Origin of the sequence: Rhodoferax lacus, from assembly GCF_003415675.1 — a bacterium.
In the GTDB taxonomy this organism is placed as follows: domain Bacteria; phylum Pseudomonadota; class Gammaproteobacteria; order Burkholderiales; family Burkholderiaceae_C; genus Allorhodoferax; species Allorhodoferax lacus.
Genome location: NZ_QFZK01000001.1, coordinates 570,723 through 626,707 on the forward strand (window position 1 = coordinate 570,723; position 55,985 = coordinate 626,707).

Here is a 55,985-nt window from a genome sequence, read left to right on the forward strand (position 1 = left end):
CATTGCTGGGAATCTCGCACATCATGATCAGCTTGAGCTCGTTCTCGCCGCGGCGCAGGCCGTGCTTGGCCATGAGCTCGGTGACCTTACGGGCCTGCTCCAGGGTACGCACAAAGGGCACCATCACCTGCACATTGGTCAGGCCCATGTCGTTGCGCACGCGCTTGATGGCCTCGCACTCCATGGCAAAGGCTTCACCAAATTCAGCCGACACATAGCGTGCAGCGCCGCGGAAGCCCAGCATGGGGTTCTCTTCTTCTGGCTCATAACGGCTGCCACCAATCAGCTTGCGGTATTCATTGCTCTTGAAGTCTGACAAACGCACGATGACCGGCTTGGGCCAGAAGGCCGCACCGATGGTGGCGACCCCTTCGGCCACGCGGTCCACGTAAAAGGCGCGCGGCGACGCGTGGCCACGGGCCACCGACTCCACTGCCTTTTTCAGGTCTGCATCCACATTGGGGTAGTCCAGAATCGCCTTGGGGTGCACACCAATGTTGTTGTTGATGATGAACTCCAGACGCGCCAGGCCCACGCCCTGGTTGGGCAACTGGCAGAAGTCAAAGGCCAACTGGGGGTTGCCCACGTTCATCATGATCTTCACCGGAATCTCGGGCATGACGCCGCGCTGCACTTCAGAAACTTCGGTCTCCAGCAAACCGTCATAGACGAAGCCGGTATCGCCCTCGGCACAGCTCACCGTGACCAGCATGCCGTCGCGCAGCTTCTCGGTGGCGTGGCCGCAGCCGACTACGGCCGGAATGCCCAGTTCACGCGCAATGATGGCGGCGTGGCAGGTGCGTCCGCCCCGGTTGGTGACGATGGCCGAAGCTCGCTTCATCACCGGCTCCCAGTTCGGGTCGGTCATGTCGGTAACCAGAATGTCACCGGCCTGCACCTGGTCCATGTCGGCAATGTTGTGCACGATGCGCACCGGGCCGGTACCGATCTTCTGGCCAATGGCGCGTCCATCCACCAGCACGGCGCCCCGGCCCTTGAGCTTGTAGCGGTATTCCACCTTGTCAGCAGACTGGCTTTTGACTGTCTCGGGGCGGGCCTGCAGGATGTAGAGCTGGCCGTCCACGCCGTCCTTGCCCCATTCAATGTCCATGGGGCGACCGTAATGCTCTTCAATCACCAGGGCGTAACGGGCCAACTGCTCCACATCGGCGTCGGTCAGCGAATAGCGGTTGCGCATTTCGGTGGGCACATCGGTGGTCTTGACCAGCTTGCCGCCAGCGGCTTTTTCTTCCGGCGTGGTGAACTCCATCTGCAGCAGCTTGGAGCCCAGGCTGCGGCGGATCAGCGCGCGCTTGCCCGCCTTGAGCATGGGCTTGTGCACATAGAACTCGTCGGGGTTCACGGCGCCCTGCACCACCGTCTCGCCCAGGCCGTAGCTGGAGGTGATGAAGACCACGTCGGAGAAACCGGACTCGGTGTCGATGGTGAACATCACACCGGCCGCGCCCAGATCCGAGCGCACCATGCGTTGGATGCCGGCGCTCAGGGCCACCACGTCATGGGCAAAGCCCTTGTGCACGCGGTAGCTGATGGCGCGGTCGTTGTACAGCGATGCGAACACTTCGCGAATCTTGTGCAGCACGTCTTCAATGCCGACCACGTTCAGGAAGGTCTCCTGCTGGCCGGCAAACGAGGCGTCGGGCAGGTCTTCGGCGGTGGCCGAGGAGCGCACCGCAAAAGAGGCCTTGTCATTGCCCGCACAGAGCGTGGCAAACGATTCGCGAATGCCCTGCTCCAGCGCCGGGGGGAACGGCTGCGCTTCAAGCATGGCGCGGATTTCGGCACCGGCCACGGCCAGGGCGCGCACGTCCTCGGTGTCCAGTGTGGCCAGGCGTTTGCTGATGCGCTCGGCCAGGTTGTCAAATTTCAGGAATTCGCGGAAGGCATGTGCCGTGGTGGCAAAGCCGGTGGGCACCTTCACGCCGGTGGGTAGCTGGGAGATCATCTCCCCCAAGCTGGCATTCTTGCCGCCTACCGATTCGACATCGGTCATGCGCAGGTGCTCAAAAGGTACAACCAGGTCGGTTGGACTGTATAGATTCGACATAGCAAAGCTCCAGAAGTTAAAACCGGACAGCGTCTGCTTTTGCTCCGAGCGCCCTGTTGTTGGCGTTATGTGGGCTTTGGCTTGGACAAAATGCGCTAAATTGCGAGCATTGTAGGGCGCCGCCCCACCACTTCCCCAAACAATCCCCACCATGGCCAAACGCACTGTATTTTTTATCTCTGATGGCACCGGCATTACCGCCGAAACCTTTGGCAACGCCATCCTGGCGCAGTTTGAAATCAAGGCGCACCGCGTTCGCCTGCCGTTTGTCGATACCGTGGACAAGGCCCATCAGGCCATCCGCCAGATCAACCATGCAGGCGAGATGGACGGCAACCGCCCCATCGTCTTCACCACGCTGGTGAACATGGACATCCTCAAGGTGATTACCGACCAATGCAGCGGCATGCTACTGGACATGTTCGGCACTTTTGTGCATCCGCTGGAAAACGAGCTGGGCATCAAGTCCAACCACCGCGTGGGCCGCTTCAGCGACGCCAGCAAGAGCGCCGAGTACAACAGCCGCATCGAGGCAATCAACTTTTCGCTGGCGCATGACGACGGCCAGATGAACCGCGATCTGGAACAGTCAGACGTGATCCTGGTGGGCGTGAGCCGTAGCGGCAAGACGCCCACATCCCTGTACCTGGCCATGCAATACGGCCTGAAGGCCTCCAACTACCCACTGATTCCGGAAGACTTTGACAGGCGCCAGTTGCCCCCGGCACTGGTTCCGCACAAGTCCAAGCTGTTCGGCCTGACCATACAGCCCGAGCGCCTGAGCGAAATCCGCCAGGAACGCAGGCCCAACTCGCGCTACGCAGCCCTGGAGAACTGCCGGATGGAAGTCAGCGAGGCCGAGGCCATGATGCGCCGCGCGGGCATACGCTCACTGTCCACTACAACCAAGTCGATCGAAGAAATCGCCACCACCATCCTGCAGGAAATCCACCCCGACCGCTTGGCTTACTAGGCCCCCACGTTCGCTCGCTGCGCGTAGCTCTCTGCCCCCCTGGGGGGCTAACCTGGCTCGGGGCGGCCCGTCGCCAGGTTGAAAGGCTTTAAAGGCCTATCGCTGCAATGCCGGCCTTGGCAATCTGCGCGTCTTCCGTGGACTTCACACCACTCACACCCACAGCGCCCAGGCACTGGCCGTCTTTCATGATGGGTACGCCGCCTTCGAGCATGGCTTCCAGGCCGGGTGCGCTCAGGAAGGACACGCGCCCGCCGTTGATCATGTCCTCGTAAGCCTTGCTTTCGCGCCGACCCAGGGCTGCGGTGAGGGCCTTGCCAGGGGCGATGCGGGCCGACACGGGTGCAGCGCCATCCAGGCGCTGGAACGACAGCATATGACCGCCATCGTCCACAATGCAGATGCTCACGGCCCAGTTGTTCTTCAGCGCCTCGGCCTCGGCGGCGGTGGCGATGGACTTGACTTCGGAGGATTCGAGCACGTGTTTGGTTTTCATGGGATGTACTTCTAATGGAAAAGGCGCAAGCATAAGGCACCTGCGCGGACGCATTCCCTCCCTCGCATGCACAGCAGCCCCACAAAAAATCGGTGCAATGCAAACCAGGCTGGCGGCACTGCTCTTGATAAAGCCTAAAATCGCTCCACCTGCCTGTCAGGTTTTAAAGGAGATTGACTATGAATGATCGCATCACAACGCTGGGTACCAGCTTTGGCTACGGCATTTCTGCCGAGCAGCGCAACAAAGTGCTGCGCAACACCTATTGGCTTTTGTCCCTGAGTCTGGTGCCCACGGTACTGGGTGCCTGGGTGGGTGTGGCATCGGGCGTTGGCCAGTTGTTCAGCGGTGGCTTGGGCATGATCCTGTTTTTGGCAGGTGCGTTCGGCTTCATCTATGCCATTGAAAAGACCAAAAATTCGGCTGCCGGCGTGCCGGTGCTGCTGGGCTTTACCTTCTTTATGGGCCTGATGCTCTCACGCATGATTGGCATGACCCTGGGCTTCACGAACGGCCCCGAGCTGATCATGACGGCCTTTGGCGGCACCGCTGGCGTGTTTGTGGTGATGGCCAGCATGGCTACCGTCATCAAGCGCGACCTCTCCGGCATGGGCAAATGGCTAGGTGTGGGTGTGATCGTTCTGCTGGTTGCCAGCGTGATCAATATGTTCGTGGGCTCCAGCGCAGGCATGCTGGCCCTGTCGGTCGCCTCCATTGGCATCTTCAGCGCCTACATGCTGTATGACGTCAAACGCATCATTGATGGCGGTGAAACCAACTACATCACAGCCACCTTGGCGCTGTACCTGGACATCATCAATGTGTTCCAGAGCCTGCTGGCACTGCTAGGCATTTTTGGTGGTGAACGCGAATAAGGGCCTGCTGCCCTGACTCCCCAAAGGGCCCTTCATGGGCCCTTTTTGTTGCTATGCTGGGGCGCGTTGTGCTTAACAATGCCACCAATGTGTCGATACAGGCTTATGTCTAACCGGGTTTTTCCATGATTGCACGCGCCGTTCTTTTTGCCCTGACCTTGCTGCTGGCCGGGTGCGACCTGGAGTCCCTGCTGGCCGACCCCAAGGTGGCGCAGCGCGAAGCCGACTCCAAAGCCATTGGCAGCGCCTGCCGCTATGGCATGCGGGGCATTGAAGACTGCTACACCATGAATGAGAAGGCCTCCAAGGCAGCGGTGTTCACCGGCTGGAAGGAGATGGACCAGTACATGCGCGACAACAAGATTGACGGCGTGCCCTCCAAGGAAGCCAAGACAGAACCCACGGCCGCGGTAGCCAGTGGCGAGGAAGTGGTATCCGAGTCACCCAAGGCTGGCAAGGAAGCCACCAAAGCATCCAAAAAGGCCGCAGAAGGCAAAGCCAAACCAGCAGGCGACAAGGCTGAGGCACCAGCCCACTGAGCGTGAGGCCCGTGCGCCAGCCCGTGCGCGGCGCTTAAACCCCTACGAAGTCAAAGACCGCCATGCTCTCCACATGGGCCGTGTGCGGGAACATGTTTACCACCCCGGCAAAAGTGCAGCGGTAGCCCGCCTCGGTCACCAGCACACCTGCGTCGCGCGCCAGGGTGGCGGGGTTGCAGCTCACGTACACAATGCGCTGGGGCGGCGTCCAGGCCGGTGCGTCCGTGGCGTGTTCGACCGCGTTCGTCACAGCCAGTGCCTGGTTCAGCGCAGCCAGCGCCTGCACCAGAGCAAACGCGCCCTCACGCGGCGGGTCCACCAGCCACTTGTCGGCAGCACCGTCGGCACGCAGCATGTCGGGCGTCATCTCAAACAGATTGCGGGCCACAAAGCGGGTGGGCGCCAGAGCCGGTTGCACCGCGTGCGCAGCCGCGTTCAGGCTGTAGTTATCCCGCGAACGGGCCACCAGCGACTCGGCCCCCTCCACGCCCAGCACTTCGCGCGCCTGGCGCGCCAGGGCCAGGGTGAAATTGCCCAGTCCGCAAAACCAGTCAATCACCCGCTCATGCTTGGCAACGGCCAGCAAGCCCAGCGCACGCGCCACCAGTACCCGGTTGATAAAGGGATTGACCTGCGTGAAGTCCGTAGGCTTGAAGGGCATGGTGATGCCGAACTCGGGCAATTCATAGGCCAAGGCGCCGGTCTCATGGCCTGGCAACTCGTCCAGCCGCACGATGGTCTCTGGCCCCTTGGACTGCAGCCACCATTGCAGACCCGGATTCAGCGCTGCAAAGTCCTTCAGGCGCTGCAGGTCGGCCACACTCAGCGGCTCCATGTGGCGCAGCACCATGGCAAGCACCTGAGGCGGCCCGTTGGGCACGGGCACATCGCCCATGGCCAGCTCGATCTGCGGCAGGGTCTGCACCGCGTCCATGGACGCGATCAGTTCGCGCAGCGGCAGCAGCATGTTGCTGATGACCAGCGGCAGCACATGGCACTCTTTCATGTCGGCCACAAAGTGGCTCTTGCGCTCATGAAAGCCAATCAGCACAGCACCCTTCTTGCGCACAAACCGCACCGACAAACGCGCCCGGTAGCGGTAGGCCCAGGCCGGGCCTTCGATGGGGCGCAGCATGTTGCCGGCTTTTACCTTGCCGATGTGCCAGAGGTTGTCTTCCAGCACCCTTTGCTTGACGGCCACCTGCGCGCCCACGTGCAGGTGCTGCATCTTGCAGCCGCCACAAGCCCCTTCGTGCAGGCCAAAGTGTGGGCAGGCCGGGCGCACGCGCTGGGAGGATTCGTGGTGGATTTCGCTCAGCGTACCCTTCTCAAAGCTGTTCTTGGTACGGTGAATGCGCGCACTGACAGTCTCGAATGGCAAGGCTCCCTCGATAAAGACGACTTTGCCATCAGGCTTGTGGGCGACGCCCTGGGCTTCAAGGTCCAGGGACTTGACGAGCAGCCAGCCCTCGGGGAGCGGATTTTCAGTGGCAGGGCTTGGTGGGTGTGTAAGTGTGGGTGTGGTTTCTTCCATGCCCCGATTGTCTCAGGGATGGGGGCCGCTACATCAGCGCATCGCGATCAATACCGCGGCGTGCCAGGTAGCGCTTGAGTTTGGCCAGCGCCTCGTTTTGCACCTGCCGCACCCGCTCCTTGGTCATGCCCAGGCGCACACTGATGACCTCCAGTGTCTGCGCCTCGGTATCGTGCAGACCAAAGCGGCACTCAATGACTTCGCGCTCGCGCGGTGTGAGTGTGCCCACCCAGGCCGTCAGCAACTGGTCCACCTCGTGGGCCTGGGTCAGGTGCTCGGGCCCCTGGGACAGTTCGTCCACCAGCATGTCACCCAGGCTTTGCTCGTCACCATGCGGGTCCAGGGCCGCGTCCAGCGAACGGGGCACTTCGGCCATGACCAGCAGCGCGTCCACTTCGCTGGCTTCAATGCCCAGCAACGCCGCAATGTCTTCGGCCCGAACGCCTTCGGGGCGCTTGGTCAGCAGCACCGCATCGTGCTCCAAGAGGCGCTTGGCCCGCAACACGTGCTGCAACTCGCGCACGATATTCACCGGCAGGCGCACCGAGCGCCCCTGGTACATCAGGGCGCGGTCCACCGACTGGCGAATCCACCAGGTGGCATAGGTTGAAAAACGGAAGCCCCGTTCGGGCTGGAACTTCTCGATGGCATGCATCAAGCCGAGATTGCCCTCCTCAATCAGGTCCGTGAGTGGCACGCCACGCCCGGCATAGGCCTTGGCAATGCTGACCACCAGGCGCAGGTTGTGTTCAATCATGCTTTGGCGGGCGGCAAAGTCACCCGCCTGCACCCGTGTGGCGCAAGCAAACTCTTCTTCGGCGGTGAACAGCCGGGTGCGGCGCACACCCCTCAGGTAAACAGAGAGCGCATCGGCCGATTCGTCAGCCGCATGGAGTTCAAGCAGGTCACGGGCCAGTTTCTCATCGCGCCAAGGCGGCTCTTGCGCAGGCTCATTCAAGGGGCTGTCAGGCGCTTGAATGTCCTTTTTCATGCCCTACACCGTCATTTGGCAGGCAGGTATTTCAGCGGGTCCACAGGCTTGCCCTGCCTGCGCACCTCAAAGTGCAGCTTCACCCGGTCGGCGTCGCTATTGCCCATCTCGGCAATCTTCTGGCCCTTCTTGACCGTCTGGTCTTCCTTGACCATCAGGCTCTGGTTGTGGGCATAGGCCGTCAGATAGGTGTTGTTGTGCTTGAGGATGATCAGGTTGCCGTAGCCCCGCAAGCCGGCACCGGCATAGACCACCTTGCCATCGGCCGCCGCCAATACCGAGTCACCGGCACTGCCGGCAATGTCCACGCCCTTGTTTTTTACCTCGTCGAAGTCGGCAATCACCGCGCCCTTGCCGGGCCAGATCCAGCCCAACTCATCGTCGGCACCGGCCACCACCGCAGGCACAGGCGCTGGCTTCACGGGTGCGGCAACAGGTGCAGGCGCAGGTGCAGAAGCCGCAGCAGAAGCTACCTTGGCAGGCAGTGGTGAGCTGCCAACAATCGGGGTGGTGGTCACTGTGCCGGTGGTCACCGGCTTGGTCACGACCACAGCTTCACCACCAACAGGCGGAATAACGCGCAGCACTTGCCCGACTTCAATCTTGTTGGGGTTCTCCAGCGCATTCCAGCGCCCAATGTCTTTCTGACTCTGCCCGGTCTCCAGGCCAATGCGGATCAGGGTGTCACCGGGCTTGACGGTGTAGTAGCCCGGTTTGCCCGCATTTTCAAAGCCGGGAGGCGGCTTCACGGCCGCAACCACGGCCGGAGCAGACGAGCCCACCGCTGTCCTGTCTTCCACTGGCGCATGGTTGGGCGGGGCCGAGCCACAGCCAACCAAGGCCAGTGCCATGAAGCTTGCTACCAAACCTGAACCACGAGAAAACATTCCAGACATACAAACTCTTTCCTTCTAGGCAACGCCTGATTTTAGGGGGACAAAGTGAACGGCCTCCAACAGGGTCTGGCGCACGCCATCTGCGGTCTTGTCCAGCACCAGCAAGGCCTGTGTGCCAGCCCCATGAGGGCCGCTGCTCACAACCGGTGCCACCAGCCTGCCCCCGATGGCCAACTGCTCCACCCACGCTGGGGGAACCGCCTCGCCCCCGGCTGCAGCAATGATGGCAGCATAGGGCGCACCCTTGGCGTAGCCCACCATACCATCCCCGAACAGCAAATGCAGATTGGGCAAACGCATGGGGCGCAAATTGTCCCGCGCCTTGTCATGCAGCCCACGCAAGCGCTCAATGCTGTAAACCTCCTGCGCCAGGAGGCTGAGCACCGCTGCCTGGTAGCCGCAGCCCGTACCAATCTCCAGCACCCGCCCCAACTTGCCCGTTGCGCCATTGCGCAGCAATTCGATCATGCGCGACACCACCCCCGGCTTGGAAATGGTCTGCCCCAGGCCAATGGGCAGACTGGTGTCCTCATAGGCCTGGTTTACCAAGGCCGTGTCCACAAAGCGGTGGCGCTCCACACTGCCCATGGCGGCCAGCACGGCGGTATCGCGCACGCCCTGCTTTTGCACCAATTGCACCATGCGCTGCCGGTGGGCTGCCGAATCCATGCCAAGCCCCTGTGGCTGCGGCATGACCCGGCTTGCACCAAGTGCCGGGCTGGCGGGTGCAGTCTTTTTGGCTGCGGCGCCAGACTCCAGCCGGGCCGGAAAAGACGGCCTGGGCTTCATTGCGGTTTGGGCGCTGTGTTCAGGCGCGCTGCAGTTTGTGCCCAATATCCCAGGTTGGCGTGGTCCGTCAGGTCGACCTGCAGCGGCGTAATGGCAATGTGGCCGGTAGCCGTGGCATGGAAATCCGTTCCTTCGGAGTCATCCATGGCACCACCGGCAGCACCTATCCAGTACATGGTCTCACCGCGCGGGTTGATCTGCTTGATCACCGGCTCGGCCGAATGGCGGCGTCCCAGGCGGCACAGCTTGGTGCTGCCGATCTCATCAAATGGCAGGCAGGGAATATTCACATTCAACAACCAGGGCTTGGCGGTAACCAACTGGTTGTGCTGCATAGACAGCACCAGCTCACGCGCCTTGCGCGCCGCACTCTCCAAGTGCAGCCAGTCGCGCTGCACCTGCGAAAACGCAATGGCCGGAATACCAAACAGATAACCCTCCATGGCTGCGCCTACGGTGCCGGAGTAAATGGTGTCGTCACCCATGTTCGCGCCGTTGTTGATGCCAGAGACCACCAAGTCAGGCCGGTAGTCCAGCAGACCGGTCAGTGCCACATGCACGCAGTCGGCGGGTGTGCCATTGACGTAGCGAAATCCGTTGGCTGCGCGGTGCACATACAGGGGCGAATGCAGGGTCAGTGCGTTGGACTTGGCGCTGTTGTTGATCTCAGGGGCGATGACCTCCACCTCGGCCACATCCTTGAGGGCTTCATACAGGGCCACAATGCCAGCCGCCTGGAAGCCATCGTCGTTGGAAATGAGTATTTTCATGGTGTGCAGTAGTTCACATCGATTGTAGGTGGGGGGCTGCCGTCTGCCTGTGCCAGGCAGCCTTCCGCGCCCCTCGGGCAACAGTCTTGCATTCAAAAAAATGCTACTTAGCCAACAATTCAGCGCAAATACTAGCAATGGATTCGCATCTAAACTCCCGGCATGCAATCAGAACTTAAAGCAACCGTACGCTACAACCCCGTGTCAATTATTTTGCATTGGGTGCTGGGCGCTGCATTAGTTGCTATTTTCGTGTTTGGTATCTACATGGCTGATTTGCCGTTTTCGCCTACACGCCTGAAACTATTTAACTGGCACAAATGGGCTGGCATCAGCATCCTGGCCTTGTCGGCGCTGCGCCTGGCGTGGCGACTGAGCCACCCGGCACCGGCCTTGCCTGGCAAGATGGTTCAGGCCATGCCCGCTTGGCAACTCAAGGCCCACCACGCAACCCATATTGCCCTGTATACCCTGTTTTTTATCGTGCCACTGATAGGCTGGGCCTACACATCAGCCGCAGGCTTTCCCGTTGTGCTGTTTGGCCAATTACCCCTGCCCGACCTGGTGAGCGCCGACAAAGCACTGGCGGCCCTGATCAAGCCCTGGCATGAAATCAGCGCCTTTGCGCTGGCGGGTCTGGTGGTTCTGCATATTGCTGCGGCACTGAAGCACCAGCTGATTGACCGCGACGGCCTGCTCAAGCGCATGTCGCTGCGCGGCTAAACCCCTTATTTTTTGGAACCACCATGAAACTGTATTCATCCCTCTCGCTGCTGGCCCTCACGGCCGCTGCGCTTACCTTCTCCGGCAGCGCACTGGCGCAGCAAAAGCTGGTTGCCGCCCAAAGCGACATCAGTTTTGTCACCAAGCAAATGGGCGTGCCCCTGGATGGCCATTTCAAGAAGTTTGATGCGCAAATCAGCTTTGACACCGCCAAACCCGAGGCAGCCAAAATCGCCTTCACCGTGGACACTGGCAGCGCCACCCTGGGTGCACCTGAGTCGGATGCCGAGATGCCCAAGGCCCCCTGGTTCAACGTGCCCAAGTTCCCACAGGCCACTTTTCAGTCTTCGGGCGTCAAAAGCCTGGGCGGCGGCAAGTTTCAGGTCACTGGCAAGCTGACCATCAAGGGCAACACCAAGGATGTGGATGTTCCCGTCGCACTGACACAGGCCAATGGCATCACCACCGCCGTGGGCCAGTTCCCCATCAAGCGCCTGGCCTTCAAGATTGGCGAAGGCGAATGGGCTGACACCTCCATGGTGGCAGACGACGTCCAGGTCAGGTTCAAGCTGTCCATCAGCGGCATGGGCAAGCTGTAAGACATTTCGCGCCTCGTTATTTTCCATTTACGTTTCCCACCAACCCTCAGGAGTATTTTTTAATGAAGAAGACCATTCTGGCTGTCGCTGCCGCTGCTGCCCTGCTTTCCACCGTAGCCCACGCAGAGAACGCCACCTACGCCTTCGACCCGTCGCACACCTATGTGACCTTTGAAATCAGCCACTTCGGCACGTCCACCAACCGTGGCCGTTTCGACAAGAAGGAAGGCACCGCCCAGCTGGACCGCGCTGCCAAGACCGGCAAAGTGGACGTCACCATTGACACCACCTCCATCAACACCGGCTTTGACGCTTTCAACAAGCACCTGCAAAGCGCCGACCTGTTTGACGCCGCCAAGTACCCCACCATCAAGTTCTCTGGCGATAAGTTCACCTTCGCTGGCGACAAGGTCACCGCCATCTCCGGCAACCTGACCCTGCTGGGCAAGACCCAACCCGTCACCCTGAAGGCCAACCAGTTCAACTGCTACGAAAGCCCCATGCTCAACAAGCGTGAAGTCTGCGGCGGCGACTTTGAAACCACCATCGACCGCACTGCCTTCGGCATGAACTACGGCTTGGCCTATGGCTTCCCGAAAGAAGTTCGACTGGTGATCCAGGTCGAAGCCATCAAGCAATAATTTTTTGCTGGTCTTTAAAAGCCCCGCCTTTGCAAGAAGGTGGGGCTTTTTTGTTTGCTGGTCGCGACCGCAATGGCAGTTGGAATACACGGATATAAGCAGGCTTTGGCTCAAGCGTTGCCGTTTGCATAAATGCCGAATATGATGCATATTGGCATCAATACAGATTCGGAGCTGCCATGAGAACCACCGTGACCATTGAAGACGCCCTCTACGAAAAAGCCTTGGAAGTGGCCGACCCATCCATGGACAAGGCAGAAATCTTCCGCGAGGCCATGAAGACATTTGTCAGAGTCCAGTCGGCCAAACGTTTGATCGCACTTGGCGGAACCATGCCTGAATTTGAGGATATTCCCCGCAGGCGCCAGGAGGCTGTGGCGCAATGAGTGTCTTGGTCGATACATCGGTTTGGTCTGACCATTTCCGCAAGCGAAATGGCGTACTGGCCCAACTGCTGGCACTCGACCAGGCATTGACTCACCCCATGGTTGTGGCCGAATTGGCCTGTGGCACACCACCAGAGCCGCGGCTTCGCACTTTGGGTGACCTTGAACTTCTGTTGCCCGCAAACCAGGCGACCCTTCAGGAAATCCGGAGTTTCATCGATAGCGAACAGCTGTTCGGCATTGACTGTGGTTTGGTAGACATCGCCCTCCTGGCCTCCACGCTGATCACCCCGACTGCCACCCTCTGGACGCTGGACAAACGACTGTCAAACCTGGCCAATCGATTTGGTGTCTGCTTCATCCCCCCAGTGCACTGAACCAGGCGATGTAAACTGAACCATGGTGACGAAGAGCCCCACAACCTCCCTGCTGAACAAGTTCACCGACTTGTTCCGGAAGCCCGACTCTGACGAGGCGGACTCCGAGAACTCCATGCGCTCCGACGTACCCGCAAACTCGGAAGAATCCATCCGGCTACTGCTAAAAAGCAAACGCCGCAACGACGCCATGCGGGTGTATGAACTCAACCAACTGCGCACCATCATCCGCAGTGGACTGGGCTACAAGCCGCCCAGGGAACTGGAAATAACGCTGGCACCTGCGTCGCAAGCCCGCAGCAGCGGCATGGGAAGCCTGGAGCGCACCTCCATTCTGAGCAAGATTGACGGCGCAGAAGCGCACCTGGAACAGTGGTGGGGATCGGGCTCCAGCCACGCCCCACTCACAGGCCAGACGCAGGCAACCGACTCGGCGGCCGTGCCGCTTGATGCGTCCGATGATGATCTGGACCTGGACTTCACCGGCATGCAAGCCATCTCCGAAGATGACGAGCAAACGCCCTACCCCGCATCCGGCCCCGCCCCGTTTGCCGATGACGGAATCGCACTCACACCCATCCAGGTTGGCCTGCGCGACGCTGCATTGCTCTATGCCGAAGGTGAATTCAGCGCAGCTGTAACTACGCTGTCTGGCCTGCTGGCCACAACTGAGATTGACGACAGCGACACCGAGTTACTGACCTTCTCGCTTCTGGATGTGTACCGCTGCTCCGGCAAGCAAGACCGCTTTGACGCACTGGCCCTGGATTATGCAAGCCGCTTTGGCCGCTCCCCCGCAGAGTGGTTTTCACTCTCTGAAGAGGGTGCACCCGGCGCCACCGAAGAACAGCCCATTCAGGCCTTCTGGAAATGCCCCGCCATACTCGACACGTGGGCCTTGGCAGACTGCATAGCCCATCATCCTGCCGCCAGTCAGGTGTGCTCGATAAACTGGTTGCCCCTGCAGCATATTGATGCCGCAACCGCCACAGCCCTGGCAAAGCTCATACAGACTTGGTGCCAAAACCCCATCGAACTGCACTGGCTGGGTATTGATTCCCTGATGGCCGCATTGAAAATGTGCCGGTCTGGTGGTGATGCAGCCAGCAACGAAGCCTGGTGGCTGATACAGCTGGACATGCTGTGCATACTGCAACAGCCACAAGTGTTTGAAGAGTTGGCGCTGGAATATTGCGTGGCGTATGAAGTATCACCACCCAGCTGGAAAACGGTCGCCTGCAAACTGGTATACGCCGACGATGTGCCGCAAGCTCCGGAGTTTGTGTCCACCATGCCATCGGGTACATATGACTCCGGCCCACAAAGCGTTCCTGCATATGCCTTGTACGAGCTCAAAGGCAATGTCACAGGTGAAAACCCGAAACCGTTGCGGGAGCTGCGTGCGGTCTCGCGTTCAACTGGGCACATTACCGTGTCTTGCTCCCGCTTGGGCAGGATAGACATCAGTGCCGCAGGCAGCCTGTATAGCTGGGCGCAGGAATGTCAGGCCCGAAGCTGCGCAGTCAGCTTCATTTATTTGCCACGCCTGGTGCAGGTTTACTTCCACATGCTGGGCATGGACCAATTGGCCAGCCTTTCGGCTGGCTCCCACTAGCAAAAACCCGGTTTTTTTAAGCCGGTATCAGGTATTGCTCTTTGGTATTGCCCTGGGCAATCAGCGAGGACAACCACTTTGGCGTCAGGCCACGGCCGGACCAGGTTTCGCCATTCGGGCCACGGTATTTGGCAGCCACAGCAGCGGTAACCTTTTTCACCTTGGCAGGCTTGTCAGCCGCAGCCACCTTGGGTTTGCGGCCTGCCTTGGATTTGACCTTGGTAGCCTGCAAATCCTTGATGGTGATACCAAAAGCCTGCATTTTCTGGCGGATTTCGGTGACGGTTGCCTCAAACTCTTTGCCGCGAATTTCTTCGGCCTGCTTTTGAAGATGGGCGATTTGGGTTTGCAAATCAATCAGTTTTGACATTATATTTATTCCAACTAAACAACAAGGGGTGGATCAAACAAGTCGGTAAAGACTTTCTACCGAAGCAGGAATGTACCACGATAAAAAAATTTACTTATTGCTTTTTCTTAACACGGCCTTAATTTGAAGTAACGCAATGTTTTAGCGGGTAATAAATAAAAGCCATTTTTCAGTTACACACATCCGCTCTATTTCACAATATCGGGTTTACCCGCGCACAACCCGCCAGCTTACTCATAACCATTGGGGTTGGCGCTCTGCCAATGCCAGGTATCCGCACACATGGCGGCCAGCCCGAATTGCGCCTTCCACCCCAGCAGCGTATTGGCCAGGTCGGTGCTGGCATAACACTGGGCCACATCCCCATCGCGCCGCGGTGCAAACTGGTAGGGCACCGGCTTGCCGCTGGCGACCTCAAAAGCCTTCACCACGTCCAGCACACTGCAGCCCACGCCGGTGCCCAGATTGACAGTGAAACTCTGGCCCTTGTCCGCCAGCGTCTTCAGCGCAGCCACATGCCCTGCGGCCAGATCCTGCACGTGGATATAGTCCCGCACACCGGTGCCGTCTGGCGTGGGGTAATCATTGCCATAGATATTCAGAAACGGGCGCCGCCCCACAGCCACCTGCGCCACAAAAGGCATCAGGTTATTGGGCGTGCCGCGCGGGTCTTCCCCAATCAGCCCGCTGGGGTGCGCCCCCACAGGGTTGAAATAGCGCAACACCGCCACCTTCCAGCGCGGGTCTGACACCTGCAGCGCCGTCAGCATGTCCTCTATCACCAATTTGCTGTGGCCATAGGGGTTGGTGTGCTGGCGGGGGAATCTTTCGGTAATCGGCACCGAGGCCGGGTCACCATACACCGTCGCACTGCTGGAGAACACCAGCGTGCGGCAACCCGCTGCGTCCATGGCCTGCAGCAGCCGCGTCATGCCGCCCACATTGTTGTCGTAGTACTTGAGCGGCTGGGCCACGCTCTCCCCCACGGCCTTGAAGGCGGCAAAGTGAATCACCGCCTGAATGCCCAGACGCTGTATCAGGCCCTGCACCAAAGGCAAATCCGCCACGCTGCCCCGCTCGCACTGCACCGGCTTTCCAGAGATGCGCTCCAGCCGCTCCAGCACCTTGGGGTTGCTATTTGAAAAGTCATCCAGGATGATGGGCACAAGCCCCGCATGCACCAAAGCAAGGTAGGTGTGGCTGCCGATGTAGCCGGCGCCGCCGGTCAGGAGGATGTTCATTTGATGTGAATCATAAGATTGCGTTACGGCAATGGTAGCAGTGGGATATGGCGCTACAAGTGAACACAATTTTCAAGGTGCTGGCGTATGCTTGAAAGCAAGCTTACGCTGGATACTCGCGGAGGCCGTTAGAATGTCTCAAAAAATAGAGATACGTGCAGAGTGACATGGGCTTCAGAGGGAGGCTGCAGCATCGCACACCGTCAAGTAAATAAATTTTATACTTCACAACGCATCCGTGGTGAAGTTACTTTTTTTGATTCGCTTGCCTTATCGGGGCAAACTCCCATTTCAAAAAATAATGACTGATGGAAACATCAAATCAAAAGTTGAATAATCAATTAAATACCAACAATTACTGAAGATAGGCACGTTTAGCACATGACCACACAAGAAAATTACACAAAGACCCGCCTAATAGAAAAACTAAAAAACAAAACAGCAGTAATTGGAATAGTAGGACTTGGGTATGTTGGACTGCCATTAATATTGCGCTACATTGAGGTTGGCTACAAAGTCATAGGATTTGACATAGATGTAGATAAGGTTGCGAGTCTTGCAGATGGACTAAGCTATATCGAGCACATACCTTCAGAATCCATTCAAAATGCATTAAAAGGTGGATTTGAACCGACATCGAATTTTTCAAAAATTCCAGAGGTGGATGCGTTGATTCTCTGCGTTCCAACGCCATTGAACAAATATCGAGAACCAGACCTAAGTTATGTTCTAAACACAACAGATTCACTCACTCCCTTTCTTCGACTTGGCCAAGTTATTTCACTAGAAAGCACAACTTACCCTGGAACTACCGACGAAGAATTATTGCCGCGAGTTGAATCCTGCGGACTGAAGGTGGGCAATGACGTCTTTCTGGTCTATTCCCCGGAAAGAGAGGATCCAGGTAATGCTACATTTACAACTCGTACAATTCCAAAAATATGTGGGGGCTATACCGCCGAATGTCTTGAGGTCGGCTTGGCGCTATATGGACAAGTAATAGATAAAGTGGTACCAGTAAGCTCTACTCGTGCCGCAGAATTGACCAAACTACTTGAAAATATCCACAGGGCCGTAAACATCGGACTAGTTAACGAAATGAAAATCGTTGCTGACAAGATGGATATCGATATCCACGAAGTAATACGCGCTGCTGCAACAAAGCCTTTCGGGTTTGTACCGTACTACCCTGGCCCTGGTTTAGGCGGACACTGCATACCGATAGATCCCTTCTACTTAACTTGGAAGGCACGGGAATATGGCGTTCACACACGTTTTATTGAATTGGCTGGAGAGGTTAATTCCTCGATGCCCGATTATGTTGTTACCAAAGTTGCATCTGCACTGAATTCAGTCATGAAATCAATCAATGGCAGCCGCATTTTGGTGCTCGGCATCGCTTACAAAAAGAATGTCGATGACATGCGTGAATCACCTTCTGTGATTTTGATGGAAAAACTACGTGACCTAGGTGCAAAAGTCGAATACAGCGACCCCCACATTCCCATATTCCCCAAAATGCGAGAGCACCACTTTGAACTATCCAGCGTCGCACTCACCGCTGATCGGATAGGCAATTACGACTGTGTACTGTTGGCCACTGACCATGAAAAATTTGACTATGAGTTGATCAAGGCAAGTGCAAAGCTAATTATTGACTCTCGCGGACGCTACTTGGACTCTGCCAACCATATCGTGAAGGCCTGACTATGCGCCATTTTGCAGCTCCCATTACCGATCGAAAAATCCGCTTCGCTCTTATTGGATGCGGTCGTATTGCTCAAAACCATTTTGCAGCTTTAAAGCAGCATTCCGATCGTGCAGAGCTGGTGAGCGTGTGTGATGTCGATCCAAAAGCACTTGAAGCTGCTGCCAGATTGACAGGGGCCAAGCCATTTTCAAGTTTGAGCACTTTGCTAGCTGATACAAACGCAGATATTGTGATTCTGACGACTCCGAGCGGATTGCATCCAGAGCAGGCAATTGATGTTGCAGCAGCCGGACTTCATGTAATGACTGAAAAGCCCATGGCCACGCGCTGGCATGACGGCTTGCGCATGGTTAGAGCCTGTGACGATGCGAATGTGCGCCTCTTCGTGGTGAAGCAAAATCGTCGTAACGCCACGCTTCAATTGCTCAAGAACTCGGTTGATCAGGGCCGATTCGGGCGCATTTACATGGTCAACCTGAATGTCTTTTGGACGCGTCCACAAGAGTACTACGACAGCGCTGCTTGGCGTGGTACGTGGGAATTTGATGGGGGGGCCTTCATGAATCAGGCCAGCCACTACGTAGATTTGTTAGATTGGCTGATTGGCCCTATCAAGAGCCTGCAGGCCTACACAGCAACGCTGGCGCGCAATATTGAAGTCGAAGATACCGGTGTCATCAGCGTTGAATGGCGCTCCGGAGCTCTGGGCTCCATGAACGTCACGATGTTGACCTACCCAAAAAATCTGGAAGGCAGCATCACAATCATTGGCGAAAAAGGTACTGTACGGGTAGGTGGCGTAGCAGTAAACGAAATCCAACATTGGGAATTTTCCGAACCTCACTCAGATGATGAAAAAGTCAAGCATGCCAGTTACGAAACGACCTCTGTGTACGGTTTTGGCCATCCTTTGTACTTTGACAACGTGATCAAGGTTTTGCGTGGCGAAGCGTCGCCAGAAACCGATGGCCGCGAAGGATTGAAATCCCTGGAAACCCTGATCGCGACCTACCTGTCAGCCCGGGATGGCAAACGCGTGGCTCTGCCCCTGGACTACTGAGCATGGCTGTTACCATTCATCCGACAGCAATAGTTGATGCAGGTGCACAAATTGGCGACGGTTGCCGCATCTGGCACTGGGTACATATCTGCGCCGAGGCCCGAATTGGCACTGCCTGCTCATTTGGGCAAAACGTTTTTGTCGGCAACGATGTGATCATCGGCAACAACGTCAAGATCCAAAATAACGTCTCGGTCTATGACGCCGTACGTCTGGAAGACGATGTTTTTTGCGGCCCGAGCATGGTGTTCACCAATGTGTACAACCCGCGTTCTTCCATCACCCGCAAGAACGAATACCGGCCTACGCAGGTCGGGCGTGGTGCCACACTGGGTGCCAACTGCACTATCGTATGCGGCTGCACGATTGGTGAACACGCATTCATTGGCGCAGGCGCCGTGGTGAACCGTGATGTCCCCGCCTACGCGCTCATGGTGGGAGTACCTGCCAAACGCCGGGGCTGGATGTGCTCCTGCGGCATCCAGTTGCACGGCACAGGCGAAGTGTCCTGCACATGCGGAACAAGCTATCAAATTGACGATGCAAACTGCAGGCTTCTATGACATCCAAAATTGAATTTATTGATCTCAAAGCCCAATACGCCGATCTGAAACACGCCATCGATACCCGTATACAGCGCGTTTTGGACCATGGCCAGTACATCATGGGTCCGGAAGTACGGGAACTCGAAGAGAGGCTTGAAGCCTACACCGCAGCAAAGCACTGCATCACGGTGTCCTCGGGTACAGAGGCTTTGTTGATTGCGCTCATGGCCCTTGGTATCCGGCCTGGTGACGAAGTGGTTACCACGCCCTTCACTTTTGTGGCCACCGCAGAAGTGATCGCACTGATGGGTGCGGTCCCTGTCTTTGTCGATGTACAAGCAGACACCTGCAACATCGACCCTAACCTGCTGGATGCCTCCATAACCGCCAAGACCCGCGCCATCATGCCGGTTTCGCTGTATGGGCAGGTGGCAGACATGGATGAAATCAATGCCATTGCCGAACGCCATGGCTTGCCAGTGATTGAAGACGCCGCGCAAAGTTTTGGTGCGACATACAAGGGCCGAGCGACATGCAACCTGTCAACCATCGGCTGCACCAGCTTTTTTCCGAGCAAGCCTTTGGGATGCTACGGTGATGGGGGCGCCATCTTTACCAACGATGACATTTTGGCCAAAGCCATGCGTGAAGTCCGGGTGCACGGCCAGGAACGCCGCTACTACCATACCCGTATTGGTGTGGGCGGGCGGATGGACACGCTGCAGTGCGCCATCGTCCTTGCCAAGCTCGATCGCTTCGACTGGGAGATCGAACAACGCCTGCTGGCCGGCGAGCGCTACCTGGAACTTCTGAGCGGTGTTTCCGCAGTGCAGCGACTGGCTGTTCGCGCAGACAGGACCTGTGTATGGGGTCAATTCACGGTTCAGGCTGAAAACCGCGAAGCAGTGCTGGAACGGCTCAAGGCAGCGGGCATTCCTACGGCTGTTCACTATCCCGTGCCTCTGCACCAACAACCGGCCTATCGCGACCTGTGCCGCGTATCTGGCAGCCTGAAAAATGCGGAATCGGTTGCAGCGCGGGTTTTCAGCTTGCCCATGCATCCATACTTGGACCTGTCCACCCAGCGGCGGGTTGTCCAGGCTGTGCTGGAGGCCATCGCTTGAAAGTCGTCACTGTTGTCGGGGCGCGCCCCCAGTTCATCAAGGCCGCGGCAGTGTCCCGGGCCCTCCGCACCGGCCATGCCGGAAAAATTGAAGAGGTACTGGTCCACACTGGCCAGCACTATGACGACAACATGTCCAAGGTTTTCTTCGATGAATTGGACATACCCCAACCCGCATACAACCTGGAAATTTCTGGTGGCCAGCACGGTGCAATGACCGGCCGTATGCTGGAAGGCGTTGAGAAAGTTCTTCTGCAGGAAAAGCCCGATTGGCTGCTCATATACGGCGACACCAACTCGACCCTGGCTGGCGCCTTGGCCGCCGCCAAACTGCACATACCGGTGGCACATGTGGAAGCCGGCTTGCGCTCCTTCAACATGCGTATGCCGGAAGAGATCAACCGCATCTTGGCGGACCGCGTCTCGTCGCTGCTGTTTTGTCCCACGGAAACCGCCGTCCACAACCTGAAGGCTGAAGGGGTCTGCAGGGGCGTCCACAATGTCGGCGACGTGATGTTCGACGTGGCCCTGTTCTACCGTGAGCGTGCCCGGCAAAACAGCAACGTGCTCCAAACCCTGGGCCTGGCGCCAGGCGCCTTCGCGCTGGCAACCTGCCACCGTGCGGAAAACACCGACGACCCCGTTCGTCTGCGCGCCATCCTGAGCGCCCTGGCCGATATCGCCACCCGTCTGCCCGTGGTGCTACCGCTGCACCCACGCACGCGCAAGCTCATCGGCGACTACGGTATGGCCGCGCTGCTGGCGCGGATTACCGTCACCGAGCCGCTGCCCTTTTTGGACATGGTGGCACTAGAGCAGGCATCGCGGGTGATCCTGACCGATTCAGGTGGCGTGCAGAAGGAAGCCTTCTTTTACGGCATACCCTGCATCACCATGCGTGACGAGACCGAATGGGTCGAAACCGTGGATCTGGGTTGGAATCAGCTGGTGGGCGCCTGCACCGAGGCCATTCTTATAGCGACAAACGAGATAATGCAAAACCCGCCCAATGGCGTAGCCACAAAGCCTTACGGCACCGGCAATGCTGCCAATGACATCCTTGCCCTGCTGGCCTGAGTGCCTTGTACAAATTCAATTTCTATTTTGCTGAGGAATACACAATGAAAGTCTTCGTAACCGGTGGTCTGGGTCAAATTGGCTCGCACGTTGTTGAAATGCTGCTGGAGCGTGGTGACCACGTGATTGCGGTGGATAACCTCGCAACAGGTCGCCGCGAACACCTGGCGGAGCACCCCAACCTCACCGTGGTGATCGACTCCATTGCCAACAAACCCCTGATGGACAAGCTCATCGGCGACTTCAAACCCGATGCCATCGTCCACACAGCGGCCTCCTACAAGGACCCGGATGACTGGTACAACGACACGCTGACCAATTGCGTAGGCGGCTCCAACATGGTCGATGCGGCCAAGAAATTTGGTGTGAAGCGCTTCGTGTATTTCCAGACGGCTCTGTGCTACGGCCTCAAACCCATGCAACAGCCCATCCGGCTGGACCACCCGCGCTCTCCCGGCAGCAGCAGCTACGCCATCACCAAGACCACCAACGAGTACTACCTGGAGCTCTCAGGTGTGGATTTTGTAACCTTCCGTCTGGCCAACGTGGTTGGTCCGCGCAACGTGGCCGGCCCCCTGCCGATCTTTTACCAGCGCCTGAAAGACGGAAAGCAGTGCTTCGTGACCCAGGCCCGCCGTGATTTTGTATTCGTGAAAGACCTGGCTCGTGTGGTGCTGAAGGCCTGTGATGGTGTAGGCCATGGCGCCTACCACTTCTCTTCCGGACAGGATGTTGCCATTCAGGAGCTGTATGACGCTGTCGTCAACGCACTGGACGTTCCTGGCAAGCCCAAGGCCGAAGTCAAGGAGCTCGGACCTGACGACGTTTTCTCCATTCTGCTGGACCCCACACGCACCTTTGAAGACTTCGGCAAAGTGGAATTCACCCCCCTGCAAGAAACAGTATCGGCCGCCATGGCCTATTACCAGCAGCACGGCACATTGGGTGAATACACCCACCTGCGCCAAGAACGCAAATAAGAGAGAGCCCACCCATGCGCATTTTAATTACGGGCGGCGCTGGCTGCCTGGGCTCTAACCTCATTGAACACTGGTTACCCCAGGGACACCAGATTCTGGTCATTGACAACTTTGCCACCGGCAAGCGCGAAGTGGTGCCGGAAGTGGAAGGCCTGACCGTCAGGGAAGGCAGCATTGCCGATGAGGCGCTAGTCAACGACTGCTTTGGCACGTTCAAACCCGATGTAGTGGTTCACGCCGCCGCCGCCTACAAAGACCCCGACGACTGGATTGAAGACTCGCGCACCAACGTCATGGGCAGCACCTATGTCGCGCGTGCAGCCAAGGCCCATGGCGTCGGGCGACTGGTCAACTTCCAGACGGCACTGTGCTACGGGCGGCCGCAGCAGCTGCCGATTTTTGCCAGCCACCCGACCGCCCCGTTCACCAGCTATGGCATCACCAAAACGGCCGGCGAGCAGTTCATGCTGTTGTCAGGTGTACCCACGCTCTCGCTGCGCATTGCCAACGTAACGGGGCCGCGTCTGGCCATTGGCCCCATCCCCACGTTTTACAAGCGCCTGAAAGCCGGGCAGAACTGTTTCTGCTCGGATACCTCGCGCGATTTTCTGGATATGTCGGATTTTCTGAACTTCATGGACCTGACCATCCAGCCCAGCGCGCCCACTGGCACCTACAACCTCGCCAGCGGTGAAGCGCATTCCATCAAGGAAATTTTTGACATCGTGACCGACTACCTGGGCCTGGGTACAAAAGAGGTACCCGTGGTCCCGCCCGCTGCCGATGACGTGCCGGTGGTGTCGCTGGACGCGACCGAGACCAGCAGGGCCTTTGGCTGGAAAGCCAGCATCGGTTTTGGTGAGACCATTCGCCGCCAGCTAGCCTGGTACGACCAGCATGGCGTGTCCGATGTGTTCTCGCATCTGAAATCGCCATCCGTGCAATAACCGGGGCATAAAGCGTATGACTATATTGAATTTTTTGGGTGCCAAGGTCCTGGTGGTTGGCGGTGCGGGCTTTGTTGGCAGCAATCTGGTGCACCAGATTCTGGAGCAGTCCCCGCGTGAGATTGTGGTGGTGGACAACCTGCTGTCGTCGGACGTTGCCAATATCCCGGCAGACCCGCGGGTACGTTTTGTGTTCGGCTCCATCACCGATGACAAAATTCTGGCAGATTTGCCAGATGACCTGGACTACGCTTTCCACCTTGCCTGCTACCACGGCAACCAATCGTCGATTGCCAACCCGTTGGCCGACCATGACAACAACACGCTGACCTCGCTCAAGCTTTTTGACCGCCTCAAAGACATCAAAGGCCTGAAGAAGGTGGTGTACGCCGCAGCTGCCTGCGCGGTGGCCGAAAAAACCTATGACGCGCCTACCGCCACCACAGAAGAGCAGCCGGTTACGCTGTACCACGACAGCCCCTACTCCATCTCCAAAATCATTGGCGAGCTGTACGGCAACTACTACTTTCAGCAACACAAGCTGCCATTTGTAAAAGCCCGGTTTTCCAATGTCTACGGCCCACGCGAAGTCCTGGGAGCCGGCCAGTGGCGCGGTACGGTGCACACCGTCTGGCGTAACGTCACACCCACTTTTGTGTGGCGCTCACTGAACGCAGAAGCCCTGCCGCTGGACAATGGGGGCAATGCCAGCCGGGACTTTATTTTTGTCGAGGACATGGCACGCGGTTTGATGGCCTGCGCTCTGCAGGGGGCTGTGGGCGAGGTCTACAACCTGGCCACCGGCAAAGAGACCAGCATTCTTGAACTGGCCACCCTGATCAACGAATACACGGGAAATAAAACCCCTCTTGACCTGCGCCCAGCGCGCGATTGGGACCGCTCCGGCAAACGTTTTGCCTCCACCGACAAGGCGGCACGCGAGCTGGGCTTTTTGGCACAGGTTGATGTGCGCGAGGGTGTGCGGCGCACGGTTGAATGGACCAAGGCCAACCACGACTTGATTCTGCGCAACATCGCAAGACACGGCAAGCTGATGGCCCAGGCCGGGGCTTGAAAATGCAAATTCAGGGCAACCGCTTTTTGGTCATCGGGGGGGCAGGGTTCATAGGCTCGCATCTGGTCGATGCACTCCTGGCCGCAGGGGCTGCGCATGTTCGCGTCTACGACAACTTTTCGCGCGGCACGCGTGCCAACCTGGAGCAGGCGCTGCACGACCCGCGTACAGAAGTGTTTGCCGATGGCGGCGACATCCTTCACCGCGACACCCTTCATCGTGCCATGGCAGGTATGGATGGCGTATTCCACTTGGCGGCACTGTGGCTTTTACAGTGCCACGAATACCCGCGTTCTGCCTTTGAAGTGAATGTGGCGGGCACCATGAACGTCATCGAAGCGGTAATTGCCAGCGGTGTCAAACGCCTGGTTTTTTCATCCTCTGCTTCAGTTTATGGAGATGCCGTTACAGAGCCCATGGAAGAGGACCATCCCTTCAACTGCCAGGAGTTCTATGGGGCCAGCAAGGTCTGCGGTGAAATGATGCTGCGTGCGCTCTACAACCGCGAGAGGCAAAAGGGAAGCGGGTTTGAATATGTTGGCCTGCGCTATATGAATGTGTATGGCGCGCGGCAAGATGACAAGGGCGCGTATGTGGGAGTGATCGTGCGCATGCTCAACGCCCTGGATGCCGGAGAGCAACCAGTCATCCATGGCGATGGATCGCAGGCCTACGACTTCATTGATGTGCGGGATTGCGCCAGAGCCAATGTGCTGGCCATGCAGTCAGCTTCCACCAATCAGTACTACAACGTGGGAACTGGTATCAAAACATCTATCGCGGAGCTAGTGACTCTGTTAAGCGTTTTGCATCCCAACAGGGCGTCTGCACGCTTCGAGTCTGGCGAACGCCCGTTTGTGCGCAATCGCGTAGGTGCCACGGCGCTGGCACAAAAAGACATTGGCTTTACTGCAACCGTTCCTTTAAGAAACGGAATAAATGATTTGATCGCCTGGCGGCGGTCAGCCAGCCGTCATGAGGGTATCGCATGACCGGTTGGTTTGTTGAACTGTACAGATGGCGTGAATTGGTTTTCACACTCTCGCGCATTGACATCCGCCAGCGCTACCGGCGCTCTGCCCTAGGGGTATGGTGGAATCTGATTACCCTTTCGATCACCATGGGAGCGCTGGGATACATATGGTCGAATATTTTCAAGACCGATCTCAAATCCTATTTGCCCTACTTCGCGGCTGGCTACATCCTATGGAATTACATCGCGGCACTTGTAAATGAGGGCGCCAACGCTTTCATCACGGCTGAATCATTGATCCGTCAGAGCAACGTTCCACTACAGATTCATACGGCACGCATTGTTGTGCGCAACCTCATCATTCTGGCCATTAACTGCGTTGTACTGGTCCTCATCTTTCTGGTCATGGGCATCGCCGTTTCTCCATTTGACATTCTTATGGCCTTCATCGGTGTATTGCTCGGACTGATGCTGACCACTCCTGCAGTAATGGCACTCGCTATCGCCTGCGCACGTTTTCGCGATCTTCCCCAAGTGGTGAGCAACATATTGCAGCTGATGTTCTTCGTCACTCCCATCATGTGGAAACGTGAGGCATTGTCTGCAGAACACCAATGGATCGCTGACTGGAATCCACTGTTGCTTGTGCTCGATGCCATCCGCGGTCCGTTACTCGGTAGCCTGCTTGAACCGCAACAATATCTGCTGTTGGTTGGCGAGATTATTGTTGCCACTGTGGTGGGCGGCTTGGCATTCGCACGGTACAAGAAACAACTGCCTTACTGGGCTTAAGGTTGCACATCCATGGCTCACATAAAAGCTGACAACCTTACTGTGCGTTACCCCGTTTTCGATGCCAGGCATCGCACGCTGAAAGGCAGCATCAAACTTGCCGCTACCGGCGGATCGATATTTGTTCCGGATTCAAAGAAACGCTTAGGTACCACCTATATTGAGGCCTTGCACGACCTATCCTTCACAATTGAAAGTGGTTCGCGCATCGGTATTTTTGGGCATAACGGCTCGGGCAAAACGACATTGCTGAAAGTATTGGCTGGTATCTACTCACCAACTTCGGGCACGCTTGAGATCAGTGGATCCGTCGGATCCTTTGTTGACATTGCGGCGGGGGTTGATGGTGACCTTTCAGGCTACGACAACATCTATATCCGCGGCCTGATGATGGGTCACTCCCGTTCAGAAATTGACCGTGAAGTGGAAGCCATCATTGATTTCTCGGGTCTGGGGGAGTTCATCTACATGCCGATCCGTACATATTCAAGTGGCATGTGGGCACGTCTGGCATTTTCAACCGCAACAGCATTTCGTTCCGATATCGTTCTGCTCGATGAGTGGCTGTCTGTCGGCGACGAAGTTTTTCAAAAAACGGCGCAGGATCGCCTCGCCTCAGTGGTTGATCTTGCTGCCATTCTGGTCCTTGCATCGCAATCTCTCGACCTTTTGAAGTCCCAGTGCGACCAGATCATCGTTCTTGAACACGGACGCATCACAGAGACCATGAAGGTGGAAAAATGAAACTATCCGCTCTGCTGCCGCACTGCGACGGCCTCCGCCTGGTGCGCGATCAAAGTTTCAGCGGACTCGCTTACCTCGGGCATACGCCCCGATCAGAGTCGGAACTGCTGTTCCTCGGAGACCGTAAGTTTCTTCCTCGTCTGCTTGGCCGCAATGGTGTGGGTGGGGTTATCACGACAGAAGACATCGCCGCCGAATTGCCTAACTTCATGGGCGTGATGGTGCATGAGAAACCGATGCAGGCATTTTTTGCAATCCATCAAAGTCTTGTCGATCGAGGCGTGTTTTATCGCCAACCAGAACCCAACCAAATCGATCCGACTGCACGCATCCACCCCAGAGCAGTAATCGCTGACCACAGCGTTCGTATTGGTTGCCATGCTGTGATAGGCCCAAATGTGATTGTTCATGCGAGAAGCACAATTGGTGATCACACGATCATTCGCGATGGCTCGGTTATCGGAAGCGAAGGCTTCGAATATAAGCACATGGGCAATAGCCTGATTCCTATACCTCATGCGGGTGGTGTCACCATAGGCCCGGATTGTGAAGTTCAAGCGCTATGCGCAATTGACGCAGGCCTGTTTGGCGGCGACACACGTCTAGGGCAGGGCACCAAACTCGACAATTTTGTGCACATTGCGCACGGTGTAGTAATCGGTGACCGTTGCCTATTAGCAGCTGCAGCGATGCTAGCTGGAGCTGTTACGGTCGGTAACGATGTGCGAATTGACCCCAATTGTTCTATTGGACATGAAGTCACCATTGGCAATGATGCTTACGTATCAATGGGTGCCGTTGTTGGAACCAATGTGGCGCCGAGGCAGCGCGTCACAGGGAATCTGGCTATTGAGCATTCACTCTTCTTACGCTTCTGGTCGCAACTGCGCACCGGTCGCCTGACAAAAAAATAGATAGGTGTTTAGACATGCGGTTCTACTTCTTTGGTGATTCCATCTGCTTTGGCCAATTCGTTTCGCCACACCGCATATGGGTCAATCAAGTCGCCACTCGCTTGGAAGAGTTGCACCCGGGCCTGGTTGTGCAAAACCCTTCGGTGAACGGACGAACTACGCGCCAGGCACTTGAAGACATGCCGTATCAGGTGCAAGCCCACCGCCCGGATGTTGTGTATATCCAGTTCGGCATGAACGACTGCAACCATTGGGTGAGCGATAACGGCACCACCCGTGTCAGTCTGCCAAGCTTTGAAGCCAACCTGACAGAAATCATTGTGCGTGCCAAACTGGCGGGTGCAAGCCAGGTATTCTTGGCCACCAACCACCCAACGCCACGTGTTGTGCCCTACGATAATGTGCCCGGCGTCACCATCAGCTACCAGAACAGTAATGCCAGCTTCAACGCAGCCATTCGTGAGGTCGCGGTGGCGCAGGACGCAGTACTCATGGACAACGAGGCCCACTGGCTGAGCCGCAATTTGAACGTGCCGGCCTCACTTCAGAAATTAGTGCTTCCCGACGGCATCCATTTGAGCGAGTCAGGACACGCCGTGTATGCGGACTTCGTTGGCAGTCAACTAGAAGCCCGTATTGGCAAATCAGTCTGATCGCATTGATGTGAACATGCTTAGCAACCTCAACGTCCTGATCATTTGCGACTACCACCTGCCTGGTAGCAATGCGAATGCACTGGCGGACCATATCAATTCATTCCAAAAGCATTCGCAGCACAACATCTTTATGCTCTCAAGCGTCGGCGATTTGCCTGCCGACTTCAATCTTGAGGCATTCGACGTACTCGTGATTCACTACTCGATTGTCGTGATTGGTACGAGTTATTTGTCTGAATCTGCCAAGGACCGCATTGCCAATTACAAAGGACTGAAAGTCCAATACATCCAAGACGAATACCGTGAAATTAACCGGTTCCAGATTGAGATGGACCGCTTAGGGACTGACCTGCTGTTCACTTGCGTGCCGCAATCTCTCTGGAAATACACCTATCCGGACCATATATTGCCTTGGCTTGCACTGCGTCCGACGTTGACCGGTTATGTGCCAGAGGCACTGCTGCAACACCGGGTCAAGCCCACCGCCGAGCGCACCACGGACGTGTTCTATCGAGGCCGTCAGGTACCCTACTGGATCGGCTCGGCGACCCTGGAGAAGTACCAGATCGCCCAGGAATTTGCCCGTCTGGCGCGTGGCACCGAACTTGTGATTGACCTCGCGAGTGAGGAAGGCAGCCGCCTTTATGGGGACTCATGGCTTCAGCACCTTGGCAATGCAAAATGCACCCTCGGCGTGGAGAGTGCGGCCAGCCTGCTCGACTTTACTGGAGGATTCCAGCGGCGCACGGAAGCTTATATCCGCCAACATCCCATGGCTAGCTTCGCCGAGGTGGAGGCAGCAGCGTTTCCAGGGATCGACAATCGATTCAATACCGCTCAAATTTCACCGCGCTGTTTCGAGGCTGCGGCCATGCGAACCTGCATGATCTTATATGAGGGCGAATACTCCGGGATTCTGGAGCCTGGCAGGCACTACCTGTCATTGAAGAAAGACTTCTCAAACTTCAATGAAATATGCACCATCATTCGCAACTCCGCGCGGCTACAGGAGATCAGCGACTGTGCCTACCAGGAAGTGGCGCTCAATCCCCAGTACTCGAACAAGCGATTCGTGGAGGAATTTGAAACGGGTGTTGCCGAAGTGATGGCACTCAAAAAGCATTTGCCGCGCCGGATCGACATAGAAGCCATTGTCGAGCAGTTTCAGACGGTTTATACCGACTATAGACCAGAGGTTGGGCGTTTGCACGGGGCACTTTATTTTCGCCACAGCAGCAATGATGAGTTCTTTGTCTCGCGGGCATTTGTGCAGTATTGCGCGAGAGACATAGACCTGCTTGCCGACTCGCATAAGGTTGTCAACGTCAGCCCAAAACCCGTTCGGTCCCATGTCCATGTATTCGAGTCAATCGATCAAGCCCGCCCACCGATCCGGCGATTGCTATTGAGTTGGTGGCGCCGTATGCCCTATAGCCTGCGCCTCAAGATAGAGCCGTTGTTGTTGCTAATAAAGCGATGAACTTCCGCGACAAGCGGTATCTGAACGCAAATGGAGAAGTAATTATGTGTGGAATTTTTGGCCTACTTGCAGATCGTGCACGGGAACCGGGTCGCACCGCGGAGCAACTGCAGACTGGTATGGAGCGCATCCGCCACCGGGGGCCGGACGGCAGTGGCCAATGGATTTCAGAAAATGGACAAGTGGGCATGGGCCATTTACGTCTTGCAATCATCGATATCGAGACGGGGGCTCAGCCCATGCAAGCCGACAGTGGTCGCTACTCTATTGTCTACAACGGTGAAATTTATAACTATCTCGAGCTTCGCAAGGAATTAGGGGAGGGACTGTTCCAGACCCGCTCTGACACGGAAGTGGTGCTGCAGGCCTTCCAGCGTTGGGGGGCGGACTGCGTCAACAAATTTCGGGGGATGTTTGCCATCGCCATCTGGGATGCTGTTGAGCAACGCCTATTTCTGGCCCGCGATCGGTTTGGCATCAAGCCGCTTTACTGGGCAAAGACTTCCCAAGGCTTTTATTTTGCTTCCGAGGTCAAGGCCTTGCTGCCGTTTTTAGACCAGCGTTCGGTCAATAGCGCGGCACTCTCTGACTACTTTACCTTTCAGTTTTGTCTGGGCGAAAAGACCCTGATAGGCGGTGTGTGGCAAATGCCAACCGCGCATTTTGGCTACGTCACGCCAGGTCAAGAGCCCCAGTTGCAGCGTTACTGGGAAGTGCATTACGAGGTCGATTTCGACCATACCGAGCAATGGTTTACCGAACGTTTACGCGAATTGTTGGAAGATTCCGTGCGAATGCACATGCGGGCCGATGTGGAGGTGGGGAGTTATGTAAGTGGCGGGGTCGACTCCAGCTTGTTGGCTTCTCTTGCACGCGGCGTGCGCCCAGATGGTCCATTCAAGGCATTCAACGGCCGGTTTATGGACGGCCTTGATTTTGATGAATCACGCTACGCTAAAGCCCTCGCGGACGAGCAGAACATGCAATTGCATGTGGCGAATATCGGTGAGCAAGATTTTGTGGACAACATTGCAAAGGTTATCTGGCATCTGGATCAACCAACAGCGGGCCCCGGGTCCTTTCCGCAGTACATGGTTTCAAAGCAAGTAGGCCAACACATCAAGGTGGTACTTGGCGGGCAAGGGGGCGATGAGATATTTGGTGGCTACGCCCGCTACTTGGTAGCATATTTTGAGCAGTGCATCAAGGGCGCCATTGACGGCTCTCTGAACAATGGCAACTACGTGGTGTCGTACGAGTCTATCATTCCAAACTTGGAGACGCTGCGCCAGTACAAGCCCATGCTGCGCGAGTTCTGGTCGAGCGGTCTATTTGGTGAACGTGACGAGCGCTATTGGCGTCTGGTGAACCGAGCCAACACCTTTGGCAGCATCCTGGCGCCAGATGCCATTGACCAGCGCGCCACCTTTGATGAGTTCAAAAGCATTTTTTGGGGAAGTAACGTGGGCAAAGAGTCTTACTTCGACTCAATGACGCATTTCGACTTCAAGACGCTATTGCCAGCGCTGTTGCAGGTCGAGGATCGCATGAGCATGGCGCACGGCGTGGAAGCCCGCGTGCCGTTCCTGGACCATCCCCTTGTAGAGTTTGCCGCCACCATTCCCGCTGACATCAAGTTTCGTAGTGGAGAGCTAAAGCGCTTACTTAAAGCAGTGTTCAGCAATCATCTGCCCTCAGCTATCCGAGACCGCAAAGACAAAATGGGCTTTCCGGTGCCTTTGAACCTCTGGCTAAAACGCGGCGGCCCGGCCAGGGACTTGATTGGTGACATTTTGGGTTCACAATGCGCGCGAACACGGCCCTATTTGGGTAATGGCCTTTCCATCGATGCGGTTCTGGATTCGCAAAGTGCTTATGGGCGTAACCTCTGGGCTTTGCTGAGTCTCGAATTGTGGCACCAACAGTTTGTGGACCAACCGTGACACGCAAAAATATTCTGTTTTTGTATTCAAGGATTCCCTCCTTTACGAACGCAGTTCGCGATTACGTAAACGCCTTCGGGCAACACTCCGCAAACCAAATCCACTACTTTGACACCGACTCAGGACCGCTTGAATTCGATCTTCGCGCTTTTGACGCCATTATCTTCAACTACTGCTTTTGGGCACGGCGCAGTTCGTTCACAACAAAGATGATTGCATGCGTAGCCGCATACAGCGGCCCAAAAATCGCGATCTTTCAGGACGAACAGGACACAATTCGCTGGCATCGTCAGCATGTGGTGTCGATGGGCATTCGCGCTATCGTCACGGTGGTTGACCCAGAAGTCTGGCGTGCCGCATTACCAGCAGATTTTTTCCGAGATTTGATTTTTTTACGGGCTTTGACGGGCTATTTGCCGGAGCAGAACGCCTTCAGCGGCATAGTTACGCTACCCATGGCAGAGCGACGTTGGTGGATCGGCTACCGGGGGAGGCCAATTCCCTACCAATATGGTCGTCTGACACGTGAAAAGTTTGTCATTGGCGAGCGCATGCGCAAGATATGCGAGGCGCGCCATATCCCGAACAACATTTTTACCGCCGAAGAAGACCGTCTTTATGATGAGGCATGGTATGACCTGATCAGCAATTCGCGTCTGATGCTGGGTACAGAGAGCGGCACCGATATATTCGATTTCGAGGGCGGTCTTTGGGAGCGAGTGGATGCCTGGCGAAAGCTACACCCTCAGGCCAGTTTCGAAGAAGTTGAAGAGAAATTCCTATCAGGCATTGAGAAAATTGCCGCCAACCAGATATCGCCGCGCTTGTTCGAGGCCATCGCTTTGCGTACCGGTCTTCTACTTTTTGAAGGCGAATATTCCGGTGTGCTCACGCCGTGGACGCACTATATTTCTCTCAAAAAAGACTTTAGCAACATTGACGAAGTGCTGGCAGCGGCTGATGACTTAGCCGGTATTGACGCAATGGTTGAGCGCACATGGCGCGATGTCGTGCTTTCTGGCAAGTACAGCTTCTCTGCCTATGTAAAGTGTGTTGATGATCTAATCGTGCGCATGCATCCCGGCGTACTTGGCCGCGTTGCCTTGTGGGGCCTTGTTGGCTGGCGCGAAAATGCCAACTCAGCGGCGACTCAGTTGCCAGGACAGCGTCTGCAGACGCCCACCACCGAGCCCTTGCGTCACTTCGACCATATACCAGACCCCGTTGTGATATTTCGAATCAACTGGGGCGCATTGCACCGTGCAGTGATGCGGCGCTATGAATCCGTCTTGTATTCACCGTTGGGGCGTAAGTGCAAGGCGTACTTGCAAAGCAATGCGCTGGTGTACGCCGTCGCCCGCAAATGTGTGCGCCTTCTGACAGGCAGGTGGTAGCGTGCAACCCCTGGCGCCCGCAAACTTCCAGCCACTGGTTTCAATTCTGGTGCCCATCACCAAGGATGCGCAGGAGAGTGCACAGCGCCTAGCCCTGGCGCAGGCGCAAAGATGGCCCCATTTGGAAGTAATCCCAGTACCGGTATCCGCAGGATTCGGATATGGACAGGCCCTGAACACCGGGTTGGCGGCCAGCAAGGGCGCTTACATAAGCCTGCTGCTTCCAGGTGCCCACTACACGCCCGACAAGACTGCGCAGCAAGTAGCCTTTATGGCCCAGTTTGAACTGCAGGACGCGGCAGTATTTTGCAACTACATCTTGGAAGATGGTAAAGACGCCGATGGCGTCCCCGTGTTGCTGCCATCGGTTGATCCCACCGCCATGTTCCGCAAGATATTCTGCGGCCTGCGTGTGGACTGCAGCAGCCTGCTGGTTCCACGGACAGCCATGCTGGCGCTGGGTTTTCCCACTGAACCGGTGGGCCAAGCGGCCTTGCAGGGCTGGTTGCTGGCACTGAGCCGACACACGGCTCTGGTGGGAATGACGGCATCGCTGCTGAGCGCCAAGCGGCCCCAGTTCAGCCGCGCGGAAAGGCAGAGTTTGCGCCGGCTGTTTGCGGCGCAGCTTCCTGACATGGTGCACCTTGTTCGGTCCGGGAACTTCGACGCGGATGTTTTCTCGATCCTGGGACAGGCAGCCGCAGAACGGCTGGCCCAAGGCCTGCCCCTGGCCGCCTGGGACGCCGGGTCTGCCGCACGCAGGCTGCTGGGCCACGGCACAAGCACCCGGCGCGCAGTCCAGTCCTTTGCCACGCCTGTGCTTCGCATGTTCCTGCGCCGCCTGCCAATTGGCCTGAAACGTCTGTTGCGGGCATCCCGGCCGGGCAAGGCCTCGGGGGGCGGTGCGCGCCTGGACTTCTCTGCCATTTACCAGGACAACGGCTTTGTGGGCACCGAGTCACTGTCGGGTGCGGGCTCTACCCGGTTCCAGACCCGTGTCATTCGACACAAGCTGCCACTGCTCCTGCATAAGCTGGGCATCAACAGCATGGTCGACATTCCCTGCGGTGACTTTCACTGGATGCGCGAAGTGGACCTTGCCCACATCCATTACACCGGGGCAGACGTGGTGGACGCCATGGTCCGCAGCAACCAACTGCGCTTTGGCGGGCCGATGCGGTCGTTCCAGTGCGTCAACCTGATTTCCGGGCCACTACCCGCGGCAGACCTCGTGTTTTGCCGCGACTGCCTGGTGCATCTGCCTTACGAGGATGCCCTGGCGGCCCTTGAGACCATCCGGCAAAGCAAATGCCAATGGCTGTTGACGACCACCTTTACCCGCAGCACGCCCAACACCGATTTGGATGCCGCAGGCTGGCGGGCACTGAACCTCACCTTGCCCCCTTTCAACCTGCCCCAGCCTACCGTGCTGATTTCAGAAAAGTGCACGGAGGCGGGCGGCATGGCCGGCGACAAGTCACTGGGGCTTTGGCGCATTGCCGATTTGCCACCCCGCGCGCAGGCATAAGTCCGGGCATTCCATGCGAATTTTCATACTCCCGTCCTGGTGCCCGACCGCAGACCATCCCCTGAGCGGCAGCTTCTTTGTGGAGCAAGCCCATGCCATCGCCGCGCTGCGGCCTGACTGGACGGTCGCGCTCTGCCTCTTTGACCTGGCCCGCTCCCGCATGCCCTGGCGTCCATGGCAGCTTCCCCGGTTTGCAAGGCAAGCCCTGTGCACGCCCCGCATGCAGCATGCCCACGCGCCTTCGGGCCTGCACACATTCCACGTGTGGAAACCCTACCTTCCCCGCTTTGGACCGCTCAGCAAATGGACTGCCAACGCGCAGGCCTTGGCCTCGCAGGCCCAACCGGCTCTTGAAGACTTTATCCAGCGCTTTGGCAAACCCGATCTGATCCATGCCCAGGCCGTCTATCCGGGTGGTGCCGCCGCGGTGGCCCTGGGGCGGGAACATGGCATTCCAGTGGGCCTGACTGAGCATCTGGGGCCTTTTCCTCCGGCAACGCTGTGCCTGCCCAGTGGGCAGGTCATGCCTTTGGTGGCTGACACCTATGCCGGTGCGGCGCTATGCAGCGCCGTCAGCAACGCCCTGGCCGACCGCATCATCGACATGGGCCTGGCGAAGACCGTGTCGGTACTGCCCAATTTCCTTCCCGACCATTTCGGATCGGGCCTGGACACCATACCAAGGACGCCAGAGGAATTTGTATTCCTGAGCGTGGGAGGCCCCTCCCAACGCAAGGGAACCGATGTTCTATTGAGGGCGCTGGCCCAAACCGATGCCAATATCCACCTCCACTTGGTCGGCGACAGCATGGAGCGACCAGGTCTGCAACAACTCGCTACCGATCTGGGCCTGTCCGCGCGGGTATGCTGGTTGGGCTCGGTAGCACGCGAGCACATGCGTGCACATTACCAGGCCTGCGACGCCTTTGTGCTACCCAGCCAGGGCGAGACCTTTGGCATTGCTTATATCGAGGCACTGGCGTTTGGCAAGCCGCTCATTGCCACCCGCTGCGGCGGGCCCGAGGACATCGTGCATGCGGGAAACGGCTTGCTCGTGCCCGTGGGCAACGTGGAGGCTTTGGCTGCGGCCATGCGCGGCATGGTGACGCACGCTGCACGCTATGCGCCGCCTGACTTGCGTTCGGATTTTCTGACCCGTTTCTCGGCCACGACGGCACTTGCGCGCATGGAGCCTTGGTATCGGGCGGTACAGCGCTGTGGTCAACGCAAGGCAACACCCTGAGATGAAAAGCCCGAAACCCCTCGCCGTGATGTTGACGCCAGACCGTCAAATCGACCGCAGAATTTTGTTGAGCGCTGACAGCCTGGAGGCGGCCGGCTGGGACGTGACCATCATCGCCATGCCGCTGGACGCGCAGGCAGCCGATGACAGGCGCGTGGTGCGCATTGGTTCGCAGGCCGGTCCCGCCAGTCGGGAAAACCGTGTTCTGGACGCATACCGCTGGATGCGTGGCCACCTGCCCATGAATGGCCGCCTGATGCGCTGGATGAAACGGCTGACCTGGCGGTATCTGGTGGACCAGGAGTCGTTTTATTCCAGGCTGTTTTACAGCACGGCTGCGCAGTACAAGCCACGTGTTTTTGTGGCCAACGACCTGCCCATGTTGCCGGTGGCAAGCCAATTGGCAAAGGCCTGTGGCGCCAAACTGGTGTACGACAGCCATGAGCTCTACAGTGAGCAGGAGTTTTCTGATCGCGAGAAACGCGGATGGGCCGAGATTGAGGCCAAGTACATTGGTACTTGTGACCTGGTAATTACGGTCAATCCCTCAATTGCATCCGAACTGGAAAAGCGCTACGGAATTGAAGGTGTGAAGGTGATATACAACGCGGAGCGCACTCACACGGCCCCGGCGGTGTCTCGCCGCTTCCACGAAGTCTTTGGATTGTCTGCTGACAAAGAAATCGTTTTACTGCAGGGGGGCATATCTGCTGGGCGCAACTTGGAAGTACTGGTCGAGGCCATGCGCTACGTGAAAAATTCTGCAGTGGTGCTTGTTGTGCTGGGCGATGGGCTTTTACTGAACAGCCTTCAGAAGTTGGCGCAGCAAGCGGGCATCAAAGGACGCATCTATTTTCATGCCGCCGTACCGCAAAATGAATTACTGGCACTGACTGCCGCTGCGAATGTAGGGGTGATTCCCTATCAGGCAACTTGTCTGAATAACCACTATTGCACGCCGAACAAACTTTTTGAGTTCATTGCGGCTGGCCTTCCAATTCTGGCAACGGATTTACCAGAGATTCGAAGATTGGTTGAAGGGCAACAGATAGGACTGGTGGGAAATACCAGTTCCGCCCAAGCGCTGGCGGTGTTGATGGATGATGTTTTCTCGGACAAACAACGGTTTGGTAGCTGGAAAGCCCGGATGTCAGTTGTACGCCAGCGCATTTGCTGGGAACAAGAAGAAAAAAAATTAGTGGAACTTTACGAGGCGTTGCGATGAAAATCGTTGTTGTGTATCAGTACTACCAAGGACACGGCGCTCCCGGGCATTCACTGGTTTATGAATTGACACAGTATCTCGCTGAGCGCGGCCATACTGTGACTGTGGTGTCCGGCGAAACCGGCTATATGCAGCGAAAGATGCCCACCCTGCCCTGGTATCGACGACTGGTTAGGCATGAACGCGATGGCAAAGTGAACGTGGTGCGCACCTATACCTATTCAGAATTGCATCGGAGTTATTTGGGCAGACTGCTGAGCTTTATCTCCTTTTCCCTGTCGTGTCCGTTCGGGTTATTGTCTGTTGCCAGGCCGGATGTGGTATTAGCATCGTCGCCACCCATATTCCCGATGTTTCCTGCATGGTTAATCTGCAAGTTACGTCGCATTCCATTTATTATCGAAGTGCGCGATCTGTGGCCCGCATCGGCTGTACAGATGGGCATATTAAAAAATAAACAACTAATAGGAATCATGGCTTGGATGGAGCGTGTGCTCTACAACCATTCCGCAAAAATTGTAGTTTTGACAGAAGGAATACAGAAAGACATTTGCACCAGGGGCTGGCCAAAGGAAAAAGTGGAGTTGGTAACTTGTGGTGTGGATATTAACAAGTTGTACCCGGACGTCGCAGGCGCCGCGTTCATTCGAAAAAAGTACGGTTGGCTGGACGTGCAGATCGTCCTGTATTTTGGTGCCTTGGGAGAAGCCAATAACCTTCCTGTCACACTCAGGGCGGCAAGCCGCTTGCAAGCGCGCAAAGATATCATCTTTGTCCTGATCGGCGACGGAATGAAGCGAACTGAAACACAAAGACATGTATCCGCACTTGGTCTCGAAAATGTACTCATTCTTCCGCCTGTTCCCAAGGATGAAGCCCGTATGTATATCAACGCAGCCGATCTGTGCCTTGTTACATTACGGGACATTCCGTTATTTGACGGTGCGATACCGACAAAACTAATTGACTATATGGCTTGTGGCAAAGCCGTACTTTGCGGCATTCGGGGTGAGGCGGAACGCATTATTGAAGCTTCTGGGGCCGGCGAAGCATTCGATCCTGATAACGAGGAGCAACTTTGCAACTTGATCGTTGAATTGTTGGCTGATCCCGACAGAATCGCATCTATGGGTTCTGGCGGCTTGGCCTATGTGCAAAGTCGGTTTTCTGCTGCAAAGTTGCGTCAGCAAATGGAATCAGTATTGTTGAATGTCGTCTTTGCTGACAAATGAATCAAAGTTTTTTCAAAATGCAAATGATGATTCAAAATACTTGCAACACAGTGGCAATTGTTGGTGCATCCAGTCAAATTGGTGAAGCGTTGCTTCCCAAATTGCTCACTGCTGGTTACGTGACGTATTGCATTGGGAGGAAATCAAAGACAGGTGATTTTGGCATTACATATGTTTTTGACCAATCCATTGGACGCTTTGAACCGAACTTGATTTCGGTTGACACGGTGATCTCTTTGGCGCCACTTCCCTCTATTGGTAGTGTTTTGAAAATGGCAAAGACTTTAGGTGCAAAAAGAATCATTGCATTCGGTTCAACAGGCAGGTTTTCAAAGGTGGGGTCGACATCAATCATTGAACGAGATTTTGTATCACAGCAAGAAGCCGCAGAGAATTTTTTCTCAATGCAATGCGAAGCATCGTCTATTGCATGGACCTTACTAAGGCCAACCATGATTTATGGCGCAAATGCTGATCAGAATGTTTCTTTCGTTGACAATATGGTGCAAAGATTTGGAATATTCCCCATGCCAATTGGTGCAAGCGGATTGAGACAACCGGTTCATGTAGAAGACCTTGCAATGGCTTGCATTCTGGTTTTGCAAAACAAAATCACGGAAAACAAAGCATACAATTTAGGTGGCGGACAGGTTCTGAGTTTCCCAAACTTGGTTCGCAAAGTATTTCGGGATCAAGGCAAAATGCCCATTTTGATCCCCACGCCGCTTTTATTATATTCATTACTAATAAAACTTGCACAATATTACCCGCCTGCATCGTTTGTTCGCATGGAAATGGTGTGCCGAATGTTTCAGGATTTAATCGCCGACAATAAGCCCGCATTTGACGATTTTGGATACAGTCCAAGAGCTTTTGCGGGAGTATCACCGCAGCAATACGACGACTCCAAGCTGAACTTCCACTAAATGTTACTGTTCCTGCTGCCCCTTCAAAGATAAATTCATCCACTGAATTTTCAAAATCCCGTCACTCCACTGGTGTAAAGTGACAGCAGTCACACAGCTCCACAGGAATACACAGCAATGGCAAAAGGAATGATTCTCGCGGCTGGTCAGGGCACACGCGTTCGCCCTCTGACCAAAGACCTACCCAAACCGATGGTGCCCATCCTGGGCAAGCCGGTGATGGAATACCTGATCGAGCATCTGGCTCGGCACGGCATCAAAGAGATCATGATCAACGTGGCCTACTACCACCAGCGCATTGAAGAGTACTTTGGCGACGGCAGCCGCTGGGGCGTGGAGATTGGCTACTCCTACGAGGGAGTGAAGGAACACGGCGACATCCTGCCCAAGCCCATGGGCTCGGCCGGTGGCATGCGCAAGATTCAGGACTTCAGCGGCTTTTTTGACGAGACCACGCTGGTGCTCTGCGGCGATGCCCTCATTGACCTGGACATCACCGCCGCTCTGGAAGAACACCGTGCAAAGGGTGCCATTGCCAGCGTGGTGGCCATGGACGTGCCGCGTGAAGAGGTGTCGTCCTACGGCATCGTGGTGTCGGATGCGGATGGCCGCATCCAGTCTTTCCAGGAAAAGCCGCAGCCGCGGGACGCCAAGTCCACGCTGGCCAGCACCGGCATCTACCTGTTCGAACCCGAAGCCCTGAACCTGGTGCCCTCCGGCAAGGTCTATGACATTGGTGCGGACCTGTTCCCGCAGCTGGTGGCCACGGGCCAGCCCTTCTACGTGCAAAACCGCCCTTTCCACTGGATTGACATCGGCAAGGTCAGCGACTATTGGTCGGTGCTGCAGCGCGTGCTCAAGGGCGAAATTGCCGACATGCATATGCCCGGCAAAGAGGTGCGCCCCAATGTGTGGGTGGGCCTGAACGCCAGCATCCCCTGGGACCAGGTGAAGATTGAGGGGCCGGTGTACATCGGCTCCAGCGTGAAGATCGAGCCCGGCGCCAGCATCATTGGCCCAGCCTGGATTGGGCATGGCAGCATCATCCGCTCGGGCGCACGCGTGACCCGCAGCGTGCTGTTTGACTACACCCGCATTGCGGCGGACATGCATTTCAACGAGATGATTGTGTCGCGCCACTACTGCGTGGACCGCCATGGTGACACGCTGTACCGTGGCGATGACAGCACCCACCTGCGCTGGGGCGATGCACGCGGCTAAGCCCTCGAAACTGATTCCTTTCAATCCTTCCATTCATCCATGATCATCCAACCTGTCATTTTGTCTGGCGGCTCCGGCACGCGCCTGTGGCCCCTTTCCCGTGAAAAATACCCCAAGCAACTGTTGCCGCTGATTGGCGAAGACTCGCTGCTTCAGGCCACGGTGCGCCGCGTGGAGGGCATTGCCGGCGTGGAGCTGGCCGCCCCAATGGTGGTGTGCAACGAGGAATACCGCTTTGTGATTGCCGAGCAACTGCGTGTGATGGGCAAGCCCGGCACCGTGGTGCTGGAGCCCAAGGGCCGCAACACCGCGCCCGCCCTGACCATTGCTGCCCAGGCTGCCAGCGCCAACGGTGCTGACCCGGTGCTGTTGGTCATGCCTGCTGACCATGTGATCATCGACAAGGCCGCCTTCCAGGCCGTGGTGCGCCAGGGTGCCGCACTGGCAGCCGGTGGTGCTGTGGTGACCTTTGGCATCACCCCCGATGCACCCGAAACCGGCTATGGCTACATCCAGGCCGGTGCGGCCTTCGAGGGTGACGGCGCCAAGCGCATTGCGCGCTTTGTGGAAAAGCCCGACCTGGCCACGGCCGAGGGTTACCTTGCCGAGGGCAACTACCTCTGGAACAGCGGCCTGTTCATGGTGCGCGCCTCGGTCTGGCTGGCTGCCCTGAAGGTCTGCCGCCCCGACATCCTGGAAGCCTGCGACAAGGCCTGGGCCGAAGGTAAAAACGACGGCGAGTTTGTGCGTGTAGGCAAGGAAGCCTTTGCCGCCTGCCCGTCCGATTCCATCGACTACGCCGTGATGGAGCGCATTGCCAAGCCCGACGCAGCCGCTGCCCTGCCCGCTGGCGTGGTGATCCCCCTTAGCGCTGGTTGGTCCGACGTGGGCGCCTGGGAAGCGCTGTGGAAGGCCTTGCCCAAGGATGCCAACGGCAACGTGGCACAGGGCGATGTGCTGCTGCACGACAGCACCAACACCCTGGCCTTGTCCGAAGGTCGCCTGATTGCCTGTGTCGGCGTGAACGACCTGGTAATTGTGGAAACCGCCGACGCCATTCTGGTGGCGCACAAGGACAAGACCCAGGACGTGAAGAAGATTGTGGACAGCCTGAAGGCGGCCGGCCGCTCCGAAGGCCAGATCCACCGCAAAGTGTTCCGCCCCTGGGGCTGGTACGACAGTGTGGACAACGGCGCACGCTTCCAGGTCAAACGCATTGTGGTCAAGCCCGGTGCCGCCCTGTCGCTGCAGATGCACCACCACCGCGCCGAGCACTGGATTGTGGTCAGCGGCACCGCCAAGGTCACCAAGGGTGACACCACCATCCTGATGTCCGAAAACGAGTCCACCTACATCCCCCTGGGCACCACCCACCGCCTGGAAAACCCCGGCCGCGTGGACCTGGAGATGATTGAAGTGCAGTCCGGCAGCTACCTGGGTGAGGACGACATCGTGCGCTTTGAGGACGTGTACGGGCGGTAGTATCCACTGCGCTTGTAATGGGGGTGGGTCCGCACTACGATGAATCTGCCAACCGGAGAAATACACCATGTACAAATGCATTGTTCTTGCATACGACGGCACAGAGGCCGGACAGCTTGCGCTGCTGGAAAGCCGGGAGCTGGCCCAGTGGAGCCAGGCGGTGGTGTGGCTGGTGGCAGTCATGCCCTCGCCCGCCAACCTGGCAGGTTATGACGGCAGCATCTACATCCCCGAAATTGCAGAGCGCGACAAGCAGCGTTTTCAGTCCATTCTGGAAGACGGCCTGCGCCGCATGACGGCCTCGGGTTACCAGGCCCAGGGCGAGTTGCTGATGGGCGAGTCCGTGCACCAGATCACCGAGTTCGCCCGCAAGGTAAAGGCCAATCTGATCGTGGTGGGCCACAAGCACCTGGAAAGCTGGGCCGCCCGCTGGTGGCGCGGCTCGGTGTCCAGCGCGCTGATTGAGCACGCGCACTGCAGCGTGCTGTGTGTGATTACGGAGTAAGCAGTTCACCTGCCGCCTTCTGGGCAGCACACGCCGGGTAGTGGTTCAGCTGGCCAGGCGCTCCAGCATCACCGCCTGTATGCCCACGGGGTCATCACCGATTGCGATGTGTTTCAGCAAGCTTTGAGCAGCCATGTCGGCCGACGCTGCATCAGCGGCGTGCACCACGGCCAGCACACTGCCGGGCTCTACTTTCTGGCCCACTGCCACGACCTCAGTCAGGCCAACGCGCGCATCGATGGTGTCGCTGGCCTGGTGCCGCCCTCCCCCCAGTTCAATCACCAGAAGGCCGATGTCACGCGTGGCCATGCTGTGCACCCAGCCTGCACGCGGCGCCAGTGTGTGCCGCAGCACCGGGGCTGCGCTCAGGTAGTGCGCCGGGCGTTCACAGAAGTCAGCCGGGCCGCCCAGTGCCTGCACCATGCGGGCAAAGCGTTCGAGTGCGGAGCCACTGGTCAGCACGCGGTCAACTTGCTGCAGGGCCTGGTCCATATCCGGCGCCAAGCCGCCCAGTTGCAAGAGCTCGGCACTCAGGGTGCGCGTCACCTCCAGCAGGCGGGGCTCCTGCTGTTCGCCTTTCAAGAAGGCAACGGCCTCCAGCACTTCCAGTGCGTTGCCGCAACTGTGGCCCAGCACCTGGTTCATGTCGGTGATCCAGGCGCGCGTGGGCAGGCCCGCGCCCTGGGCCACGCTGACCAGCGACTGCGCCAGCGTGCGGGCGTCCGCGATGCTGGCGGCAAACGCGCCGTTGCCGGTCTTCACATCCATCACCAAGACCTGCAGCCCGGCGGCCAGCTTCTTGGACAGAATGCTGGCGGTGATCAGCGCGGTGGACTCCACAGTGGCAGTGACATCGCGAATGGCGTACAGGCGCCTGTCGGCAGGGGCCACCTGGGCACTGGCACCTACGACGGCGCAGCCCGCCGTTCGCAGCGTGTGCAGCAGCTGCGCGGCGTCGGGCGCAATGCGGTAGCCGGGAATGCTTTCCATCTTGTCCAGCGTGCCGCCGGTATGGCCCAAGCCGCGCCCGGACACCATGGGCACAAAGCCACCACAAGCAGCCACGATGGGTGCGAGCATCAGGCTGACCTTGTCCCCCACACCACCGCTGGAGTGCTTGTCCAGAATCGGCCCGGGCAGTTGCGCGTGGCTCCAGTCCATCACCGTGCCGGAGCGCATCATGGCCTGCGTCAGTGCCACCGTCTCTGCCTGCGACATGCCTTTGAGCAGCATGGCCATGGCTAGCGCCGCGCACTGCCCTTCGCTCCAGGCGCCCGTGACCAGACCCGCCACAAAGTCTGCAATTTCCGCCTCGCTCAGGGCGTGGCCATCGCGTTTGCGGCGTATGGTTTCTTGGGCAAGCATGGGTGACTCAGTAGCTGCCTGCAGGTGCTGTTGCCGCCGGGCCCTCACCAGCCAGCACGGCTTCAATGTCTGCCAGCACGCTGCTGGCACCAATGCGAAAGCGCTGCGGCGTCAGGGCCTGCGGGCCCAGCAGTTCTTCGCACAAGGCGATGTACACGGCTGCATCGGCCACGGTACGTATGCCGCCCGAGGGCTTGAAGCCTACGCGTGCATGCGCAGCCGGGTCGGCAGCAATGGCGCCCAGCATCACGCGCGCGGCCTCGGGTGTGGCGCTGATGGCGGTCTTGCCGGTGCTGGTTTTCAGAAAATCAGCACCCGCCTCCAGGCTCAGGCGCGAGGCCCGCAGAATCAGCGCCGGGTCCAGCAGCACGCCGGTCTCCAGAATCACCTTTAGCCGCAGTCCCTCGCTGGCCCGGCGCACTGCCGCCAGCAACTTGGCTACCTCCGCATCGTGGCCGAGCAGCAGTTGCGCATAAGGCAGCACCACGTCCACCTCTTGCGCGCCGCTTTGCACGATCTCTCCCGCTTCGCGCACGGCCCGCTCCACATCGGCACTGCCGTCCGGGAAATTGGCCACCGCAGCCACGGCGATGTGGGGCGGCAACTGCCTGCGTGCAAAGCCGGCCAAGCGCGGCCAGACGCAGACCGCCGCCACCGGGCCAAAGCGGCTTTGGGCGCGCTGGCACAGCTGGGCAATATCGGCCTCGGTGTCTTGTGCGTTCAGGCTGGTGAGGTCCAGGCAGGACAGGGCCAGGCGCGCAGTGGCTGCCGGGTTGCTCAAGGGAGGTACGTTCATCGGTTCAATCCAGTTTCAAGTTGCCAATCACATGCGCCAGCACGGCGCTGGCCTGCACACCGGCCGCTGCTGCCTGGCTCAGGGTATGGGCATGGCTCAGCCGCTCGCCCGACAGCCCGGCGCCCATGTTGGTGATGAGGGACAGCGCCAGCACCCGCAAGGCCAGGTAGCGCGCCAGGATGGTCTCGGGCACGGTGCTCATGCCCACGGCATCGGCGCCCAGTTGGGCCAGCATGCGGATCTCGGCCGGGGTTTCGAACTGCGGGCCAAAGGCCCAGGCGTAGACGCCGGTGGCCAAGCTCACACCCTGCTCAGCAGCCAGCACCACAGCCTGCGCGCGCAGGGCTGGGTCATAGGCGTTCACCATGTCCACAAAGCGCTCGGCGCCGCCCAACCCTACCAGCGGTGAGCGCTGCGGCAGGTTGATATGGTCGCCCAGCGCCATCAGGCTGCCCGGCGGCAAGCTGCGGCGCAGGCTGCCTGCGGCATTGGTCTGCACCAGCACCTGGCAGCCCAAGGCCTGCAGCACCTGCAAGGGGACGTGCATGCCGTCCACCGCACCGGTCTCGTAGCCGTGTTGGCGCCCGCTCAGCACAGCCACAGTGTGGGCGCCGATTCGGCCCAGCCACAAGTCGCCGCCGTGCCCGGCCACACCCGGCTTGGGGAATCCTTGCAGGTCTGCATAGGCAATGCGAACCGGGTCTTGCATCAGCGCCGTCAAGCCGCCCCAGCCACTGCCCAAGACCACGGCGATGCGGGGCACCAGGCCCGGCGCGCGGGCAGCAATGGCGTCCCGTGCGGACTGCGTCATGGCTTGCGCAAATGGTCCGGCCCGAAGCTGTGCGGCAGCAGTTGCTCCAGGCTGTAGACAGGCCCCAGCGCCTCCACCGTGGCAGAGACAATCGGCATGTCAGGCTCGCCAAACTCGCGCAGCTTCTGGCGGCAACCACCACAAGGCGTGATCCAGGCGCCACCCGTGCCCACCACCAGCACACCGCGCACTTGGCGCGCACCGGACAGCACCAGGGCGCTGAGCGCACTGGCCTCGGCGCACCAGCCCTGGGGGTAAGCGGCGTTCTCCACATTGCAACCCGCATGGACCTGGCCGTGCTCATCCACAATGGCTGCGCCCACCGCGTAGCGCGAATACGGCGCATAGGCCCGGGCGTGTGCGGCACGTGCTGCTGCCCATAACTGCTCCAACACGGTGGAGGACAAAGGCACAGGTTCCACAGGCAAAGCGCTCATGGGTTCAAGGCGGGTGCGAGGGTTGCGGCACTGCTTACAGAACGGGCTGGCGAACCGGCTGGCGTGGGCGCATCGGGCGCCACAAAATCACTGCCCCAGTCCATCCAGTCCTTGCCAAACAGCTCCACCGGATGCTGGGTGCGGTCCGAACCGTTGCCGCACATCATGTCGTCGGCCGAGCAGTACTTGTCACAACCCCAGCACAGGCGCTCGGGGTTGGCAGGGTGGATGGGAAAACGCTTCTTCGTCATGGCCGGATTCTGCGCCCAAGTGCCGGGCCCGCGGCCTACTTTCGGCGCAGGAATTGACCTGCCACAAAGATGTCCCTCTCAATGGCGCGGCGCACGGCCGCGCTGTCACGGCGTTCCAGTGCGCGCATCACATCGCTGTGCGCGTCGTTCAGGCAGGCCAAGGGCTCGGGCGTGTCAAACAGCTGGTTGGAAATCGGCCCGGCCTTGAGCCAGAGTTTGTCTATCAACTCAAACAAAAGGGGCGAGCCGGCAGCGCGGTACAGCAACACGTGGAAGTCTTCATTGGCCGCCAGGTAGTCTGTGGCGTCGCCCTTTTCAAGCGCCTGCGCCATGCGCTCGCACAGGGCGCGCAGGGTGGCGGTTTGCGCGGCGTCCAGGCGCAGGCTGCCGCGTTCGGCAGCCTCGCCTTCGAGCAGCATGCGCATCTGCAGCAGGTCGTCAAATTCGGGCGTGGAGAGCACGGGCAGGGTCACGCCGGCGTTGGGCACATTGAGGAGTGCGCCCTCGGCGGCCAGGCGCTGCAGGGCGGCGCGCACGGGCATCTGGCCCACGCCCAGGTCGGCGGCCACGTTGCGAATTTTCAGGCGCTCGCCGGGCAGAAAGCGGCCTACCGTGATCCACTGACGCAGGGTCTGGTAGACCGTGTCTTGCTGGGTGGTGGTGACTGCTATGTCATCTACAGCCTGCCCTGCAGTGCGCTGGCTGCCCATCACCGGCACGCCGTCAAAAAGCCGTCCACCGCGCCAATCAGGCGCGCCACATCCGCATCGGTGGTGTCGGGGCAGACCAGCATCATGTTGTGAAACGGCGTGATCAGCACCTCGCGGTTGAGCAGGTACAGGTGGATGGCGTGCTCCAGCTCGGCATTCATGGCCAGGCCGGCCTCGGTGCCGTTGACGGGTGGCACAGCGCAGAACTGGAACTCCACCCTGGCGCCCACCTGCGTCACGCACCAGGGCACGCCGTGGCGCGTCACCACGGCCTGCAGGCCGGAAGCGAGACAACCCGCCAGCGCCTGCATGGGAGCAAACACTTCGGGCGTCATCAGATGGGTCAGCGTGGCGCGTATGGCCGCCATGGCCAGCAAATTGGCGGTGAGCGTGGTGCCAATGCCCGAGTGCCCGGGCGGCGCGTTGCGCTTGGCGGCCACCACACGTTCTGCCAGCTCAGCGGTAAAACCATAGGCGGCACACGGCATGCCGCCGCCCAGTGGCTTGCCCACCACGATGGCATCCGCCTGCAGACCGTGCGCCTGCGCATAGCCGCCGGGGCCGCTGCTGATGGTGTGGGTCTCGTCCAGCACCAGCATGGCGCCGTGCTTGCGGATAAGCGCCTGCGCCTGCTCCCAAAAGCCGGGCTGCGGCAGCACCATGCCGATATTGGTCATCACCGGCTCAGCCAGCACACAGGCCACATCACCAGGGGCCAAGGCAGCCTCCAGAGCAGCCAGGTCGTTGAACTCCACCACACGGGTGTGGGCAGTCAGGTCATGCACCTGGCCCAGCAGACTGTCGCGTTGCACCGGTTTGCCATCCACCAGATCAACAAACACATCTTCCACCGTGCCGTGGTAGCAGCCGTTGAACACCAGCAGCACCGAGCGACCGGTGGCGGCGCGCATCCAGCGCAGCACAAATCGGTTGGCGTCGGTGGCCGTCATGGCGAACTGCCACATCGGCAGGCCAAGCCGCGCGGCCAGCAGCTCGGCCACCACCGCGCCATCGTCATTGGGCAGCATGGTGGTCAGGCCCAGGGCAGCCTGGCGTTGCAGGGCTTTTGTGACTACAGGCGGCGCGTGGCCAAACATGGCGCCGGTGTCGCCCAGGCAAAAGTCGGCCAAGCGGTGGCCATCCACATCCAGCAGATGGGCGCCCTGCGCACTGGCCACCTGCAGGGCGAAGGGTGTGCCCCAGTCGTTCATCCAGTGCAGGGGCACACCAAACAGCAGGTGCTCCGCGGCGCGCGCTGACTGGGCCTGTGACTTGGGGTTGCGACGGATGTAGCTGGCGCGCTCACGCAGCAGCAGGGCCTGCAGGGCCCGCGTGGATATGCCGCCCAGTGTCAGTGCCGGACTGTCGGCCGCGGCTTGCGGTGCGGCGGTGGGAATTGTTGAATCTTTCTTCATGTTGTGGTGCCTCCCTTGCCCTACACCAGCAGCAACAAATGCTCACGCTCCCAGGAGCTGATGACGCGGTTGTAGGTGGCGTACTCCAGCTCTTTCACAGCGCAGAATGCGTCCACAAAGGCGGCGCCCAGAATCTCGCGCATGGGCGCACAGCTGCGCATGGCGTTGATGGCGTCCTCCAGATTGCGCGGCAGCTCGTGGCTGACGTTCCAGGCGCTGTCGGTGGTGGGGCTGGAGGCCTGCAGGTTCTCGCACATGCCGATGTAGCCACAGGCCAGTGTGGCGGCCATGGCCAGGTAGGGGTTCACGTCCACACCGGGCACTCGGTTCTCCACCCGGCGCGCATCCGGCCCGGACTTGGGCACGCGGATGCCGCAGGTGCGGTTGTCATTGCCCCAGCGCACATTGATGGGCGCCGACATAAAGGGCGACAGGCGCCGGTACGAGTTCACATAGGGCGCAAACATAGGCATGAGCTGCGGGATGTAGGTCTGCAGCCCGGCAATGTAGTTACCAAACAGCGGCGTCTCGCTGCCGTCTGCGTTGCTGAAGATGTTCTGGCCCGCCACATCGGTAATGCTCTGGTGGATGTGCATGGCGCTGCCCGGCTCCTGCTCCATGGGCTTGGCCATGAAGGTGGCAAAAATGCCGTGGCGCAGCGCCGTCTCACGCACCGTGCGCTTGAACAGAAACACCCGGTCCGCCAGGTCCATGGGCTCGCCGTGCGAGAAGTTGATTTCCATCTGGCCGGGGCCGGCCTCGTGGATCAGTGTCTCCACGCCCAGTCGGTGCTGGCTGCAAAAGGAACTCAGCTCCATGAAGAAGGGGTCGAAGTCATTCACCGCGTCAATCGAATAGCTCTGGCGCCCGGCCTCGGGCTTGCCGGTGCGCCCCAGTGGCGGCTGCAGCGGCTCATGCGGGTTCATTTGCCGCGCCACCAGGTAGAACTCCATCTCGGGCGCCACCACCGGCTTCCAGCCCTTGTCGGCATAGAGCTTGAGCACCCGGCGCAGCACGCCGCGCGGTGCCAGCGCCACGGGCGAGCCGTCCCACTCCTGGCAATCATGAATCACCACCGCCACCGGCTCGGCCGCCCAGGGCACCACGCGCACCGTGGCCGCATCGGGCACGCACACCATGTCGGGGTCGGTGTCGCCCACATAGGGGCCGTTGTCGGGCTGCTGGCCGTTCACCGTGTTGAGCAGCACGCTCTTGGGCAAACGCATCTGGCCCTCGGCCAGAAACAGATCACGCGGCAGGATCTTGCCGCGTGCTATGCCGGTCATGTCGGGGATGACGCACTCCACTTCGTGGATGCGGTGGGCTATCAAAAATTCTGCGAGGGATGGGGTCATGGGAGGCCTTTGGGATGGCTGCCATGATACGGCAATCACTCATTTGTGATCACAAATTTTCATTTATAGGTACACAATGATGTCCAAAATCAGTGCTGTGATCTCAAACTTGCAGCACGTGCAAACCGGCCACGCGCTGGAAGGCTCCATCTCCCGTCACAAAAACATGGTCATTCCCAAGCTGAAGGCAACAGGCAGCTTGCAAGCAATCTGGAGTCTTCAATCCATGGGTCGCTCGGATCTGCGCGGCCAGCTCCACCACGGTCTGTGTCAGTTCCACCCATACCAAATCTGGCAGCGCAAAGAAGCTGTCATAGCGTTGCAAGAGCCCTGTGTCATTGGACTTCATCGGCCCCACCCGACACTCCAGCCAGCTGAGCCTGCTCAGGCTAAGCTGCAAACCGGGATATGCCAAGTTCAGGCCAACAAGTGCAGAACGCACCTGGCTGGCAAACGGCTCCTTGCCCTCGGTCTGGTAGATAAGGGCGTTGGCGTCCAGAAAAGCAATCACCAGCTGCGCTCGGCTTGCAGGTCTGCATCAATGGCTGCGCGGCTCCGGCTGCCGGTGCTGGGCTGCGCGATCAGCCATTCCAGCGCGGTCATGCCCGGCAGATGTGGGGCATGCTGTGCGACAAGGCGCTGGTACTCGTCCTCCGACAATATGACAGCAGCCCTCTTGTTGCGTTTGACAACGTGCGTGGGGCCCAGGCGCAGGTGATCCGTGATGGCAGCCATGCCTCGGCGCTTGATTTCCGAAATGGTAATGGTGTTTTCCATGCTGAACTCCTGATGTATGTGAATAATACCAACGTAGGTACGATTCACCGCCAACCCCCATGACCACACAGCACCAGCAAGACTTCAACTCCGCGTCCGTTACCCAACTGCGCACCGACCTGGCGCTGGCCCTGCGCGCTGCGGCCTTCCACGGCCTGGCCGAGGGCGTTTGCAACCACTTCAGTGTGGAGTTGCCCGACCAGTCCGGCCGCTTTCTGCTCAACCCGCGCGGCCTGCTGTGGGAGGAGGTGCAGGCCGATGACATTGTGCTGATCGACGTGCACGGCAACATCCTGGCCGGGCGCCATGCGGTGGAGCCTACGGCCATGTACATCCACGCGGCCATCCACCGTATTGCCGGCAAGGCCTGCGTACTGCACACCCACATGCCCCATGCCACGGCACTCACGCTGACCGCTCGGCGCGCGCTGGACACCTGCCTGTCGCAAAACGCCATGCGCTTCCATGGCCGCGTGGCAGCGGACGCGCACTACAACGGCCTGGCACTGGATGCCGCCGAGGGCGAGCGCATTGCCCACGCCATGCAGGGCGCAGATGTAGTGTTCCTGGGCAACCACGGCGTGGTGGTTTGCGGACAGCGCCTCGACTACGCCTATGACGATCTGTATTACCTGGAGCGCGCCTGCTGCGTGCAGGTGCTGGCGCAGAGCACGGGCCAGCCCCTGTTGCCGGTGGCGCGGCCACTGGCGCAGAAGGTGATGGAGCAGACCCTGAGCGAGCGACTGCAGTCCGAGCTGTTCTTTGAAGCCCTGCGTCGCAAGCTCTGACCTTGCGGCATGCCAGTCTGCGCGAACTGGCGTGCGAAAATGGGCCGGATGCTCACCATCCAAGACGTCACGCTGGTGCGTGGTAGCCACACTGTCTTCAGCGCCCTCTCCCTGAATCTGGCAGAGCCGCGCATTGGCCTGATTGGCGACAACGGCGCGGGAAAGAGCAGCCTGTTTCGCATGGTCTGTGGCCTGGACCTTCCGCGCGTGGGCAGCGTGCAGGTGCACGGCCTGCCCGCCCACGAGGTCAGCGCCAAGCGCCCCGGCCTGGTGGGCATGCTGTTCCAGAACCCGGATGACCAGATCATCTTCCCCACCGTAGAGGAAGAGCTGGCCCTGAGCCTGAGCCCCAGCGGCATGCCACGCCGCGAAGCCATTGGGCATGCCCGCAGCTTCTTGCAGACCCGGCAACTCGCCCACTGGGGTGCGCGCAGCATCAGCAGCCTGAGCCAGGGGCAACGCCAGCATGTGTGCTGGCTGGCGTTGCTCATTGCAGCACCCCAGCTGCTGCTGCTGGACGAACCTTATGCCAGCCTGGACCTGCCCGGCCAGGCCCGGCTGACCCAGGACATTGCACAAGCGAGCCAGCAGGTGATTGTGTCCACCCATGCGCTGGACCACGTGCGCGGCTTTGGGCGTGTGCTCTGGCTGGACCAGGGCGCCGTGCGCGCCGACGGACCGGGCCACAGCGTGTGCGCGGCCTACCAGGCGGATGTGGCCACGCGTTCTGCCCTGCCCGCCCCAGCGCTCCAGTAGTCCGCCAAGCAGCACCATGGGAAGCCTCTACAGCGAACACCGCACCTGGCTGCACGCCGTGCCAGCCGCCTGGAAGCTGCTGCTGTTTGCCCTGCTGGGCACGCTGCAATATTTCTTCACCAGCATCGCCCTCCTGGGTGGCAGTGCACTGCTGTGCGGCCTGCTGTTTGCATCGCTGGGCCGCGCCATCTATCCGGCCCGCAAGCTGGTGCTGTCCGTGGCCATTGCGGCCTTGTTGATCCTGGCTTTTCATAGCTACCTGCAGCAGCCCCAGGTCGGCGTGGTCAGCGGCCTGCGGCTGCTGAGTGCCTCGCTGCTGGGCATAGCCCTGACCCTGACCAGCCGCAGCAGCGAACTGCTGGACGTGTTCGAGCAGTGGCTGCATCCCCTGCAGCGCTTTGGCCTGCGCACCGAACGCTTTGCCCTGCAGCTGGCCATGATGCTGCGCTTTACCGAGCACTTCTTTGTACTGTGGAAACGACTGGACGACGCGCACCGCCTGCGCACCGGCAAGCCCGGCGGCCTGCGCCTGCTGGCACCCCTGACCATCCAGATGCTGCTCGCGGCGCGCCGGGTAGCAGATACACTCGAATTGCGCTTGGGCGAGTGAAAGCGGCTTCGCCCGTTCACCACCCTCACACCTTTTCAACTGACCCACTTGTTTCTATGAAGTCTTCCCGCTCCCTGGCCCTCGTCTCCCTGTTTGCCGCACTCATGGCCGTCTTCGGCCTGATCCCCAAGATCGACCTGCCCCTGGGCGTGCCCATCACCCTGCAGACACTGGGCGTGATGCTGGCCGGGTGCCTGCTGGGCCCGCGCCGTGGCCTGCAGGCCATGCTGCTGTTTCTGGCGGCCGTGGCCCTGGGTCTGCCCCTGCTGTCGGGTGGGCGCGGCGGCTTCGGTGTATTCCTGGCACCGTCCGCTGGTTACCTGCTGGCCTGGCCGGTGGGCGCCTGGGTTACCGGCATGCTGATGTCCGCGCTGCCGGGCAGCACGCCACGCGGCACGGCTCTCAGCGCCTTCCTGGCTTCGGCTGTGGGTGGCCTGCTGACCGTGCATGTGTTTGGCGTGATTGGCCTGGTCAACATCGCCCACCTGAGCTGGACCCAGGCCTTCTTTGGTACGCTGGTGTTTGTGCCCGGCGACCTGATCAAGTGCGGTGTCTGCGCCCTGGTGGTTCACACCGTGGCACGCGGTCTGCCCGACTGGCACTTTGGAGGCCGCGCCCTGAAATGAGCCCCGACCCGACGGTCGACCTGGTTCATGCGCCCATCGCGCAGTGGGCGCAATCCCATGGCAGTGCAAGCGCCATTCGCAGCGGCACCACCAGCCTGAGTTTTGCCCAACTGCAGCAGCACCTCACGCAGCGCGCGCAGACACTGCAGGCTGCCCAGGCACCGGACAGCGTAGCCGTGAATCTGGGACTGCCGGTGGCGCAGCGCCTGGTCGATTTTCTGGGCATCATCGCCAGCGGCCGTTGTGCCGTCGTGGGGGACCCGGACTGGCCGCCAGCGGTACGCAACGCGGTGTTTGCTGCCCTGCCCACGCAGGCCGCCAACCCGCCTGCAGCCCAACCCACCACCCCGTTTTATGTGGGCTACACCTCCGGCAGCACCGGCACACCCAAGGGCTACCGACGCCACCACCAGTCCTGGACCGAGAGCTTCAAGGCCTGTGTGGACGCCTTTGGCCCGGATGCGGCCCGCTGCGTGCTGGTGCCCGGGCGCGATTCGCAGTCGCTGTTTCTGTTTGGCATGCTGCTGGGCCTGTGGACTGGCGGCGGCGTGGAGGTGCAGGAGCAGTTCTCCGCCACTGCAGCTCTTGACACCTTGCGCTCTGGCCGCACGCCTTGCCTGGTAGCAGTGCCCAGCCAGTTGCTGATGCTGCTGGAGGTGGCCCGGCACCAGCAGGCGCGGCCGATTGAGGCCGTGCGCCTGATCCTCATCAGCGGCGCGCGCTGGATGCGCCAGCGCACGGCGGAGTTGCGCGCGCTGTTTCCCTGTGCCCGCATCATCGAGTTTTATGGTGCCTCGGAAACCAGCTTTATCGCCTGGATGGACACCGAGGAAGACGCACCCGCAGCCGTCGTCGGCAAGCCCTTCTCCAATGTGGCGCTGCAGATCCGCGAGCCACAAGTCGAAGACGGTGCCGGGCTGATCTATGTGCAAAGCCCCATGCTGTTCATGGACTACGTGGGTGGCGCCGAGGATGCCACCGCCGCGCTGCGCGACGGCGACTGGCTCTGTGTGCGCGACCTGGGCTATCTGGATGCACAAGGGCGACTGTGTGTGGTGGGCCGGCAAAACCGCATGGTCGTGACGCTGGGCAAAAACCTGTTCCCGGAAGAGGTGGAGTCGGTGCTGGAGCGCCACCCGGAGATTGCCAGCGCATCGGTGCACGGCGTGCCGGACGCGCTGCGCGGCCTGCAGGTGGTGGCGATCCTGCGCTGGGTAGAGGGCACCGAGGCAAGGTCGTCAAAGCGCCCCGATGCGCTGGCCCTCAAGGCCTGGTGTCGGCAGCATCTGGAGGGCTTCAAGATCCCGCGCAAATTCTTCACCTGCGCCGACTGGCGTTTCACAACCAGTGGCAAGACCGACCACCGCGCGCTGGCCCGCGGCCTGCTGCAAGCCGATCAGCCCACACCCAGCGAGGCGCCATGCCTGAGCACCCTGCCCTGATCGCGGCCTGGGCGCGCAGCGCCGTGGCACCGCATGGCGGCGCTTTTCGTAGCCTGCAGCCGCACCAGATCGCGGTGCCCGTGATCGCAGCCCTGCTGCAACGCGCAGGCCTGCAGGCGCAGGCTGTGGACGCCCTGGTGGTGGGCAATGCCCTGGGCGCTGGCGGCAACCCGGCGCGCATGCTGGCGCTCGCCTCTGGTCTGCCGCAGCGCTGCGCCAGCTACTCCGTGGACACGCAATGCTGCTCCGGCCTGGACGCCGTAACCCTGGCCGTAGGCCTGCTGGCGTCTGGCCAGGCGCAGGTGGTGATTGCGGGTGGTGTGGAAGCCTGGAGCCGCGCGCCCATACGCCAGCACCGCCCCCTGCAGGCCGGTGAGCCCGCAGTGGCCTATGAGCGCCCGGCCTTTGCGCCCGACCCCACGCAGGACCCGGACCTGCTGGAATCTGCCGCCCACTATGCGGCGCTGCAGGGCATCACCCGCTTGGAGCAGGATGCCTATGCGGTGCAAAGCCACGAACGTGCCGTGGCACATCAGCATGAACTGGCAGAGGAAATCGTTGAAGTCCTGGGTATCTCGCACGACCCCTACCCCCGACCCCTCAGCCAGGAAAAAGCTGCACGCATGCCGGTGGCTGCGCACTCCCACATGGCACACCCGACGCAGGACTGTGCGGTCAGCAGCCTGGCCATCTCGGCCCGTGCCGACGGTGCGGCTTTTGTGCTGCTGGCAACGCGCCAGGCCTGCCAGGCATTGGGCCTGCAGCCACGCGCGGTCTGGCTGGCCTCAAGCTCGGTGGGTGCGGACCCGGCCATGCCCCTGCTGGCGGCGGAGCAAGCCGCGCGCGCCGTGCTTCAGCGAGCCGGGCTGGCCTCGGCAACAGACATCGCAGCCATCGAACTGCACGATGCCTTTGCGGTGCAAGGCCTGGACTTTTGCAAGGCCCTGGGCCTTGACACTGCACGCATCAACCGGCGCGGTGGTGGCATTGCGCGCGGTCACCCCATAGGCGCATCGGGCGCGATGGCACTGGTACGGCTGCTGGCAGACCTGCAGCGCGACGAGACTGCAGGCGCCAAGGGTATGACGGCAATAGCCGGTGCGGGTGGCATAGGCGCAGCCGCCATCGTCCGGCGGCTGTGAAACGCCGCGCCCGAACGGCAGCTCAACCCACCACGCGAAAGAAAT

At 59.1% G+C, this 55,985-nt stretch carries 59 protein-coding genes (2 of these 59 cut by a window edge); 39 read left to right on the forward strand and 20 right to left on the reverse strand.

The window, feature by feature from the left end; all coding sequences use genetic code 11:
- Nucleotides 1-2,068, reverse strand: the 5' portion of a protein-coding gene (ppsA, locus tag DIC66_RS02565; RefSeq protein ID WP_117173700.1) for a phosphoenolpyruvate synthase. 323 nt of this gene lie to the left of the window's left edge; the window shows 2,068 of its 2,391 coding nt (coding positions 1-2,068); the start codon lies at nt 2,066-2,068; the stop codon falls past the left edge of the window.
- A gap of 151 nt (nt 2,069-2,219) precedes the next feature.
- Between ppsA and ppsR the strand changes: the two genes are divergently transcribed.
- A complete protein-coding gene (ppsR, locus tag DIC66_RS02570) occupies nt 2,220-3,041 on the forward strand; it encodes a posphoenolpyruvate synthetase regulatory kinase/phosphorylase PpsR (protein WP_117173702.1) in 822 nt (273 codons plus the stop codon).
- An 88-nt stretch (nt 3,042-3,129) separates the two neighbouring features.
- On the opposite strand, the gene DIC66_RS02575 is transcribed toward ppsR, so the two are convergent.
- Nucleotides 3,130-3,537 carry a GlcG/HbpS family heme-binding protein gene (locus DIC66_RS02575; protein ID WP_117173704.1) on the reverse strand — a complete coding sequence of 136 codons (408 nt, stop codon included), beginning with the start codon at nt 3,535-3,537 and terminating at the stop codon, nt 3,130-3,132.
- 179 nt (nt 3,538-3,716) lie between these two features.
- Here DIC66_RS02575 and DIC66_RS02580 point away from each other — a divergent pair, with 179 nt between their 5' ends.
- Together DIC66_RS02580 and DIC66_RS02585 are read left to right on the forward strand one after the other, a co-directional pair.
- Nucleotides 3,717-4,412 (forward strand): Bax inhibitor-1/YccA family protein, encoded by a 696-nt coding sequence (locus DIC66_RS02580; protein ID WP_117173705.1) that lies wholly within the window; start codon nt 3,717-3,719, stop codon nt 4,410-4,412.
- A 125-nt stretch (nt 4,413-4,537) separates the two neighbouring features.
- On the forward strand, nt 4,538-4,951 hold the full coding sequence (locus DIC66_RS02585) for a hypothetical protein (protein WP_199534643.1): 414 nt from the start codon (nt 4,538-4,540) through the stop codon (nt 4,949-4,951).
- 34 nt (nt 4,952-4,985) lie between these two features.
- Here DIC66_RS02585 and rlmD read toward each other — a convergent pair whose 3' ends face one another.
- The 5 genes from rlmD to surE are packed head-to-tail and all read right to left on the reverse strand — an operon-like array spanning nt 4,986 to nt 9,931.
- Entirely contained in the window at nt 4,986-6,485 is a 1,500-nt protein-coding gene (rlmD, locus tag DIC66_RS02590; protein WP_117173707.1) for a 23S rRNA (uracil(1939)-C(5))-methyltransferase RlmD, read from the reverse strand.
- 28 nt (nt 6,486-6,513) lie between these two features.
- Nucleotides 6,514-7,476 (reverse strand): sigma-70 family RNA polymerase sigma factor, encoded by a 963-nt coding sequence (locus tag DIC66_RS02595; RefSeq protein ID WP_117173709.1) that lies wholly within the window; start codon nt 7,474-7,476, stop codon nt 6,514-6,516.
- 11 nt (nt 7,477-7,487) lie between these two features.
- Complete coding sequence (locus DIC66_RS02600; protein ID WP_233505753.1) at nt 7,488-8,327, reverse strand: peptidoglycan DD-metalloendopeptidase family protein; 840 nt, start codon at nt 8,325-8,327, stop codon at nt 7,488-7,490.
- Between the two features lie 60 nt (nt 8,328-8,387).
- Entirely contained in the window at nt 8,388-9,161 is a 774-nt protein-coding gene (locus DIC66_RS02605; RefSeq protein ID WP_117173713.1) for a protein-L-isoaspartate(D-aspartate) O-methyltransferase, read from the reverse strand.
- A complete protein-coding gene (gene surE, locus DIC66_RS02610; RefSeq protein ID WP_117173715.1) occupies nt 9,158-9,931 on the reverse strand; it encodes a 5'/3'-nucleotidase SurE in 774 nt (257 codons plus the stop codon). Before surE ends, DIC66_RS02605 begins: the two co-directional genes overlap by 4 nt.
- A gap of 162 nt (nt 9,932-10,093) precedes the next feature.
- Here surE and DIC66_RS02615 point away from each other — a divergent pair, with 162 nt between their 5' ends.
- The 6 genes from DIC66_RS02615 to DIC66_RS02640 all read left to right on the forward strand — a co-directional run bounded on the left by DIC66_RS02615 (nt 10,094) and on the right by DIC66_RS02640 (nt 14,272).
- Nucleotides 10,094-10,654, forward strand: a complete 561-nt coding sequence (locus DIC66_RS02615) for a cytochrome b (RefSeq protein ID WP_117173717.1) — start codon at nt 10,094-10,096, stop codon at nt 10,652-10,654.
- 23 nt (nt 10,655-10,677) lie between these two features.
- A complete protein-coding gene (locus DIC66_RS02620) occupies nt 10,678-11,253 on the forward strand; it encodes a YceI family protein (RefSeq protein WP_117173719.1) in 576 nt (191 codons plus the stop codon).
- Nucleotides 11,254-11,315: 62 nt separating this feature from the next.
- Entirely contained in the window at nt 11,316-11,894 is a 579-nt protein-coding gene (locus tag DIC66_RS02625; RefSeq protein ID WP_117173721.1) for a YceI family protein, read from the forward strand.
- Between the two features lie 179 nt (nt 11,895-12,073).
- Nucleotides 12,074-12,280: a type II toxin-antitoxin system VapB family antitoxin gene (locus tag DIC66_RS02630; RefSeq protein WP_117173723.1), complete on the forward strand. Its 207-nt coding sequence runs from the start codon at nt 12,074-12,076 to the stop codon at nt 12,278-12,280.
- Nucleotides 12,277-12,657: a type II toxin-antitoxin system VapC family toxin gene (locus DIC66_RS02635; RefSeq protein WP_117173725.1), complete on the forward strand. Its 381-nt coding sequence runs from the start codon at nt 12,277-12,279 to the stop codon at nt 12,655-12,657. Before DIC66_RS02630 ends, DIC66_RS02635 begins: the two co-directional genes overlap by 4 nt.
- A 22-nt stretch (nt 12,658-12,679) precedes the next feature.
- The gene (locus DIC66_RS02640; RefSeq protein ID WP_117173727.1) at nt 12,680-14,272 is read left to right on the forward strand and encodes an STAS domain-containing protein; all 1,593 of its coding nucleotides are present in this window, start codon (nt 12,680-12,682) and stop codon (nt 14,270-14,272) included.
- A 16-nt stretch (nt 14,273-14,288) separates the two neighbouring features.
- Here DIC66_RS02640 and DIC66_RS02645 read toward each other — a convergent pair whose 3' ends face one another.
- Both DIC66_RS02645 and galE read right to left on the reverse strand, forming a co-directional pair.
- On the reverse strand, nt 14,289-14,642 hold the full coding sequence (locus DIC66_RS02645; RefSeq protein ID WP_117173729.1) for an H-NS histone family protein: 354 nt from the start codon (nt 14,640-14,642) through the stop codon (nt 14,289-14,291).
- 230 nt (nt 14,643-14,872) lie between these two features.
- Nucleotides 14,873-15,883, reverse strand: a complete 1,011-nt coding sequence (gene galE / locus DIC66_RS02650; RefSeq protein WP_117173731.1) for a UDP-glucose 4-epimerase GalE — start codon at nt 15,881-15,883, stop codon at nt 14,873-14,875.
- A 381-nt stretch (nt 15,884-16,264) separates the two neighbouring features.
- On the opposite strand from galE, the gene DIC66_RS02655 reads away from it, so the two are divergent.
- The 24 genes from DIC66_RS02655 (at nt 16,265) to DIC66_RS02770 (ending at nt 42,659) form a co-directional block, all read left to right on the forward strand.
- The gene (locus tag DIC66_RS02655) at nt 16,265-17,590 is read left to right on the forward strand and encodes a nucleotide sugar dehydrogenase (protein ID WP_117173733.1); all 1,326 of its coding nucleotides are present in this window, start codon (nt 16,265-16,267) and stop codon (nt 17,588-17,590) included.
- 2 nt (nt 17,591-17,592) lie between these two features.
- Complete coding sequence (locus DIC66_RS02660) at nt 17,593-18,654, forward strand: Gfo/Idh/MocA family protein (RefSeq protein WP_117173735.1); 1,062 nt, start codon at nt 17,593-17,595, stop codon at nt 18,652-18,654.
- A gap of 2 nt (nt 18,655-18,656) precedes the next feature.
- A complete protein-coding gene (locus DIC66_RS02665) occupies nt 18,657-19,217 on the forward strand; it encodes an acyltransferase (protein ID WP_117173737.1) in 561 nt (186 codons plus the stop codon).
- Between the two features lie 8 nt (nt 19,218-19,225).
- Nucleotides 19,226-20,323, forward strand: coding sequence for a DegT/DnrJ/EryC1/StrS family aminotransferase (locus DIC66_RS02670; RefSeq protein ID WP_117174146.1), 1,098 nt, complete (start codon nt 19,226-19,228; stop codon nt 20,321-20,323).
- Nucleotides 20,320-21,399 carry a non-hydrolyzing UDP-N-acetylglucosamine 2-epimerase gene (wecB, locus tag DIC66_RS02675; protein ID WP_117173739.1) on the forward strand — a complete coding sequence of 360 codons (1,080 nt, stop codon included), beginning with the start codon at nt 20,320-20,322 and terminating at the stop codon, nt 21,397-21,399. Before DIC66_RS02670 ends, wecB begins: the two co-directional genes overlap by 4 nt.
- A 44-nt stretch (nt 21,400-21,443) precedes the next feature.
- Entirely contained in the window at nt 21,444-22,379 is a 936-nt protein-coding gene (locus DIC66_RS02680; protein ID WP_117174148.1) for an NAD-dependent epimerase/dehydratase family protein, read from the forward strand.
- 14 nt (nt 22,380-22,393) lie between these two features.
- Nucleotides 22,394-23,326, forward strand: coding sequence for an NAD-dependent epimerase/dehydratase family protein (locus tag DIC66_RS02685; RefSeq protein WP_117173741.1), 933 nt, complete (start codon nt 22,394-22,396; stop codon nt 23,324-23,326).
- 16 nt (nt 23,327-23,342) lie between these two features.
- Nucleotides 23,343-24,401 (forward strand): NAD-dependent epimerase/dehydratase family protein, encoded by a 1,059-nt coding sequence (locus DIC66_RS02690; protein WP_117173743.1) that lies wholly within the window; start codon nt 23,343-23,345, stop codon nt 24,399-24,401.
- A 2-nt stretch (nt 24,402-24,403) separates the two neighbouring features.
- Nucleotides 24,404-25,393 carry an NAD-dependent epimerase/dehydratase family protein gene (locus tag DIC66_RS02695; protein ID WP_117173745.1) on the forward strand — a complete coding sequence of 330 codons (990 nt, stop codon included), beginning with the start codon at nt 24,404-24,406 and terminating at the stop codon, nt 25,391-25,393.
- A complete protein-coding gene (locus tag DIC66_RS02700) occupies nt 25,390-26,166 on the forward strand; it encodes an ABC transporter permease (protein WP_117173747.1) in 777 nt (258 codons plus the stop codon). Before DIC66_RS02695 ends, DIC66_RS02700 begins: the two co-directional genes overlap by 4 nt.
- A 12-nt stretch (nt 26,167-26,178) precedes the next feature.
- Nucleotides 26,179-26,910: an ABC transporter ATP-binding protein gene (locus DIC66_RS02705; protein WP_117173749.1), complete on the forward strand. Its 732-nt coding sequence runs from the start codon at nt 26,179-26,181 to the stop codon at nt 26,908-26,910.
- The gene (locus DIC66_RS02710; protein ID WP_117173751.1) at nt 26,907-27,824 is read left to right on the forward strand and encodes an LbetaH domain-containing protein; all 918 of its coding nucleotides are present in this window, start codon (nt 26,907-26,909) and stop codon (nt 27,822-27,824) included. Before DIC66_RS02705 ends, DIC66_RS02710 begins: the two co-directional genes overlap by 4 nt.
- 14 nt (nt 27,825-27,838) lie before the next feature.
- On the forward strand, nt 27,839-28,477 hold the full coding sequence (locus tag DIC66_RS02715) for an SGNH/GDSL hydrolase family protein (protein WP_117173753.1): 639 nt from the start codon (nt 27,839-27,841) through the stop codon (nt 28,475-28,477).
- Nucleotides 28,461-29,960: a hypothetical protein gene (locus DIC66_RS02720; protein ID WP_147321223.1), complete on the forward strand. Its 1,500-nt coding sequence runs from the start codon at nt 28,461-28,463 to the stop codon at nt 29,958-29,960. The genes DIC66_RS02715 and DIC66_RS02720 overlap by 17 nt, the downstream gene beginning before the upstream one ends.
- The gene (gene asnB, locus DIC66_RS02725; RefSeq protein WP_233505754.1) at nt 29,957-31,903 is read left to right on the forward strand and encodes an asparagine synthase (glutamine-hydrolyzing); all 1,947 of its coding nucleotides are present in this window, start codon (nt 29,957-29,959) and stop codon (nt 31,901-31,903) included. Before DIC66_RS02720 ends, asnB begins: the two co-directional genes overlap by 4 nt.
- Nucleotides 31,900-33,297, forward strand: coding sequence for a hypothetical protein (locus DIC66_RS02730; protein WP_117173757.1), 1,398 nt, complete (start codon nt 31,900-31,902; stop codon nt 33,295-33,297). Before asnB ends, DIC66_RS02730 begins: the two co-directional genes overlap by 4 nt.
- Before the next feature lies 1 nt (nt 33,298).
- Entirely contained in the window at nt 33,299-34,825 is a 1,527-nt protein-coding gene (locus DIC66_RS02735) for a class I SAM-dependent methyltransferase (RefSeq protein ID WP_117173759.1), read from the forward strand.
- A 13-nt stretch (nt 34,826-34,838) separates the two neighbouring features.
- Entirely contained in the window at nt 34,839-36,068 is a 1,230-nt protein-coding gene (locus DIC66_RS02740) for a glycosyltransferase (RefSeq protein WP_117173761.1), read from the forward strand.
- A 1-nt stretch (nt 36,069) separates the two neighbouring features.
- Nucleotides 36,070-37,293 carry a glycosyltransferase family 4 protein gene (locus DIC66_RS02745; RefSeq protein WP_117173763.1) on the forward strand — a complete coding sequence of 408 codons (1,224 nt, stop codon included), beginning with the start codon at nt 36,070-36,072 and terminating at the stop codon, nt 37,291-37,293.
- Nucleotides 37,290-38,525, forward strand: coding sequence for a glycosyltransferase family 4 protein (locus DIC66_RS02750; RefSeq protein WP_117173765.1), 1,236 nt, complete (start codon nt 37,290-37,292; stop codon nt 38,523-38,525). Before DIC66_RS02745 ends, DIC66_RS02750 begins: the two co-directional genes overlap by 4 nt.
- A gap of 17 nt (nt 38,526-38,542) precedes the next feature.
- Nucleotides 38,543-39,451, forward strand: a complete 909-nt coding sequence (locus tag DIC66_RS02755; protein WP_158558824.1) for an SDR family oxidoreductase — start codon at nt 38,543-38,545, stop codon at nt 39,449-39,451.
- A 129-nt stretch (nt 39,452-39,580) separates the two neighbouring features.
- Nucleotides 39,581-40,672: a nucleotidyltransferase family protein gene (locus DIC66_RS02760; RefSeq protein ID WP_199534657.1), complete on the forward strand. Its 1,092-nt coding sequence runs from the start codon at nt 39,581-39,583 to the stop codon at nt 40,670-40,672.
- Between the two features lie 39 nt (nt 40,673-40,711).
- A complete protein-coding gene (locus tag DIC66_RS02765) occupies nt 40,712-42,154 on the forward strand; it encodes a mannose-1-phosphate guanylyltransferase/mannose-6-phosphate isomerase (RefSeq protein ID WP_117173771.1) in 1,443 nt (480 codons plus the stop codon).
- 67 nt (nt 42,155-42,221) lie between these two features.
- Nucleotides 42,222-42,659 (forward strand): universal stress protein, encoded by a 438-nt coding sequence (locus tag DIC66_RS02770; protein ID WP_117173773.1) that lies wholly within the window; start codon nt 42,222-42,224, stop codon nt 42,657-42,659.
- Between the two features lie 45 nt (nt 42,660-42,704).
- Here the strand turns inward: DIC66_RS02770 and deoA are convergent, their stop codons facing one another.
- The 10 genes from deoA to DIC66_RS02820 form a co-directional block, all read right to left on the reverse strand.
- The gene (gene deoA / locus DIC66_RS02775) at nt 42,705-44,024 is read right to left on the reverse strand and encodes a thymidine phosphorylase (protein ID WP_117173775.1); all 1,320 of its coding nucleotides are present in this window, start codon (nt 44,022-44,024) and stop codon (nt 42,705-42,707) included.
- Between the two features lie 7 nt (nt 44,025-44,031).
- Nucleotides 44,032-44,820 carry a deoxyribose-phosphate aldolase gene (gene deoC, locus DIC66_RS02780; RefSeq protein ID WP_199534644.1) on the reverse strand — a complete coding sequence of 263 codons (789 nt, stop codon included), beginning with the start codon at nt 44,818-44,820 and terminating at the stop codon, nt 44,032-44,034.
- 4 nt (nt 44,821-44,824) lie between these two features.
- Entirely contained in the window at nt 44,825-45,631 is an 807-nt protein-coding gene (locus DIC66_RS02785; protein ID WP_117173779.1) for a purine-nucleoside phosphorylase, read from the reverse strand.
- Nucleotides 45,628-46,068: a cytidine deaminase gene (locus DIC66_RS02790; protein WP_117173781.1), complete on the reverse strand. Its 441-nt coding sequence runs from the start codon at nt 46,066-46,068 to the stop codon at nt 45,628-45,630. Before DIC66_RS02790 ends, DIC66_RS02785 begins: the two co-directional genes overlap by 4 nt.
- Nucleotides 46,065-46,319, reverse strand: coding sequence for a DUF3079 domain-containing protein (locus DIC66_RS02795; RefSeq protein ID WP_117173783.1), 255 nt, complete (start codon nt 46,317-46,319; stop codon nt 46,065-46,067). Before DIC66_RS02795 ends, DIC66_RS02790 begins: the two co-directional genes overlap by 4 nt.
- A 35-nt stretch (nt 46,320-46,354) precedes the next feature.
- The gene (locus tag DIC66_RS02800; protein WP_117173785.1) at nt 46,355-47,029 is read right to left on the reverse strand and encodes a GntR family transcriptional regulator; all 675 of its coding nucleotides are present in this window, start codon (nt 47,027-47,029) and stop codon (nt 46,355-46,357) included.
- Nucleotides 47,029-48,444, reverse strand: a complete 1,416-nt coding sequence (locus DIC66_RS02805) for an aspartate aminotransferase family protein (RefSeq protein WP_117173787.1) — start codon at nt 48,442-48,444, stop codon at nt 47,029-47,031. The genes DIC66_RS02800 and DIC66_RS02805 overlap by 1 nt, the downstream gene beginning before the upstream one ends.
- Nucleotides 48,445-48,464: 20 nt before the next feature.
- Entirely contained in the window at nt 48,465-49,799 is a 1,335-nt protein-coding gene (locus tag DIC66_RS02810; protein WP_117173789.1) for a glutamine synthetase family protein, read from the reverse strand.
- Between the two features lie 103 nt (nt 49,800-49,902).
- Nucleotides 49,903-50,310, reverse strand: a complete 408-nt coding sequence (locus DIC66_RS02815; RefSeq protein WP_158558825.1) for a type II toxin-antitoxin system VapC family toxin — start codon at nt 50,308-50,310, stop codon at nt 49,903-49,905.
- Nucleotides 50,307-50,576 carry a type II toxin-antitoxin system Phd/YefM family antitoxin gene (locus tag DIC66_RS02820; protein WP_117173792.1) on the reverse strand — a complete coding sequence of 90 codons (270 nt, stop codon included), beginning with the start codon at nt 50,574-50,576 and terminating at the stop codon, nt 50,307-50,309. The genes DIC66_RS02815 and DIC66_RS02820 overlap by 4 nt, the downstream gene beginning before the upstream one ends.
- A gap of 59 nt (nt 50,577-50,635) precedes the next feature.
- Between DIC66_RS02820 and DIC66_RS02825 the strand changes: the two genes are divergently transcribed.
- The 6 genes from DIC66_RS02825 to DIC66_RS02850 are packed head-to-tail and all read left to right on the forward strand — an operon-like array spanning nt 50,636 to nt 55,940.
- Nucleotides 50,636-51,364: an aldolase gene (locus DIC66_RS02825; RefSeq protein WP_117173794.1), complete on the forward strand. Its 729-nt coding sequence runs from the start codon at nt 50,636-50,638 to the stop codon at nt 51,362-51,364.
- Between the two features lie 48 nt (nt 51,365-51,412).
- The gene (locus tag DIC66_RS02830) at nt 51,413-52,120 is read left to right on the forward strand and encodes an energy-coupling factor ABC transporter ATP-binding protein (RefSeq protein WP_420820471.1); all 708 of its coding nucleotides are present in this window, start codon (nt 51,413-51,415) and stop codon (nt 52,118-52,120) included.
- Between the two features lie 16 nt (nt 52,121-52,136).
- On the forward strand, nt 52,137-52,730 hold the full coding sequence (locus tag DIC66_RS02835) for a CbiQ family ECF transporter T component (protein WP_117173798.1): 594 nt from the start codon (nt 52,137-52,139) through the stop codon (nt 52,728-52,730).
- A 56-nt stretch (nt 52,731-52,786) separates the two neighbouring features.
- Nucleotides 52,787-53,356 carry a biotin transporter BioY gene (locus DIC66_RS02840; RefSeq protein ID WP_117173800.1) on the forward strand — a complete coding sequence of 190 codons (570 nt, stop codon included), beginning with the start codon at nt 52,787-52,789 and terminating at the stop codon, nt 53,354-53,356.
- Nucleotides 53,353-54,798, forward strand: coding sequence for an AMP-binding protein (locus DIC66_RS02845; protein ID WP_117173802.1), 1,446 nt, complete (start codon nt 53,353-53,355; stop codon nt 54,796-54,798). The genes DIC66_RS02840 and DIC66_RS02845 overlap by 4 nt, the downstream gene beginning before the upstream one ends.
- Nucleotides 54,777-55,940 (forward strand): thiolase family protein, encoded by a 1,164-nt coding sequence (locus DIC66_RS02850; RefSeq protein WP_117174151.1) that lies wholly within the window; start codon nt 54,777-54,779, stop codon nt 55,938-55,940. Before DIC66_RS02845 ends, DIC66_RS02850 begins: the two co-directional genes overlap by 22 nt.
- 22 nt (nt 55,941-55,962) lie before the next feature.
- Here DIC66_RS02850 and DIC66_RS02855 read toward each other — a convergent pair whose 3' ends face one another.
- Nucleotides 55,963-55,985, reverse strand: the 3' portion of a protein-coding gene (locus DIC66_RS02855; RefSeq protein ID WP_117173804.1) for a nitroreductase. It continues 664 nt past the right edge of the window; 23 of the gene's 687 nt are visible here — the last part of the coding sequence; the start codon falls outside the window, past its right edge — the gene reads right to left on this strand; the stop codon is at nt 55,963-55,965.

Bases quoted from the DNA above. Each gene is read 5' to 3' on its own strand.
- ppsR (WP_117173702.1), top strand. From the start codon at position 2,220: ATGGCCAAACGCACTGTATTTTTTATCTCTGATGGCACCGGCATTACC.
- DIC66_RS02575 (WP_117173704.1), bottom strand. From the start codon at position 3,537: ATGAAAACCAAACACGTGCTCGAATCCTCCGAAGTCAAGTCCATCGCC.
- DIC66_RS02580 (WP_117173705.1), top strand. From the start codon at position 3,717: ATGAATGATCGCATCACAACGCTGGGTACCAGCTTTGGCTACGGCATT.
- DIC66_RS02585 (WP_199534643.1), top strand. From the start codon at position 4,538: ATGATTGCACGCGCCGTTCTTTTTGCCCTGACCTTGCTGCTGGCCGGG.
- rlmD (WP_117173707.1), bottom strand. From the start codon at position 6,485: ATGGAAGAAACCACACCCACACTTACACACCCACCAAGCCCTGCCACT.
- DIC66_RS02595 (WP_117173709.1), bottom strand. From the start codon at position 7,476: ATGAAAAAGGACATTCAAGCGCCTGACAGCCCCTTGAATGAGCCTGCG.
- DIC66_RS02600 (WP_233505753.1), bottom strand. From the start codon at position 8,327: ATGGCACTGGCCTTGGTTGGCTGTGGCTCGGCCCCGCCCAACCATGCG.
- DIC66_RS02605 (WP_117173713.1), bottom strand. From the start codon at position 9,161: ATGAAGCCCAGGCCGTCTTTTCCGGCCCGGCTGGAGTCTGGCGCCGCA.
- surE (WP_117173715.1), bottom strand. From the start codon at position 9,931: ATGAAAATACTCATTTCCAACGACGATGGCTTCCAGGCGGCTGGCATT.
- DIC66_RS02615 (WP_117173717.1), top strand. From the start codon at position 10,094: ATGCAATCAGAACTTAAAGCAACCGTACGCTACAACCCCGTGTCAATT.
- DIC66_RS02620 (WP_117173719.1), top strand. From the start codon at position 10,678: ATGAAACTGTATTCATCCCTCTCGCTGCTGGCCCTCACGGCCGCTGCG.
- DIC66_RS02625 (WP_117173721.1), top strand. From the start codon at position 11,316: ATGAAGAAGACCATTCTGGCTGTCGCTGCCGCTGCTGCCCTGCTTTCC.
- DIC66_RS02630 (WP_117173723.1), top strand. From the start codon at position 12,074: ATGAGAACCACCGTGACCATTGAAGACGCCCTCTACGAAAAAGCCTTG.
- DIC66_RS02635 (WP_117173725.1), top strand. From the start codon at position 12,277: ATGAGTGTCTTGGTCGATACATCGGTTTGGTCTGACCATTTCCGCAAG.
- DIC66_RS02640 (WP_117173727.1), top strand. From the start codon at position 12,680: ATGGTGACGAAGAGCCCCACAACCTCCCTGCTGAACAAGTTCACCGAC.
- DIC66_RS02645 (WP_117173729.1), bottom strand. From the start codon at position 14,642: ATGTCAAAACTGATTGATTTGCAAACCCAAATCGCCCATCTTCAAAAG.
- galE (WP_117173731.1), bottom strand. From the start codon at position 15,883: ATGAACATCCTCCTGACCGGCGGCGCCGGCTACATCGGCAGCCACACC.
- DIC66_RS02655 (WP_117173733.1), top strand. From the start codon at position 16,265: ATGACCACACAAGAAAATTACACAAAGACCCGCCTAATAGAAAAACTA.
- DIC66_RS02660 (WP_117173735.1), top strand. From the start codon at position 17,593: ATGCGCCATTTTGCAGCTCCCATTACCGATCGAAAAATCCGCTTCGCT.
- DIC66_RS02665 (WP_117173737.1), top strand. From the start codon at position 18,657: ATGGCTGTTACCATTCATCCGACAGCAATAGTTGATGCAGGTGCACAA.
- DIC66_RS02680 (WP_117174148.1), top strand. From the start codon at position 21,444: ATGAAAGTCTTCGTAACCGGTGGTCTGGGTCAAATTGGCTCGCACGTT.
- DIC66_RS02685 (WP_117173741.1), top strand. From the start codon at position 22,394: ATGCGCATTTTAATTACGGGCGGCGCTGGCTGCCTGGGCTCTAACCTC.
- DIC66_RS02690 (WP_117173743.1), top strand. From the start codon at position 23,343: ATGACTATATTGAATTTTTTGGGTGCCAAGGTCCTGGTGGTTGGCGGT.
- DIC66_RS02695 (WP_117173745.1), top strand. From the start codon at position 24,404: ATGCAAATTCAGGGCAACCGCTTTTTGGTCATCGGGGGGGCAGGGTTC.
- DIC66_RS02700 (WP_117173747.1), top strand. From the start codon at position 25,390: ATGACCGGTTGGTTTGTTGAACTGTACAGATGGCGTGAATTGGTTTTC.
- DIC66_RS02705 (WP_117173749.1), top strand. From the start codon at position 26,179: ATGGCTCACATAAAAGCTGACAACCTTACTGTGCGTTACCCCGTTTTC.
- DIC66_RS02710 (WP_117173751.1), top strand. From the start codon at position 26,907: ATGAAACTATCCGCTCTGCTGCCGCACTGCGACGGCCTCCGCCTGGTG.
- DIC66_RS02715 (WP_117173753.1), top strand. From the start codon at position 27,839: ATGCGGTTCTACTTCTTTGGTGATTCCATCTGCTTTGGCCAATTCGTT.
- asnB (WP_233505754.1), top strand. From the start codon at position 29,957: ATGAACTTCCGCGACAAGCGGTATCTGAACGCAAATGGAGAAGTAATT.
- DIC66_RS02740 (WP_117173761.1), top strand. From the start codon at position 34,839: ATGCGAATTTTCATACTCCCGTCCTGGTGCCCGACCGCAGACCATCCC.
- DIC66_RS02745 (WP_117173763.1), top strand. From the start codon at position 36,070: ATGAAAAGCCCGAAACCCCTCGCCGTGATGTTGACGCCAGACCGTCAA.
- DIC66_RS02750 (WP_117173765.1), top strand. From the start codon at position 37,290: ATGAAAATCGTTGTTGTGTATCAGTACTACCAAGGACACGGCGCTCCC.
- DIC66_RS02755 (WP_158558824.1), top strand. From the start codon at position 38,543: ATGCAAATGATGATTCAAAATACTTGCAACACAGTGGCAATTGTTGGT.
- DIC66_RS02760 (WP_199534657.1), top strand. From the start codon at position 39,581: ATGATTCTCGCGGCTGGTCAGGGCACACGCGTTCGCCCTCTGACCAAA.
- DIC66_RS02765 (WP_117173771.1), top strand. From the start codon at position 40,712: ATGATCATCCAACCTGTCATTTTGTCTGGCGGCTCCGGCACGCGCCTG.
- DIC66_RS02770 (WP_117173773.1), top strand. From the start codon at position 42,222: ATGTACAAATGCATTGTTCTTGCATACGACGGCACAGAGGCCGGACAG.
- deoA (WP_117173775.1), bottom strand. From the start codon at position 44,024: ATGCTTGCCCAAGAAACCATACGCCGCAAACGCGATGGCCACGCCCTG.
- deoC (WP_199534644.1), bottom strand. From the start codon at position 44,820: ATGAACGTACCTCCCTTGAGCAACCCGGCAGCCACTGCGCGCCTGGCC.
- DIC66_RS02785 (WP_117173779.1), bottom strand. From the start codon at position 45,631: ATGACGCAGTCCGCACGGGACGCCATTGCTGCCCGCGCGCCGGGCCTG.
- DIC66_RS02790 (WP_117173781.1), bottom strand. From the start codon at position 46,068: ATGAGCGCTTTGCCTGTGGAACCTGTGCCTTTGTCCTCCACCGTGTTG.
- DIC66_RS02795 (WP_117173783.1), bottom strand. From the start codon at position 46,319: ATGACGAAGAAGCGTTTTCCCATCCACCCTGCCAACCCCGAGCGCCTG.
- DIC66_RS02800 (WP_117173785.1), bottom strand. From the start codon at position 47,029: ATGGGCAGCCAGCGCACTGCAGGGCAGGCTGTAGATGACATAGCAGTC.
- DIC66_RS02805 (WP_117173787.1), bottom strand. From the start codon at position 48,444: ATGAAGAAAGATTCAACAATTCCCACCGCCGCACCGCAAGCCGCGGCC.
- DIC66_RS02810 (WP_117173789.1), bottom strand. From the start codon at position 49,799: ATGACCCCATCCCTCGCAGAATTTTTGATAGCCCACCGCATCCACGAA.
- DIC66_RS02820 (WP_117173792.1), bottom strand. From the start codon at position 50,576: ATGGAAAACACCATTACCATTTCGGAAATCAAGCGCCGAGGCATGGCT.
- DIC66_RS02825 (WP_117173794.1), top strand. From the start codon at position 50,636: ATGACCACACAGCACCAGCAAGACTTCAACTCCGCGTCCGTTACCCAA.
- DIC66_RS02830 (WP_420820471.1), top strand. From the start codon at position 51,413: ATGCTCACCATCCAAGACGTCACGCTGGTGCGTGGTAGCCACACTGTC.
- DIC66_RS02835 (WP_117173798.1), top strand. From the start codon at position 52,137: ATGGGAAGCCTCTACAGCGAACACCGCACCTGGCTGCACGCCGTGCCA.
- DIC66_RS02840 (WP_117173800.1), top strand. From the start codon at position 52,787: ATGAAGTCTTCCCGCTCCCTGGCCCTCGTCTCCCTGTTTGCCGCACTC.
- DIC66_RS02845 (WP_117173802.1), top strand. From the start codon at position 53,353: ATGAGCCCCGACCCGACGGTCGACCTGGTTCATGCGCCCATCGCGCAG.
- DIC66_RS02850 (WP_117174151.1), top strand. From the start codon at position 54,777: ATGCCTGAGCACCCTGCCCTGATCGCGGCCTGGGCGCGCAGCGCCGTG.